This is a genomic window from Halomonas sp. Mc5H-6 (assembly GCF_024124705.1).
GTDB lineage: Bacteria > Pseudomonadota > Gammaproteobacteria > Pseudomonadales > Halomonadaceae > Vreelandella > Vreelandella subterranea.
This window is the reverse complement of record NZ_JAMXSI010000001.1, coordinates 57,672-114,596: the sequence shown is the minus strand read 5'-3', so window position 1 is coordinate 114,596 and position 56,925 is coordinate 57,672. Positions and strand designations below refer to the sequence as shown.

Sequence of the window (56,925 nt, the reverse complement as noted above, 5' to 3'; positions counted from 1 at the left end):
GGCTGCTGATCGACGAGACCTTTGTCGGTGCCGACGGCCAACGCCACTGCCGACAGCAGATTTTCGACGAGATGTTGCGCCTGATTGGCCAGGCCGAAAAGCTGGTGGTACTGGATATGTTCCAGTTCAACGACCCCGCCGACGACCGCCACGACTGCCATCGCCAGATTTCGGTGGCACTGCGTGACGCCCTGCTGAACCGCAAGCACCAGCGCCCTGGTATCGAGATAGTGGTGATCACCGATCCTATCAACGCCGTCTACGGCGGGCTCGAACTTAGCCACCATCAAGCGCTTGAAGCGGCTGGCGTCCGGGTCGCCACCACCGACCTGACGATCGGGCGCGACCCAAACCCAAGCTGGACCGCGCTGTGGCGGCTGTGCTTTCGCTGGCTGCGCCACTCGCCCCGGGGCGGCTGGCTACCCAACCCTATCGGGCCGGGCAGGGTCGGCCTTCGCAGCTATCTGACCCTGCTTAACCTCAATGCCAACCATCGTAAGACCCTGGTAGTGGACGAAGATGATCGCTGGACCGCCGTGGTCAGCTCAGCCAACGCCGATGACGGCAGCAGCGACTACCGGGACGTGGCGCTGCGGGTCTCCGGCGATACCGCCCTCGACCTGCTCGCTTCAGAACGCGAAATTGCCGCCCACAGCGGCGTCCCCATCGCCCACGTCCAGCCGACGGCAGCCGCTGGCGACGCAAGTGGCGACACCCCGCGCCTGCGCCTGCTTAGCGAAGGCGCCATCAAAGGTGCCCTGCTGGCACTCATTGATGACGCTCGCACCGATGAACGGCTCGATATCGAGATGCTCTACCTCTCCCACCGCGGCGTGATTACTGCGCTGGTCAGGGCCGCGGCAAAGGGCGTTGAGGTACGCGTGCTGCTCGACCCCAACCACCATGCCTTTGGCGTCTCCGGCAGCGGTATTCCCAATCGCCAGGCGGCCAACGACCTGATCAACGCCGGCATCCAGCTACGCTGGAGTGATACCCACGGCGAGCAGGCCCATAGCAAAGTAGTGCTGCGCCATGCTGGCAAGCGCCCCGCCCACTTGCTGCTGGGCTCGGCCAACTATACCCGGCGCAGCCTTAACGACCTCAACTTCGAAGCCAATCTCGAGTGGGTCGCCAACAGCGACGATGTGATTATCCACGAGGCCCGCGAAGCCTTCGAACGCCACTGGCATAATACCGACACCGAGCATTACAGCACCGGCCCCGAGGCTTACCTGGACGCCTCTCGTTGGCGCTACTGGCAGTATCGACTGATGGAAGCCAGCGGCTGGTGCACTTTTTAAGACAGCGAGACACCCATGCCCCACCCCCACCGCGAGCTCTACCACGCCTTTATTGACCAGGGTCTGGACACCTGGCTGGCACGCCTGCCCGAACAACTGGCGCGCGGCCTCGACCGCAACCGCCACGGCGACTTGCCCGCCTGGGAAAAAGCCGTGGCCAAACTGCCCGCGCTGCCAAGCGAGCGGCGCGTCGACCTGAACAGCGACACCGTGACGGTCGACATTGCCCTCACCGATAGCCAACAGCGCCAGTGTTTCAACCTGCTGAGAAAGCTTGCGCCCTGGCGGAAAGGACCCTTTCAACTGGGTGGCATCCATATCGACACAGAATGGCGCTCCGACTGGAAGTGGCAGCGCGTGGCCCCCCATCTGGCACCCCTCGAGTACCGCAACGTGCTCGATGTCGGCGGCGGCAGCGGTTACCACGCCTGGCGGATGGCCGGGGCAGGCGCTGCTTTCGTACTGGTCATTGACCCGTCACCGCGCTTTTACTGTCAGTTTCAGGCGGTACGCCATTTCGTGGGTGATGCGGACGGCGGCAGAACGCAGTTTTTACCGGTGGGCATCGAAGACGTGCCGGAGAATCTGGCGTTCTTCGATACTGTCTTTTCCATGGGCGTGCTCTACCACCGCCCCGCGCCGCTGGAACACCTTCAGCAGCTAAAGGCCGCCCTGGCGCCTGGCGGCGAGTTGGTGCTGGAGACCCTGGTGGTGGAAGGCGATGAGCAGACGGTGTTTATGCCCGGCGAACGCTACGCCTCCATGCCCAACGTTTACTTCCTGCCCTCCTCCAAGGCGCTATGCCACTGGCTGGAACGCTGCGGCTTTACCAACGTGCGTGTGGTCGATGAAGCGGTGACCACGCTCGACGAGCAGCGCTCCACCGAGTGGATGACCTACCAGTCGCTCGCGGATTTTCTGGATCCCGACGACCGCACCCGCACTATCGAAGGCTACCCTGCTCCGCGGCGGGCAGTGATATTGGCGAACAAACCGGGGTAGGTAATTTGCGTAAAGAGTGACTACCCGATGATAGTCAGCAGGTCTTCACCTACACGGTCTCTTGCCGTTGCCGATACGCCGCCATCTCGATCTTCCCGAGCTGAGGGGTTAGCTGGCAGCGCTGACGGTCCCAGGGGTACTCGATCTGTGCCTTGAGATGAGCGGCGCCCTCGCCCGCTTTCCAGGCTTCCAGATCCAGGTCGCGCCAAAAGCGCGGGTCACGCCCGGTTTTCTGATCATGCTCGGCGGTGGTGGGGTCGAGGTGGCGGAAAGGCTCCAGGCGCGGCACGTCTGGCAGCGGCTGGCTGACGTCCATATAGCGCTGCAGCATGTCCCACGTGGCGTGCACCTCGTGCTTGTGATCGACGATGGCGCTAAGCGACGTCTGGTTGAACTGCTTACCGGTATAGCGGTGGACAAACATCAACCGGTAGAACACACCGCCCCGCTGTACCACCCGTTCGACATAGCCATCGAACTCGACAAAAGGCGCAACGAGCGGTGGCTTTTTCTTGCCCTGGGAAAAGCTCACCATGCCCGTTTGGCGATTAAGCTCGCTTTGGCGGTTTTTCATATAACGATTGCCGCGCTTGGCAAGCCAGCTCCGAAAGGGGCTCATCAGATAAGCACCGCAGCGTATAATTCCATTCATAACGGATTGGCAGGTATAAGCCCCAATTATTCCCGCGACTAAAACTCCGCCTCCTAAAATAATTAACATAGCAAGAAATCCCAGAACCTCACTATGATCCAAAACAGGGCAAAGCAGATTAAAAAACAGCCAGAAGAAGAAAGCCTGCAGTAGGATGAAATATAAAACTGGGAATGCCATCAACAATACAGATAACCCCAGCTGGCTTTTAATAAAGCGAATCCGCTTATGATCCCACCACCAATCATCCGATTCATAGAACTGCTTATCTTTCTGATCCATGTGTTGAACCAGCTCGGCATCCGCGCAAACCTGCTGATGGGGGTCGATATGGGCATAATCACCGAAAGGCAGCAGGTCTTCACCTACACGGCTTCTTTCCTTAGGCGCTTTGGGCAACGGGGGGATGGCACTGGCGCAGTATGCGCCTGGGCCATAATGAGAGGAGGTTGATTCACTCATACCGCAGCGGCCTCTTGCCGTTGCTGATACGCTGCCATCTCGATCTTCCCAAGCTGAGGCGTTAGCTGACAGCGCTGTTGGCCCCAGGGGTACTCGATCTGCGCCTTGAGATGAGCGGCGCCATCTCCCCTCTTCCAGGCTTCCAGATCTAGGTCGCGCCAGAAGCGTGGGTCGCGTCCGGTTTTCTGGTCATACTCGGCGGTGGTGGGGTCTAGGTGGCGAAAAGGCTCCAGGCGGGGCACGTCCGGCAGCGGCTGGCTGACGTCCATGTAGCGCTGCAGCATATCCCACGTGGCGTGCACCTCGTGCTTGTGATCGACGATGGCGCTGAGCGACGTCTGGTTGAACTGTTTGCCGGTATAGCGGTGCACGAACATCAGCCGATAGAAGATACCGCCACGCTGTATCACACGCTCCACATAGCCATCGAACTCGATGAAGGGCGCCACCAAGGGAGGCTTTTTCTTGCCCTGGGCAAAACTCACCATGCCAGTCTGGCGATTAAGCTCGCTCTGTCGGTTTTGCATGTAGCGGTTGGTTCTACTCGCAAACCATTTATGGAATGGCGTGAGCAAAAAGCTGATTATTTTAGCCAGACCGTTAAAAGCAGGTTGTGTTGTATAAACAGTGGCAATCATAGCCAAACAAAACCCTACAATTGCCACCAAGGGAATAGCAATGCTAGCAAAGGTTCTGTTGTATTCAAATACGGCATCAGAAATGCTCAAAATAAAAAAATAAGGAACAGAAAGTAGGAAAAAAAAATAAGCTACTGGGAATGCCATCAACAATACAGATAACCCCAACTGGCTTTTAATAAAGCGGATCCGCTGATGATCCCACCACCAATCACCCGATTCATAGAACTGCTTGTCTTTTTGATCCATGTGCTGAACCAACTCGGCATCCGCGCAAACCTGCTGATGGGGGTCGATATAGGCATAATCACCGAAAGGTAGCAGGTCTTCACCTAGACGGCTTCTTTCCTTAGGCGCTTTGGGCAACGGAGGAATGGCCCCGCCACGGTATGTGTTGGGGCCATAGTGAGAGGAAGTCGTCTCAGTCATACCCGAAATTCCTTGATATACCAATAACGTGGATCCTGGGGCTGTCCCGTCAAGGTGTGAATTAAGTTGGTGAAGGGGTTGTTAACCGTCCGATTTGACCGAGCAGGCAGTTCACTGTGCTGACTTTCCTCATAGGGTTCGTACGCTGTCAACATCGGGGTCGGCAGCACCATTTCGCCCAGTTCCCAATCGACTTTGGCCTGCATGGCGACCCGAAGGCGGGAAGTAGACGTTACGGCAGTGCCGCCCATCTCGAAGCTTTCTTCTGCCACTTTGCGCTTGACCAGAAAACGTACGGCGCTTTGCTGTGGCAGCAGTTGGCGTTTGCCAATTTCGAAGGGTTCCGGTTCCCTGGTGATTTGCGAGAGCTGTTCATAAGTACCAAGTGGGGTAGTGGTGCCGGTATCGGTCTGTTCCAGCTCCTGCACGGCCAGGTTCAGCGTTTCTCCAATCTTGTAGCGGCTGATTAGCGGCGTGCTGATGGTCACGACATAATCACGCTTGCTTGGTGCTTCTCTTTTTGATTCCCAGACGCTATCCAGCAATGCCTGGCGCTCATTGGGTTCCAATGCACCGTAGCGTGTAACGTTAATCTCGACAGGGCTAAGCTGTGTCAATAGCTGTGGGTAATAGGCTTGGTCATCCATTGACGCCATATCACTACTTGCGTGTGTGCCCAGTGGCCCACACCTTAGCAATTGTTCAAAAGGGGTGTCCTGGTTCATGGCGGCATAGCTGGTGCCGCCAATGGCTAACCCCAACCCCAGTAGCGCCCAGCCCCAGCCAGGAATCATTACCAAGCCCGTCATCAAGGGGGCGGCAAGAAACAGCGAGCCTCCGACAACCGCTATACCATGGCCTATTGCGGCATCATAGTCGCCCTGTCGCAAGCTGTTGCGGAGATCCCATGAGCTAATACCAACAGTAGCAAGCCCAGCAAGGAAGTTAAAAAGCCCTAAAGTACGCACAAGCGTATTTGCTCCAACCTTAGATAACCTAGCTCCAATCAAAGGCCAATTTTTCATTTCAAGCAGCGGTCTCTGAACAAATCCACCAACTTTAGAAGTGGAGTTTGGATATATAACAGCATGGAGCTTCATAGATGCCGCACTTAGGTCAACCAATGCACTAAAAAATTTAGCTAACTGCTCTGAAAATTGGCTAACATTCTGAGCATGGCTAAATGCTGCAGCTTCTCTGGCCAAGTTATAAATAGCAAACCCCACCAACACTCTCGACACCGCCGGGCCATCGATCACCACTTTGGCCTGCCCGGCAATTTTCGCTAGGCGTAGTTGGTTGAGTTTAGTTGCCTCGGGGTGCCCGACGGGCAATACGTATACCAGGGTATGCCCCGCCACCTGGCGGATGGCATCGTCTACCTCCGCGGACATGCGTTGCGGGCTGGTCGAGGCACTTACATTGCCTCTTGGATCCACCTGCTCGGCGTAAAGGTAATCCCGCTGGGTCCGCAGGGCACCACTGGTACGGTCGCGGTCGGTCAGTCCCCATTCGATGCCATCGCCATGTACGCCGATGATGGTATAGCGGCTCAAGTCGACGTCACCACGTGGCATGACGTGGAGTTCGCCCCGCAGGTTGCCATCGATCAGATTGGCGTGGTTTCCAACGGCAGTGAATGTACGCCTTAGCTGAACGATCTCCACATCGTCACTGACCTTTTCGGCTGCCCGTAGCACCGCCTGACTCCACTGCCCTACGATGGTGCTGATCAGCCCGCTGACCTTACCGGCATTGGCCAAGCTGATAACGTCGCCTTGCTGGGCAAGCTCTTGTGCCGAGAGGTTCTGCGCGATGACGCCCAGAGATTCCATGCCTAAGCCGGTGGCACCTGCGTCATCAATATCGCTATCGTTTCCGGCCAGCTGACGGAGAAATGCTGGCCGAAAGTTGCCGCTGCCATCATTCTCGCTTTCTTCGCTGTCTGAGTCATCACACCACAGCGCTTGCAAATCCTGACGGCTCAGCAACCGACTGAGCAGCGTCTTAACGTTGGCCCCTAAAGCGGCTGCGCCTTGTTCACGCAAGATGCCGGGCAATTGCTGCAACACACCTAGCAAGTCACCACATAGCGCATAGAGCTCGCATATGCCTAATTGATGATGGCTGCTGTAATCGCGCAATACCGCCACTAAGGTGCCGTCATTGATCAGTGCTTCCAATAATTCGATGTGATGTTGCACCCGCGCTACGGCATGATCGCGCTCAGCCTGATTCAGTGTTTGATTCAGTTTTTCCTGGTCAATGGTGTCGCGGTATTCAGCCAGAGGCGTCTGTTGACCATTTTCGGAGACATCGTAGAGCGCCTGGCGCACTAATTTAGCGGAATGTGCCAGTGGTTTGTCGCTGAGCAGGCTATCGAGACCGTCCAGATAGTGCTGGGCGAGGTGAAGTTGGGCCAGGCCATGACGCAGCGTAAACAGGGGATCCGGCAGTGCCACGGCGACGATGCCAGCGTTGTCCCGAATGCTCGCCAGGAGATCGTCGCCTGCCTCGACTTCCAGGGCAAGGGTAGCCGCCCGGTCGGTTTCACCGGCCTGCTCCCACAGTGCCTTGAGCCTGGTGCACAATTCGTCGCCCGCGGGTGCGGTAAAATCGGCCGTAAAGGTTTCGGGTGCTTCCAACATCAGTTCGATGCCAAGATCACGCTCGCGCAGCGCTGGTTGGTCGGCCACGCGCCCGGCGGGAAAGCCGGTCTGCATGGAGAGCTGCTTCTCAGTATCGAAAATCACGGCATGGGCGTGCCCGACGGCGGTGGTGCGAACTTCAAGTTGACCGGGGTTTGCTTCCAGCCAAGTAATATAAGGCCAGCTCCAAGCAATCTCGCTGTAGGCGAGGCGCACACGATGCAGGGTAGCCTGTCTCTGCAGCATGGCTGGCAGCAGGACGTCATCGAGCCATTCGCCTTCGCTGTCGCGCTCGTTCGGGGGCTGGCCCTTTTCAGCCTGCTCACGATAGTGCATCAAATCCACATCGCTGAGCTTACCGTCGGGACCTATCTCGAGTTCACGCCACAAGCGGTTGTCGAAGAACACGTACAAATAACCTGGACGCAGCATAGCGGCGGCGATGCCGGTATAAGTCGTGACACCATTCTGTTGCACAGGACGGTCGCGGCCAACTTCCGCCAGGGGACGAACGGCCAGCAGCGTGTTGTCCTGCAGCCTGCCATCGGTACGCTCAAAGACGGTTCGGGCGTGCTCCACCAGTGGGATCTCAATGTCACCGCCGCCTTCACGCTTGGGAATGACCAGTGCCAGGGTGCCGTCTTCTTCGTCTTCGTACTCAGCCCGCCGTCGAACGCCCAGGTCGGTGTCTTCGTCTTGCAGTTCCTTGAGATCGCCTTCGCTCATCAGTTTTGCTCCCCTTTTGACGGGCGACGCTTCTTGCGCAGGCGCGCCTGCTGACCATCCTGGCCGCCGCTGGTCACGTCGACGAGGAACTCCCGCTTGCCGACTCCTTCCGCCTCGGCCCGCTTGGCCTGCTGGCTGGGTTCATGGCCCGAGAAGTCAGTGCGAGCGTACTTCTCTCCCTCTGCATGCCGGGGTAGCCCTGGCGGGCGGGCTTCTTGCCCACTGCCTTTGCCCGGACTACCCCCAGAGTTGATCTTGACCTGGGCGCCAACGATGGTAACGCCGCTGGGATCGATTTTCAGGAAGCTGCCCCCGGCCTCGAGTGTGATCTCCGCACCAGCATCGATCACCGTTTTGCCGCCAGATTTTTGATGCACTTCCTGTCCCGCTTCCAGCAGTTGTGCGCGGCCGACTTTTTCGTGGCGGGTGCCGTCGACCATCAGGTGGTCGTCGCCGTCGATCTTCGTGTGGCGGTTGTTGTGCACCGTGTGGTGATCGTCGTTATCGATCTCACTGATGCGGTCGTTGTGCACCTTGAGGTGGCTGTCGCGGCGGATCTCTTCGGTGCGGTCGTTGAGCGTCAGCAGCTCCAGATCTTTCTGAGCATGGAGCCAGATTTGCTCTTCGCCTGCTTCGTCTTCAAAGCGCAGTTCGTTGAAGCCGTTGGCCTTGTGGCTTTGGGTGCGCAGTACCGTGCGGGTCTTGTGTTCCGGCAGCGGGTACGGCGCGGTGTTGACGGCGTGATAAGTACGACCGGTGACCAAGGGCTGGTCCGGGTCGCCTTCAAGGAACGAAACAATCACCTCATGGCCGATGCGCGGAATGGCAATACTGCCGTAGCCGCCGCCCGCCCAGCCCTGGGCGACCCGCACCCAGCAGCTCGCCGTTTCATTGGGCTCGGCGTAGCGGTCCCAGGGGAACTGGACCTTGACCCGGCCGTATTCGTCGCAGTGGATCTCTTCGCCTTCCGGGCCGACCACAAAGGCGACCTGGGGGCCGTCGACACGGGGCTTGGGATTTGACGTGGCGCGCCAGGGGGCATCGCCGGGGATCAGCGTGACCTGGTTGTGGTAGCGGGTCATCCCGTTGGCATCGCCCTGAGACTCTTTACCGACAAGCATGCCATCTTCTTCCAGCGCCTGGGGCTGTTCACCGTGGTGAAGAACACTGATGGCCTGCCAGTCGCGGTTGAGACTGTCGGTGTCGTGGTCGGTCAGGGTGAAGCGCAGGCCGGGGGCGAGTTCGGGCAGGTCGCTTTCGGCGCTGGCGGTGATCGCCTCGCGGCGCAGCTGCTCCAGGCGGATACGAGTGAACGGCTCGCCGGAGGCATCCTGCTTGTAGCGGCCGGGGTAGTCGTAGTGTTCGTAATCGACCTGCTGTCCATGGCCTTCCACATCACGGCCCAGGTGGTCGTGCAGCTGCGCATAGGCGGGATGTTTAAAGCTGTAGTCTTTCAGCGTGGCGGACGAACTCGCCACCCGGGCAGTGTGGCTGAGCTTGCGCAAATGGCGTGTGGGCGCGGTGCCACCCGCGCGACTATGGTAGGTGAGCTCGCCTAGGCTAGTGAGCACCTGAGGGTCATCGGCAAACACCAGCCGATGGGCGCCGCCGTCACTATCCTCGAACTCATGGAAATAGAACAGCCCCTCTTCCGCGGCCAGGCGCTCGATAAAGGCGAGATCCGTCTCGCGGTACTGCACGCAGTATTCGCGTTCGGGCAGGTCGCGGGTGACCGCAAAGGCCACGTCGCGAATGCCCCGTTCATCGCATAGGGTGTTGATGATGGTAAGCGGATCCACTTTCTGGAAAATCCGCGAATTGTGGCGCAGCGAGAGCCGCCAGAGCGCCGGGCGCAGTACCAGGGAATAGAAGGTGCGCCGGTGGCCGCGGTCGCCCCGGCCAAATTCAGCGATAATCCCATGTACTCTGCGCAGCGGTTTGCTGTCCTGCCAGATGGTCAGGGTGGCTTCACGATCCAGGAGGTCGGCAGCATCCAGACTACCATCACGGCTGGCCAGTTTGAGCGTCAGTTCGAAAGGCTGGGAGAGCGCTTCGCGGTGGGTAAAGTCGATCACTTCGACATCATCCACCCCCGGAAGCGCTAGGGTGAATTGCAGGCCTGCTTGGTTCGCCCCCATCCTTTCCGACATCATGCCGCTCCCTGGATCGTTATCTGCTAATGAGAAACGGTCAGGGTAGCGGCACTATCTGGCAGAACAACCCAGCCCAGGCACGAAACGTCAATGTCTTACAAAATTTTAAGAAATATCTTACAAAATGGCGATTAAGCAGGTGCGAACACAACATCCTGAGAGAGCTTGACTAAGTTCGCCGAAGGGCGGCAAGCCTATTTGGCCTCAGCGCCTTAAAATCACCAGCCAGCGGCCCAGGTTCATCACGCTGGCAAGCGACGCTGCCACGTAGGTGAAGGCGCAGGCGGTCAGCACATGCCGGGCGCCGTGCATATCTTTAGGGGGCACATATTCCTTCAGTAGCGGCAGGGCCCGGTTGAAGCTGGCATCAAACTCGACGGGCAAGGTGACCAGATGTACCAGTGCCGCGGTGCCGAAGCTGATCACGGCCATGACGATGACCAGTGCCAGCCCCCCAGGCAACCGGGTAAGAATGAACAAGAACGGAGCTGCCATCATCAATATCGCGCCCAGCTTTTCCGCCTTTTGGGCGACCTTGACTAACCGGCTGCGGGCCAGCAGGGGGGCATAGCCTTCAAAGTGCTGAATGGCATGCCCCACTTCGTGGGCGGCAACGGTCACGGCGGTGAGGGAACGGCCGTCGAAGTGGTCAGGCGTAAGCCGCACGCAGCGGTCTTCAGGGTCATAGTGATCGCCGTGTTCGGTGCGCTCTACCCTGACGCCTTTCACACCCAGACGGCGCAACAGGTGCTCAGCCAGCTCTGCTCCCGTGCCTGGGTAATCATCACGCCCCTGGGTGTGACGCTTGAGTACCCATTTGGCCCACAGGTTAGGCAGCACAAAAATCGCCAGGGCGAAGATAATCAGCACAACGAACATCATGGCTCCCAGACCTCCAAACGGATTGACAGGACCTATTAGACACCTTTTCTACAGGACGTGACGACCGTGAAGGATGAAAGTACCTATTTTATTCGCTGGCAGCCTCCTGGTAGCTTTTGTAGACGTCACGCTTGACCGCCTGAAGCCCTCGCGCCGAGATATAATCTTCCGCATGGGCGTGCTCGGCGATCAGCACGCTATCGGCGGCCAGTACCAGTTGGCAGTCGGTGTCGGCCAGTTCGTTGCGTAAATTCTGAATAGCCTCTTCCCGAGCGGGATCTTGATCGACACGGCGAATATAGATGGACTTGATACGCCCAGGGTAATCGCGGACCACCTCGCTATACACCTCGGGGTCATGCTGACCGCTATCGCCTATCAAAATACACGGCAAATCATCGAACAGGGCCAACATATGATCGATCAGGTCCCGCTTGTGTGCCTCCGCTCGCCTCGGCCAGGGATGGCGCCACGAGATACCCCATTCCCTTAGAAACAGGATAGGGCCTACCGGAATTCGGTTGAGTTGAAAAAAGGCTTCCAGCATTTCATAGATGGCCCAGGGCCCCCGGGAAACATACAGAATGGGCCGTTCGGCTTTATCGCTGGCACCGCGATGCAGCGCCTGATAGAGGGAAGCAACGCCAGGAAATGCGGTACGGCGGTGCGGCTTGCGCACAAACAGGCGGTACAGCATCTTGAGCTTTTCAGCCACGCCGGTGAACATCACGGTGTCATCAATATCGCTGATCACCACCAGGTCTGCCTCGGGTGGGGGGACGTAAATTTCTACCTGGGTGTGAACCGGCCGCTGGCCTTCAGCCTGCACCCTGATGTCAGCGACATGCCACGACACATCAATGGGCAGCGGGTGACTGATCGGCAGGTGGACGTAGAAGTAGCCATCGCGGTCGGTGGTAACGCACAGCTGATTGCCACCCAGAGTAAGCTCGACCCCCGCACCGGACAATCCGCGACGGAAAATCCGCCGGGCGACGTCGGCTGTATCGCGAAGCATGCCGCGCCTGGGGATGGCGCGGCCCAGGGCGGCCTGACGGAACACCCTGCCCATGACGAAAATTTCGCGCTGAGACCCGTAGCCACGATAGGGGTGAACCATCATGCCGCCGCGGCCAAGATCACGTTTCATGGGCTTGGCCATCACATGGGTAAGCCGCTTAACGAAGCTTGACCACTGGCGAAACACCTTCATCAAGCGTGCTGGCCTGAATGACGTCCTTCCTGCAGCTCTTCCAGAAGCTTGGCATTAAAGTCATCAAGGTCTTTGGGGGTGCGGCTGGTAACCAGTCCGCTATCGACCACGACAGGCTCATCTACCCAGTTGGCACCCGCATTACGCAGATCCTGGGCGACGCTCGCCACCGACGTCATACGACGCCCTTCTACGACCCCCGCATTAATCAGAATCCAGGGGGCATGACAAATAGCCGCTACCGGTTTACCTGCCTGAAAGAACGCTTTCGCAAAATCCAGCGCATCATCATTGAGGCGAAGCGCATCGGGATTAAACAGACCGCCCGGCAGTACCAGTGCGTGATAGTCAGATTCGTTGGCATCAGCAAGGGCCGCATCGGCATCGTAGGTTTCGCCCCAGTCCGTTTCGGCCCAGGCACGAATACCTTTCCCTTCTGGCGTTACGACATGCACCTCAACGCCATTTTTCTGAAGCGCCGCACGGGGGACGCTTAATTCGGATTCTTCAAAGCCATCGGTCGCCAGAATAGCAACGCGTTTTCCATTCAGTGCTTGGCTCATCATGCTCTCCTTTTCGTGATGAATATTCGTTAACAACACCTGACCAGTGTGGCACCTACTGTACAATCGTCAAGCCAGACGTCCAGTGCCTGCGGCGCTAGGCGTTGTACAGCACCTCGCCCATCTGACGAATATCATAGCCACCCAATGCCTCAGCACGCTGGGCAAACCGGGGCTGACGGGTAAACGCCAATAGCGCCTGCATGCTCGGCTCGAAGTAGCTGCGGCGATGCATCATTAAATCGAACTGCTCGTCGTAAAGCGGGATAAAGTCAAGTTGCTGACGCCGCGCCGCTGCTTCAACGCCGAGCCCGACATCCGCCTCGCCTTGCAGCACGCTCAACGCCAGGTCGTCTTCGTTCAAGCTCGGATGAGCCGCCCAATCAATCGCGGTGGGCGCGATGCCCGCCTTGCCGAGCAGGTATGTTAACAACCGAGCGGCGCCAGCACCGGGTTGGCGATGAGCAACGCGTGTCTTGGGGCGAGCCAGATCGGCAAGGCCGGTAATCCCCAAAGGATTACCAGCGGCAATCAATAACCCCTGGCGCCGGATTGCCCAGCGCAGCACGACCAAATCTTTTACGCCGCCCAACCCCAATAAATGCGGCTGGTTGTATTGACCGCTATCAGGATCGAGCAAATGCACGCCGGCAACCATGGCGCGGCCCTCCAGCAGGCGGCGAACGCCGTCGCCGCTGCCGTGAAACAAGCTGGCCAAGTCGGAGCGACTTTCGCGAATGGCCCATTCCAGTAACGGATCCTGACTACCGGCCACCACCGCAGGCGGCGGCTGGCGTTGGGCCTGATCACCTTCAAGGTGGTTGAGTACCCATAAATCAACCTGTTGACGAGGAAAGAGCAATTTCCCCGTCACACGGCTACAAGGTATCTGACCCTGGCGCACCAGGTCGTAGACCTTGCGCTCCTTGAGCCGTAAATAGTCGGCCACCTCGCTGGTGGTTAAATAATTGACGCTCAACGACAGGCCCTCAGTGTTTTATGCTGCATATAGCTGCACCAATTTCAGCATAGGATGCATCTTTGCATATTAACGATCATGCTGCCTACCTACACCACATCATGCTGACTATTTGACCATGCCCGCTAGCGATAATGCCTTTTTAACCGCGCTGCAGCTTATTCTGCACATGGATAGCGACCTGTTCGCGATTGTGTCGTTGTCGTTGCAGGTATCGCTCGTGGCCGTTGCGCTCGCCGCGCTTGTGGGGTTACCGCTGGGTGCCGCCCTGGCGCTTTGGCGCTTTCCCGGTCGCAATGGTGTGATTATCGTGCTGAACGCCCTGATGGGCTTACCTCCCGTAGTCGCGGGGCTTTGTGTTTATCTGCTGCTCTCGCGCGCCGGGCCACTGGGCGAATGGGGGCTGCTGTTCAGCCCTACCGCCATGGTGGTGGCTCAATGGGTGTTGGTGTTGCCGATTATTGCCTCGCTGACACGCCAGCAAGTCGAGGCATTACACGGCGAATACGCCGAACAGCTTCAATCCCTGGGTTTATCCACCGCCAGAATGATGCCCACCCTGCTTTGGGACGCCCGCGTCGGGCTGGTGACCGTCATGCTGGCGGGGTTTGGGCGTGCCAGTGCTGAAGTCGGCGCGGTAATGATTGTGGGCGGCAATATCGAGGGCGTGACGCGGGTCATGACCACCAGCATCGTGCTGGAAACCAGCAAGGGCAATCTGCCTCTGGCACTGGGGCTGGGCATTATTCTACTGGCATTGGTGACGCTGATTAATGCGATGGCCCACCTGATGGGCGAAACGGCCAAGAGGCGCTTGGGATGAATGCACCAACGTCCATACTCTCGCCTATCGCAGACCTGCAGCTTGATAGCGTCAGCTTTGAGCACCGCGGCCAGTCGCTGTTAGCACCCACTTCGCTGACGCTGTCGGGGTGCCGTCGTACGGTCATCATGGGCCCAAACGGCGCGGGCAAAAGCCTGCTGATGCGTCTGGCACACGGGCTACTCAACCCAACGACCGGGCGTATCAGCTGGCATGGCCCTACCCCGGTACAGGCGATGGTCTTCCAACGGCCGGTGCTGCTTCGCCGCTCGGCGCTTGATAACCTCACCTACGTGCTGGGTATTCATAAAGTGCCCCGCGCCCAGCGTAAAGAACGTGCCTATCGAGCCCTCGACATCTTCGGTTTAACCTCCCTCGCCCACCGTCCGGCCCGGGTACTCTCGGGTGGCGAGCAGCAGCGGCTTGCCCTGGCCCGTGCCTGGCTGCTCAACCCCGATGTGCTGTTTCTGGATGAAGCCACCTCGGCTCTGGACCCGGCAGCGATCAAAGCCGTGGAAGATGCCGTCATGACCTTTCACGCAAGCGGCACCCGCATTGTGATGACCACTCATGACTTGCATCAGGCCCAACGCCTGGCCGACGACGTGGTGTTTTTACATAACGGGCAATTGAGGGAACACAGCCCCGCCGAGACATTTTTCTCCGCGCCTCGCTCGTCAGAGGGTCGCGCATTTATCCAGGGTGAACTGGTTTGGTAACCCTGAGCATCTCGCAAAAAGAAGGAATCGTGACATGAAAAAGACCGCGATCATCACCAGCGCAAGCCTGCTAAGCCTGGCCTGGGGAGGTCTGGCGCTGGCCGATAACGACTACATCACGCTGGCCTCTACTACCTCGACGGAAAATTCAGGGTTATTTGATGCCATCATTCCCAAGTTTACCGACAAAACCGACATCGATGTCAGGGTGGTTGCCGTAGGCACCGGCCAGGCGTTTGAAACCGCACGTCGCGGCGACGCCGACAGCCTGCTGGTTCACGACACGGCAGGCGAGGAGCAGTTTGTCGCAGAGGGTTATGCCACCGAGCGCCTGGATGTCATGTACAACGACTTCGTGATCGTCGGCCCCAGCGATGATCCCGCTGATATTCAAAGCAGCGAGACGGTGAGCGAGGCCATGCAACAGATCGCTGAAAGCGAGTCGGCCTTTGCCTCGCGGGGTGATGACAGCGGCACCAACCGTGCCGAGCTGCGTTTATGGGAGGACGCAGGCATTAACCCGCAAGGCGAGTGGTACCGAGAGCTGGGCAGTGGGATGGGCCCGACGCTCAATACGGCCGCTGGTATGAACGCCTACACGCTCACCGACCGCGCCACCTGGGTGTCTTTTGAAAACCCGCAGGACTTGACCTTACTGTTTGAAGGCGATGAGGCGCTTTTCAATCAGTACGGTAGCCTGCTGATCTCGGAAGAACGCCACCCTCATTTGAAGCATGACCTTGCCGCCCAGTGGCATGAATGGCTGGTCTCGGAAGAGGGCCAAGCCGCCATTGCTGATTACGAGGTCGATGGCCAGCAGCTGTTTTTCCCCAACGCGAAATAACCTACCGACAGGTCATCGATCAAAAAGCCCCTCAGGCAAGCTGCCGGAGGGGCTTTTATCTCACCGCATGGCGAATCTTACCCAGTCGATGCCAGGTAAAAACCTACAGCAGCTGGCGAATATCCTTGGCTTCCCAATGCGGAAAGTGCTTACGCACCAGGGCGTTGAGATCGCGCTCAAACGCCGCCCAATCGGTTTTTGCCGGGCCACTCTCTGACGCATTCGCCACGCCACGGATCATGCCTGCGCCGACGGTCACATTGGTCAGCCGATCGATAATGATAAAGCTGCCGGTACCGGGGCTGCTGCGATAATTGTCAACCGGAATCGCCGCCGTTAACTCGACCTCGCAGCGGGCGATGGCATTCAAGCTCAGCGAATCCGCAGCGTGCTTCTCAAGGGTGTTCACGTCGATCTGGTAGTCAATCGCGCTGACTTGCCCTGAGAGATCCCGCGTGGCGAGCTTGAAGTCGTACAGCTTACCCGGCGCCAGCGCATCTTCGTGCATCCAGACGATATCCGCTTCAAAGGCGTTTGACAGCGGCAATGCCTCGTCGGCGCTGACGAGCCAGTCGCCGCGGGAAATATCAATTTCATCGTCCAGCGTGACGGTGATCGCCTGCCCCGGGTACGCCGCCGTCAAGTCACCCTCAAAGGTCACGATCCGCTCGACGCGCGAGGTTTTACCCGACGGCAGCACCTTCACGGCTTGACCAGGGCGCAGTACGCCCGCCGCGAGCGTGCCGCAATAGCCACGAAAATCCAGGTTGGGCCGATTGACATACTGCACCGGCAAACGCAGATCGGTAAGGTTCTGGTCATACGTGACCTCGACGCTTTCCAGCAGCTCAATCAGCGTTTTGCCTTCGTAGCCCGCCGTGTAATACCAGGGGGTCTGCTCGCTGGGATTGACGACGTTATCGCCGTTGAGCGCCGACATCGGCACAAAGCGAATATCGGGGGCGTTCAGATTGGTTGCGAAAGCACGATACTCTTCGACGATCTCGTTAAAACGCTGCTCGGAGAAGTCGACCAGGTCCATCTTGTTGACCGCAATGACCAGATGCTGGATACCCAGCAAATCGGCAATGAAGCTATGGCGGCGGGTTTGCGTCTGCACGCCGTAGCGCGCGTCTATCAGGATCACCGCCAGGCTTGCGGTAGACGCTCCCGTGGCCATGTTGCGGGTGTACTGCTCGTGCCCCGGGGTATCGGCGATAATGAACTTGCGCTTATCGGTGGAGAAAAAACGATACGCCACGTCGATGGTGATGCCCTGCTCGCGTTCCGACTGCAGGCCATCGACCAGCAACGCCAGGTCAACGGTATCGCCGGTGGTACCGCTGGTTTTGGATGCCTGGGTGATCGCCGCCAGTTGATCCTCAAAAATCATCTTGGAATCGTGCAGCATCCGGCCAATCAGCGTGGACTTGCCGTCATCGACACTGCCGCAGGTGATAAAGCGCAGCAGGTCCTTGTTTTCGTGTTCGTGCAGATATTGCTCGATGTTGTCGGCAATCAAATTGGATTGGTGTGACATTAAAAATACCCCTCACGCTTTTTCTTTTCCATCGAGCCGGCCTGGTCGTGGTCGATGGCGCGGCCGCTGCGTTCGCTGGTCCTGGTCAGCAGCATTTCCTGGATGACTTCGGGCAAGGTGGCGGCCTTGGATTCCACCGCACCGGTGAGCGGGTAGCACCCCAGTGTTCTGAAACGCACCCATTTTTCTTCCGGTACTTCGCCCGGTTCCAGCGGCATGCGGTCGTCGTCGACCATGATCTGCATGCCGTCACGCTCGACCACGGGGCGCGGGGCTGACAGGTACAAGGGCACAATGGGGATCGATTCCAGGTAGATGTACTGCCAGATATCCAGCTCGGTCCAGTTGGAGAGCGGGAACACGCGGATCGATTCGCCCTTGTCGACCTTGGCGTTGTAGATATTCCACAGCTCCGGGCGCTGTTTTTTCGGGTCCCAGCGGTGGTATTTATCGCGGAAGGAGTAGACACGCTCCTTGGCACGGGACGCTTCCTCGTCGCGCCGGGCACCGCCGAACGCGGCGTCAAACCCATGCTTGTCCAGCGCCTGCTTGAGCGCCTGGGTTTTCATGATGTCGGTGTACTTGGCGCTGCCGTGATCGAACGGGTTGATGTTCGCCGCCCGGCCTTCCTCGTTGGTATGGACGATAAGCTCCATGCCCGCCTCTGCCGCCATGCGGTTGCGGAACTCGATCATCTCGCGGAATTTCCAGGTGGTGTCGATATGCATCAGCGGGAACGGCGGCGTACCGGGGTAAAACGCCTTGCGCGCCAAGTGCAGCATCACCGAAGAATCTTTGCCGATGGAGTACATCATCACCGGGTTGGAAAACTCGGCGGCAACCTCGCGAATGATATGGATCGATTCCGCTTCGAGCTGCTTTAAGTGCGTCATGCGCGCAGCACTTGGCGCACCGGGCATTTCAGGCCGCGACGCGGCTGAAGGATTGGAAAACTGGGACATGGCCGACTACCTCACAAAAACAAACCTGTGGCACTGCGCAAAAGCTGAGCGCTAAGATGTGGGTAGGGTAACGTCTTGGCAATAATAACCCAAAAGAATTAATAACTATCTTTTTATTCTTTTACTGCCTATGAGTTCAAAAAGCCTTCTTGGCGGCTAAACCGTGACGCGCTCGACCCAGGTTTCCCACTGATGGTCGTGGAAATCAAGGATGCGATAACCGGGGCGCGATGCCTCATCGATCATGAAGTGCTCTGCCCCGGGCATGAATTGATCGGAAATCGCCGGGCAGCCATAAACGGCAACATCATGGGTGCTGGCTAGATGATGCTGGGCATAGGTCTGGTGGGCATGACCAAACAGAATGATCTTGACCTGGGGAAATGCGCTGATGACCTCCCAGAACGCCTCGCGGTCCTGCAACCCGATGGCATCCATCCAGGTCGCCCCCACGTCAACGGGAGGATGATGCATCGCGATCAAGGTGGGTCGGTGATCGCACTCAAGCTTCGCCGACAGCCCCGCCAAGGCATCACGGCCCAGTTCACCGTAGGGCTCGCCCTCAACCTGGGTATGCAGCAGCAGCAGGCGCCAGGGCGGCAGCGACACCTCATCGACCAACGGATGCTCTGCTCGCATCAGCGCGAGTTGGTCGTGATTGCCCGCCATCCAGGCCCACGGACAGGGCAACTGCGACATCGCCTCAGCGGCCAGCTCATAAGAGGCTGCCGTTTCGTCCTGACTGACATCACCGGTCAACACCACGAAGTCGGGCCGCTCAGCGATGGCTGCCTGCAGCACCCGCTGCAGGTGGTGCCAGGGCACACCCGCGCGGGATCGCGCTTGTTTATCCGCGTACAGGTGGGCATCGGTGATTTGCACCAAACGCATCAGGGCAACTCCGGCACGTCAACAGTGTGTCCATGCGCCAGGGCATGGGCCAGCCATTCGCCGAGAAAACGATTCAACTGCAGCTTTTCATCCGGCTGGTGCATGCGGGCATTAGGGTAGCGGTAGCGCCCTCTGAAATGGCGCTCGCGCTGAAAGTCGGTAACTTCCGCCATGCGAACGTCGTGGTAAAGATGCACACGCATCGTGGGACCTTCCCACAACGTATCCATGGGGCTGCTTTGGGACACTTCCAGCATGGTGGTGTATGGGGCGTTTTGCAAAATCTTGAGTTGCAGATCACCGAAATCCTGGTCATCGCCGCGCAAGGCAATGTTGCGTTGCTGGTCGCCTTCCAGGTCACCTACCAGGCGAACCAGGCGCAAATAGTTGGCGCTGCACTCGGCTTGGAGCGTCTTCAAATCGGTGACATAAGCCATTTTCGCCATGATCACTCCTCGTCGGTTTCGCCCTGCGGGGGGATTGGGCGGGAAGCGGCGCGTAAAGACGCCCGCTGACCTGCCAGCCAATGCAGTGCAATCAAGCACATGGCGTTGTCGAGTCTTCCCTGCCCCATGAGTTCCCATACAGTGGGAAAAGACACCACATGAACGCGAATATCTTCATGCTCTTCAGCCAGGCCATGAACCCCGCCCAGCCCTTGCGTATTGATCAAGCCGCAGAACAGCGTCACGCGCTCGTTACAGGCGCCTGGGCTGGGATAGTAGGTATGCAGTTTGGTCAATTGGCCCACGTGACAACCAGCCTCTTCCAGGGCTTCACGGCGGGCAACCTCTTCCAGTGACTCGCCCTGCTCGACGAGACCCGCCACGAGTTCCAGCTTCCATGGGGTATGCGGGTCGTCGACGGCACCGGCCCGAAACTGCTCAACCAGCACCAGGCTATCGCGCTCGGGGTCGTAAAGCAGCACCCCCACGGCATCAAAGCGATGGTGGACCTCGCGACGCATGACGTCGCTCCACCCGCCTTCAAACAGGCGATGGCGAAGCTCTAACGCTTCCAGGCGAAAAAAGCCCTGATGCAGCGTTTCGCGTTTGTGCAGTTCAACATCGTCGCGGCCTAGCGGCGTATTGAGCAAAGACGTGCTGGCGCTGGATGCCATAAGGCGCTCCCGGTGATAACAATTGTCCTATTATCAATGCTTGCCACCGGGAATGCCAATTTGTGGAAGATGTTATAGCTCGCCGAGCAGCGCCTCAGCGTCACGGCGCAACGCTTCATCGGATTGTTGGCGACCCTCGCGGGCGGTGCCGTCCACGGCGCGCTGAGCATGCTCCCGAGCCGCCTGGATATTGCCTTCTTCCTGCAGGAAGGTCGCGTAGTAATAGTTGACATCGATGCCGTCAGGGCGAATCTGCAAGGCGCGCTGAAACATCTCGTCTGCCGTATCACTATCGCCAAAACCAATCAGCCCGCCGGGTACGCGGTCGTACAGTGCCCCCAAGGTCACATAAGCAGAGCCGTTATTGCCTTGCGGATCAATCTCGACAGCACGTTCGAGGGTATCCCGAGCGTCTTTGGCAACGCCCAACGCACCAAGGCCACCACGTTCACGGGCATAAGCGGCCAATACCACCCCTTTCCAGACCAGCACCTCGGCTTCGTCGCTGTGCTGCTCGGCAAGCTGGGTCACTTCTTCAGCCAGGCCACTAAGCGCAGCCTCCCGCTCGCTTTCAGGCATCTCCGTTACCGTGTACTCCCAGCGGTTCTTAAGCGAGAACAGCTCGCTCTCATAAGCCACCGCGTTAAACGACGCGAGCGCCAGCGAACTGCTGAGCGCGGTCATTGCGAAATAGCGCACCAGGTTTGAGTGGGCCATTATCAACTCCTTAACTTGTTGTTGTCGGATAACTGCCAGTCGGCAAAATAAGTCACACAGACAATGTAACGAACGTTTGAATTAATCGCCAGTCGCAAATCATTAGACGAGACTCTTCGCCGTACCCTGGCAAATCGCGTTAAAGTGGGGATCGCCTAACCAGAAGGGAGTTGGCAATGAAAGGCCGCAACATGACACGTTGGCGCGACCCGGCAAAAGACCCGCGCCAGGAACCAAAAAGCAACCTGATTACCGCTGAGGGTGCAGCCCGCCTGAGAGGCATCCTGGACCATCTCTCTCGGGTAAAACGCCCGCAAATTTCGGCGAAAGTGGGCGAAGCGGCCGCCCAGGGTGACCGCAGTGAAAACGCGGATTACACCTACAACAAAAAGGAACTCAATCGCGTCATCGCCCGCATTCGTTACCTCACCAAGCGCCTGGATGAGCTCCAGGTGGTGGACCGCCTGCCAGCCAACACGCAAAAAATATTCTTCGGGGCCTTTGTCAGCCTGGAAGACGAAGAAGGTGAAACGCTGTCTCTACGTATTGTTGGCCACGATGAAACCGATACGCAAAAACGCTGGATCAGTATCGATGCCCCCATGGCCAAGGCCTTGCTGGGCAAGGAAGTGGGCGAGGATATAACGGTGCTCACGCCCAACGGAGAGACGTTCTATACCGTGACGGCCATTGACTATGCCCCCAAGCAGTAATTAAGCGCGATAGACCCTGAACCGGCGATTATCCGCCAGGGTCTGGAACTGTTCAAACGCACTCTGGAGCAGGTCCGGATACGGCAGGAACGCATTGGCAACCAGCATCAATCGCCCCCCTGACGTCAAGTGGGCCGGCGCCTGGCGGATCAGGCGCTGACTGGGCCCATAGCTGACATCACGCTCCTGATGGAAGGGCGGATTGCTGACGATGAGATCAAAGCGTTCGCCTTGCAAAGCGCTGAATACATCACTTTGCAATACACGGCCTTCGAGCCCGTTAACCCTCAGCGTTCGCAGAGTCGACTCAACCGCAAAGGCGCTGACATCCACCGCGGTGACCTGATGCCCGCGATGGGCCAGCCAGGCGCTGATAATCCCGTCTCCGCAGCCCATATCCAGCACGCGCAGAGGGGCGCTGAGTGGTCTGCTGGGAAGTTCGCCATCCAGAACGTCCAGGAGCAGCCGGGTGCCTTCGTCGACCTTGCCATGGCCAAACACGCCGGGGTGGCTGATCAGTGTCAGACCCAGGGCGTCGAAGCGCGTCCATACATCGTCCCCGGAAGCGCGCTTTACCGTGCGAGTCGCAAATAGGGAACAGCGTCGGGCGTTATCCAGCTTGTCGCACTCCATGCCTCGTTCGGCGAGCACCTTGGGGACGCGCTTGATGCCACCATTGTGTTCGCCGACGATCTCTATCGGCGTGTCGGCTGGCAAACCCTCACATAGCCACTCCAGCCACCAGATACCCAACTGATGGGCCTTGGGCCAGAGCAGCACCACTTCGCCTGCCAGAGACTCAACGCTCTCCTCCTCAAACGGGCTAAACGCTGACTTATCCCGAGCGCGCCAAGCATCAAGCACGGCCAAGTCAGCACTGATAACCCCCGCTGACTGATCGATCAGCCAGGGGTCCAGCGGCGGACCGACCACCCAGAGTGGCCCATGGCGGACTGGCTGTCGTTCAAGCAGTTGGCAGGCAGGCGTTTGGGCACTCATTCGCGGGTCTCCGGTTTGCTGAGGGTATAAAGCAGGTAGCGACCCAGACGCCAGTGGGGGTCCTGTCGGCAGTAGCGTTTTTCCAGCGCCAGCAACGTATCGCGCTCGTGCGGCGCTACCGCGGGCTGGCGTAAATAGTCCTGAAAGACCCGGATACCGGCCACCGACTCAACAACCAGGCCATTTTCCTCGCTCCACTGCACGACCTGGTCGTGGGTGATGGGCGAAATGGGCGTCAGTCGCTGCCCCCTGCCCTGCCCCTCTAGCTGGTCGCTTAAGGCTTTTTGCAAGTTGCCCTTGATGGCATTGGACAAGCGCAGCGCATCACGGTTAAACACCATGAGACTCAGTTGGCCGCCGGGAGCGAGCAAGCCCGCCAGCGACTGCATGGCCAAACGCGGCTCACCGAGCCACTCCAGCACCGCATGGCAGGCAATGAGTGGCCATGGGCCTGGAGCAAACTGCCCGACCGTTTGCAGAGGCGCTTGCAGGTAATCGATCGCATTGCCGGGCAGTTCATTGGCGTCGCGATGCCAGTTCTTGGCATGGTCCAGCATCTCGCCAGAGGGCTCTGTCATCGTGACCCTATGCCCTCGCTTTGCGAACCACGCGGCTTGCTGGCCAAGGCCACCGCCGATATCCAATACCGTTTGCTGCTGTAAATTCAGCATCTGCGGCAATAGATAGTCGAGCATTGCCAGGCGCAACTCACCTCTCGGCGCCTGGTAGAGCGAGCGGGAGAACTTGTCGACCAGGCCATCGAAGTAACGGTCGCCCGCTTGGGTCAATTCATAACGTGGGTGCATTCAATGGGCCGAGCGTTGTCTCAAAGCCGTGTAGTTTAACTTGCTTGAACGCGGAACGCTTGCCAGCCTTAACGAAATAGAACTCAACCCAACGGCAAACTTTAACGCTCGCTAACAAACATAAGAATAAATGCTATTGTTGCCATGGCTCGGCGATAAACAATATAAAGGAATAATTTACCATGTCTCATTCCACCTCTACCCCACCAGAAGTTCTCACCTTTGGCGAAGCCATGGCCATGTTTGTCGCGGATTCGCCGGGGGAGTTATCCGGCATTGAGGGTTTCCATCGCCGCTTGGCCGGTGCCGACAACAATGTTGCCATCGGCCTCTCAAGGTTAGGCTTTCACGTGGGCTGGCTAAGCCGGGTGGGGAGCGATAGCTTCGGCGAGTTTATTCAGGCGGCTTTAGCAGCGGAAGGTATCGATGACCGCTATATACACGTCGATGCACAGCACCCCACCGGACTGCTCTTTAAAGAGCAGGCCCAAAATGGCGCCGACCCGCGAGTCGAATATTTCAGACGTGGCAGTGCTGCCAGCCACCTGACTGTTGACGACGCCCGGAGTGTCGACTTTCAAGCACTTAACCACCTTCACGCGACGGGCATTACACCGGCGTTATCTGAAAGCGCCTGCCAACTTAGCCATCATTTGATGGAACAGGCCCGCGCCCATGGCGCGAGCATTTCCTTCGACCCAAATTTGCGGCCATCACTTTGGTCCAGCGAAAACGTTATGCGGTCGACCCTCAACGAACTCGCCGGCCGCGCCGACTGGGTACTCCCGGGGCTTTCTGAAGGCCAGCTACTCACCGGGCAGAAGACGCCTTACGACATAGCAGGCTACTATCTTGACCAAGGCGCCTCCGCGGTGATTATCAAACTGGGCCCGGAAGGCAGCTATTACCGTGGCAACCTGGATGGGCAAGAGGAGAGCTTTACGGTAAACGGTTGCCCTGTCGCTGAAGTAGTGGATACCGTAGGCGCAGGCGATGGCTTTGCCGTTGGCGTGATTAGCGCTCTGCTTGACGGGGGTACGGCACGCCAAGCCGCCCGCCGGGGAAATCTAATCGGTGCTCAGGCCATTCAGATGATTGGTGATATGGAGGGCCTGCCTAGTCGCGAGCGTTTACAGGCGCTTGAAGCAGAGCAGTCCTCTGACTAACTCGCCTCGCTTTTTTATAGCCGCCCAGGAGACAACAATGAAAAAACGTCTAGTGGTTCAAGGACGACTCAGCGATGCTCAGCGAGCAACGCTTGATGACTTGTTTAAAGTAGACGTGCTGCCGAAAACGACCGCCCTTGATGCCCCTGAGAACCGCGCGCTGTTAGCTGATGCTCATGGCATTATCGGCTCCGGCTTGGCGATTACGCCCGAGTTGCTAGACGCGGCACCTAAGCTGGAGGTCATATCCACCATATCGGTCGGCTACGACAACATCCCCGTCGATGAACTGACCGAACGCGGCATTATGCTGTGCAACACGCCGGATGTGCTTACCGAAACCACTGCTGATACAGGCTTTACGCTGATCATGGCCACTGCGCGCCGGGTGGTGGAACTAGCCGAGTGGGTGAAAGCGGGTCAATGGCAAGCCAGCATTGGCCCGGCGCTGTTTGGCAGCGATGTGCATGGCAAAACCCTGGGCATGGTGGGGTTTGGTCGCATTGGGCAGGCAGTGGCCAGGCGCGGTGCGCTGGGCTTTGGCATGCCGGTACTCTACTCCAACGCCTCCCCCAAGCCTGCATTAGAACGCGAGCTTGGCGCTAAGCGCCGCGAACTCAATCAACTGCTGGCCGAAGCTGACTTTGTATGTGTCACGGTGCCACTTACCGCCGAGACCGAACACCTGATCGGCGCCAAAGAGTTTGCACAAATGAAGCCAACCGGCATTTTCATCAATATCGCCCGCGGCAAAGTCGTCGATGAAGCAGCCTTGATACACGCCCTGGAGAACGGTGTTATTCAAGCAGCCGGGCTGGATGTCTTCGAGCAGGAGCCGCTCGCCGCCTCATCACCGCTACCGAAGATGTCCAATGTGGTCGCTTTGCCCCATATCGGCTCCGCCACCCATGAAACCCGCGACGCCATGGCCCAGCGGGCGGTGGATAATATTCGCCTGGCGCTTCAGGGCGAGCGGCCAATTAGCCTGGTCAATCAGGAAGCCTATCAATGAATTCTTCGCCGAACACGACCACACCGCTCTGCCTGCTGTTTGACTGCGATGGCACCCTGGTGGATAGCGAGATACTGCTTGCCGAGGTGATGGGCGAGATTCTTCCCGAATTCGGCTTACCCTTTTCAGCCCGGCAGTATATGGATGAATTTCGCGGGGTACGTTTCAAGACGATCGTTCAAACCCTGGAAAAGCGTTTTCAGGCGCTGGAAGAAGGCGCCTTCTCCCAGCTTGAAGCAGGCATGCGGGCACGCATGGAAGCCCGGATACGTGCCGAACTGGTAGCGATCGCTGGCATACCCGCCGTGTTAGAACAGTTAAGCAACCACCCTATGGCCGTGGTCTCCAATGGCCCCGAGCGGAAAATTCGCTGCGCGCTGGAAAGCACCGCGCTCGGCCATCATTTTGAAGGGAGGCTGTTTAGCGCCTACACCCTTAATGTGTGGAAACCCGACCCTGAGCTGTATCGCAAGGCGGCTGCCGCCTTGGGCTATACTCCCCAGCAGTGTGTGGTGATCGATGATGCGGCGGTGGGTGTCGAGGCGGGTCTGGCGGCGGGCATGCACGTGATTCATCTCAACCACTTTCCTGAGGAAGAAACCACCCCCGACGGTGCGATCGGCATTCTGCATGCCAGTGAATTACCCGCCGCTATTGAAAACCTATCCACCAATGTCACTGCTGACGTTTAGTGCCTGGAAGTTGGCACTTATTGGTGTAGTGCAGCGCAGGAGGATTCTATGAGGTTATTTTCATTGCAAGACCAAGTGGCGATGGTCACCGGCTGCAACAAAGGCTTGGGCCAGGGCATGGCCGTGGCGCTGGCCGAAGCGGGTGCTGATATTGTCGGTGTCAGCCGCCGCCCCGCCGAGAAAACCCGCCAGCAGGTTGAAGCATTAGGGAAGCGCTTTTACGCTGTTGAAGCAGAGTTAGGCAATGATTCGCCTAACGATATTGTCAATCAAGCGATCGCTCAGGCGGGTAAGCTGGATATCTTGGTCAATAATGCGGGCACGATTCGCCGGGCACCGGCTATCGAGTTCACTGAAGACGACTGGGACACGGTGATCGACATCAACCTAAAGGCAGCGTTTTTTCTCTCCCAGCAGGTGGCCAAACACCTCATTGAACGTGAAGCCCCGGGCAAGATCGTCAATATTGCCTCCCTGCTGTCGTTCCAAGGCGGTATTCGCGTTCCCTCCTACACCGCCAGCAAAAGCGGGATCCTCGGCCTGACCCGCCTGATGGCCAACGAATGGGCGGCCCATCATATAAACGTCAATGCCATCGCCCCGGGGTACATGGCGACCGATAATACCCAGGCACTGCGCGACGACCCCAAGCGCCACGATGAAATACTCGGACGCATTCCAGCGGGCCGCTGGGGCACGCCCGACGATCTGGCGGGTGCCGTGATCTTTTTATGCTCCGACGCTGCCCACTACGTCCATGGTCATACCCTGGCGGTAGATGGCGGCTGGCTAGCCCGCTAAACAATATCAAGCGGTGAACTGTCGTGACTAGCCAGCCGTCGACTGCTGCACCACGAACTCTACGCCACGCAATTCAGCCAAGCCGCGCATGCGCCCGTATAGTGGGTAGCCCGGTGCCGTATGGCGCTGTTGATCATCGAGCAGTTGGTGACCGTGATCCGGGCGCATCGGTAAGCGCCCCCCGCCCTCGCGTTCGCGGCGTCGCTCTTCTTTCACCAGCGCATGAATAACCCCCACCATGTCCACATCACCGGCTAGGTGCGACGCCTCGTGAAAAGAGAGGTTATCCGCTTCGCGCTGGGTGGCACGCAGATGGATAAAATGAATATGTGGGGCAAAGTGGCGAGTCATGGCCACCAAATCATTATCTTCACGAACGCCGTAAGAGCCTGTGCAAAGCGTCAAACCATTGGCGGGGCTGGGCACGCGGTCGATAATCCACTGAGCATCCTCGCGCGTCGATACCACCCGTGGCAGCCCCAGCAGTGACCTGGGCGGGTCATCCGGGTGGATGGCCATACGAATGCCCACCTCTTCCGCCACTGGAATAACCGCCTGCAGAAAGTAACCCAGGTTTTCTCGCAGCCGGGCTGCGTCGACATTGGCATACTCTTCCAACACAGCACGAAACTGCTCAAGGGTGTAATGCTCTTCGGCGCCGGGCAGCCCGGCGATCAGCGTATTGACTAATTTTTCACGGCCAGCGCTATCCAAGCCTTCCAGATAACGACTTGCCTGAGCTTTATCATCAGTGCTGTAGTCTTTCTCAGCCCCTGGCCGCTGCAGCAGGTATAGATCGAAGGCCGCAAAAGCCACCTGATCAAAACGCAGCGCCAGGGCCCCATCAGCTAATTCATAGGTCAGATCAGTGCGTGTCCAATCGAGTACCGGCATGAAGTTATAGCAAACGGTGTCGATGCCGCAGGCCGCTAGATGACGCAGTGTCTGGCAATACGTTTCGATCAGCGCGTCACGTTCTGGCAGCCCTTTCTTGATTGACTCATGTACCGGGACGCTCTCCACCACCGACCATCTCAGGCCAGCGGCTTCAATCATCTGCTGACGCTCGCGGATCGCCTCAACCGGCCAAACCTGATCATTAGGCACCTGATGCAGGGCGGTAACGATACCGGTTGCGCCTGTCTGACGGATTTCTTCCAGACGGATGGCATCCTGCGGGCCAAACCAGCGCCATGTATGTTCCATAGCTCCCTCCTTTATAAACTGCGCTCAAGCGGTGCGAGCGCTCCATCCAGCCCACCTTGGATCAATGCCTGATACGCGGTCAGCACGGACTGAGCAAACGGCTTATCGGCTGCCAATCCCTTGGGTACCACATCATCCATGGCCAAAAAGGCGGCTACTAGTGCAACGCTATCGGAACCGTGTTCTTGGTGCAGGGAAGCAAAACGCTTGGCCAGCGGGTCATCCACCGGGTAACCACTCCCCTGCAGATCTTCGCCTGCGGTGTAACGAATCCAGGCAGCCATTCCCAACGCCACACAGGGTGAAGGTTGCCCGTTGCGGCTCCGGGCTAATGCGCCGGACAGCCAGCGCTGGGGCAGTTTCTGACTACCATCCATGGCAATCTGCTGCAGACGATGGCGCAAGCTGTCATTGGCAAAGCGATCCAGCAGCGAGTCGGCATAGGTGACTAAATCGATGCCTTCCGGCATCTCAAGCGTCGGCGCCGCCTCTTCAAGCATATAGCGGCGCAACAGCGCCCGCAGCTTGGCATGTTTGACACCGTCATAGACCGTTTCAATCCCGGCTAATGCGCCCAGGTAAGCCAGCAGCGAATGACTACCGTTGAGCATGCGCAGTTTCATGGTTTCAAACGGTGCCACATCGGTCACCATTTCAACGCCTTCGGCTTCCCAGCTCGGCCGCCCCACGGGGAAGTGGTCTTCCACCACCCATTGGGTAAAAGCTTCGCACACCACGGCATTGGGATCGGTAAACCCTAACGTCGCTAAACGCTCAAAGTCGGCGTCAGTCATAGCGGGCACAATGCGATCGACCATGCTGCAGGGAAAGGCCACGTCACTGGCAATCCAACTCGCCAGTGCAGGATCTCGGTGTTCAGCGAGCTGCACCACCGCCTGGCGTGTCCGTTTGCCGTTATCCGGCATGTTGTCGCAAGACAGTACGGTAAAGGGGGCAATACCTGCCTCACGCCGCCGGGCCAACGCTTCCACCAATAGCCCAGGCGCGGTGCGTGGCTGCTTGGGGGCAGCGATATCAGCGGCAATCATTGGGTCATCGTTCCTTAACTCACCGCTGGCAGGGTTCAAGAAATAGCCTTTCTCAGTGACCGTCAAGGTCACAATGCGCGTATCCGCGGATGCCATCCGCGACAGCAAGGCCTCCAGGTCGCGCCCCCAGTTACCCTCTGTATCGCAGCCAGTGAACAGTGTCTCTTCGATCACGCCTATTTCGCGAAGCGTTAGGCTCTCACTGCCGGCGTACTCGGCAGCATGGTATCGATATCCTGCTGCGCGCAATCCATCGACCAGACCAATGCTGGCACGAAGGTTAGCGCTGCAAACGCCCCATCGAGTGTCGCCTGTACGTTGGCGGTAACGCTCTAGATACACCGCCTGGTGGGCGCGGTGGAAAGCGCCCAGGCCTAGATGAACGACGCCAATCTCTCCGCTTTTGGATGAGGTTTCAATGCGGTGTGAAGGCATGGTTAATGACTCCCCATCAGTAAGTTGGGTAACCAAAGCGAAATAGCGGGCACGTAAGTTACCAACAACAGTACGGCTAAGTTGCACAGTAAAAATGGCACAATGGCTCTTGCCACCGTCAACATCGGCAGCTTACCAATCCCCGCTACAACAAATAGGCATACCCCTACCGGCGGCGTTGTAAGGCCAATCATCAAGTTTAATACCGCGATAACCGCAAAATGAACCGGATCGACACCCACGCCAGTCGCTACACCCACCAGGGCGGGGAAAAGAATTATTAACGCGGCGATAGTTTCCATAAACGCGCCGACGAATAGCAGGATCAGATTAAGTATTAATAAAACTATCAGCGGATTATCACTAATGGAGAGGATAAGCTCAGCGATCATCTGAGGTATCTGTTCACTGGTGAGGATCCAGCCAAACAAGTTCGCTAAGCCGACCATCAGCAGTAATGCCGAAGAGGTCAATACAGTGTCGGACAAAATCGCCGGAAGCTTTTTCCACGACAACCCTTTGTAAACATACATGCCAACCACTAATGCATAAAGGCTGGCAACGATGGATGCTTCCGTGGGTGTGAAGAAGCCACCAATGATGCCGTAGAGAATTATCACGGTCATCAAGAGTGCCCAAAAGGCTGTTTTCGCTTCACAAAGCAGCTGCAGAAAAGATACACGCTTCTCTTTTGGATACCCGCGGCGAACGGCCAGAATATACACCGTAATCATCATGGCGAGCCCCAGCAACAAGCCGGGAACGGCCCCTGCCAGAAACATCCGCCCTACCGAAATACCACTAAGCGATCCAGCAATAATCATGGGGACGCTAGGCGGTATAATCGGCCCAATGGTCGACGACGCGGCGGTGACGGCGGCGGCAAAGGGTTTGTCATAGCCTGCACGCGCCATACCGGGAATCATCACCGAGCCGATGCTGGCAGAATCCGCCACGGCGGTACCTGAAATACCACCAAAAATCATCGAACCACCTACATTCGCCAGCCCCAGCCCGCCGCGAATATGGCCTAATAAAGCGTTGGCAAAGCGCACAATATGATCAGTGATATTGCCCGCGTTCATCAGGTTACCGGCCAATACAAACCCCGGGATGCAGAGCAAAACGAAGGTATCGATGCCCGCATACATCCGCTGCGGCACAATGGTTAATGAAATGCCCTCCAGCAGGAGGTAAGAAAGCGATGCCAACCCCAACGAAAAGGCTATCGGCATCCCTACCAGCAGAAGAGCCAAGAAAACACTGAACAGGATAATAACTTCCATGCTTACGACTCCTGAAGGTAGGCAGAGGAGCGACACATCGCGATAATCCCCTCAAGGCACCCGAGTAAGCTATACACCAGGAGTAGCGCAAAGGTGACGACCGTTGAGAAAAAGATATACAGCATGGGGACATGCAGCGTTGGTGAGGTCTGCCAGGTGCCATTTTGGGCATACTGCCAAGCATAAGGCAGCACCAGTAAGGCAAACAGGCCAATCATCAAGCTGATCAAGACCTGGAAAGCCGCCTTCATTCGAGGACTCAGCCGATGATGGAACAGCTCAACGCTGATATTGCGATTCTGGCGCAATACCACCCCCACCGATAACGCCACCATGTAAATGAACAGATAGCGCGATAGTTCTTCTGTCCAGGCAATCGAAAACGGTAAAAACAGTCGCGAACATATTTGCAGCAGTACCGTGGCGGCAATCGAAACAAGCGCCACAACGGCCAAGGTCAGAAAGCAATTATCCACCCAGCCAATCACGCGCCCAATGGGGCCTTTCAATTTAGGCACCGCCGACATTGAATCCAGACTCTCTAGCGCTTCCTGTTCAAGCGCTTTGTGATCCGAGTTCATAACCGTATCCTCATGGGCAAGCAGCCTTTGCCGTTCAAAAATGGGCCAGCAAGATGCCAGCCCATCGCTATTACCAATTCACTACAAAAGCCTTCCAGTGGTCTTACAAATCTTGGATAGCGTCAAAGAGTTCGCGCTGTTCATCCGTAAGTGCTTCAAGTACGGCAGGACGCGCCTTTTCAGCAAACGCATCGACATCGACCTCAACGAACTCCATGCCACGCTCTTCTAGCGCTTCTTCGAGACGTGCCTGGTCTTCTTCAAACAGCTCTGCTTCGTACGCTTGCATCGTTTGAGCAGCATCGCGCACCACCTGTTGGAGCTCGTCAGGCATATTTTCCAGCTGATCACGTCCAATCACGACATAGATCCAGCTGCGCACATGGCCTGTCATGTTGATGTAGTCCTGAACCTCATTGAAGCTGGCGCTTTCAATCAAGCTAAGCGGGTTTTCCTGGCCTTCCAGAGTGTTTTGCTGAAGCGCGGTAAAGACTTCACTAAAGGCCATTGGGGTAGGACGCGCGCCCAGTGCTTGCCACGTATCAACAAACAACGGCACGTTAGGCACACGGAGACGCAAGCCATCCAGGTCCTCAGGCGTACGGATAGGCCGATTGGAGGTCAAGTGACGGGGGCCGCGCTCAAACCACGCAAGCGGTACCAGGTTAGTGCGCTCGGTGATTTGCGCTTCAATTTCGGCGCCAATGTCACCGTTAACCGCAGCATGCAAATGCTCGGCGTCTCGAAAAGCGTAAGGCACCGCCATCATCGCGGCTTTAGGTGCCCAGTTCTGCAAGCTTTCACCGGTGATCGTCATATCCGCCGTACCTAGTTGGATACTATTGATCACGTCCATTTCATTACCAAGCTGCTCGTTGGGATAAAGCTGTACCTCAACCCGTCCGTCGGAATTCGCTTCAACTTCCTCTTTGAACTTTTCGGCGGCCTGGTGCCAAATGTTCTGCTCATTTGCCAAGTGGCCAAATTGCAACGTGTAATCTGCTGCCATGAGTGAATGACTGCCTAACATGGCAGCCCCAAGAACAGCGCTTGTCATAAGTTGTTTGATCATGATTTTTCTTCTGCGCACGGGTGTTGTAGATTGTTTGTGAATCGTGAGTTGGCGTTATTACCCTCACGTACTGATTTGAATCAGCACCTTACGGGCCTCTTCAGGACGGTGATCGAGCATGTCAATAGCACTTGGCATCTCACTGAGTGGCAGCCGATGACTCACCAGCGCCAATGGATCCAACTGGCCACTTGCCATTAGCTTAAGCACCTCCGGAAATTTGCGATTATTAAGGCGCGACCCCACCAGGGTCAGCTCCTTCTTGATGACCTCTAGCTGAACAAGCTCACTTGGCTGAACGCTGAAACCCAGCAAACCAATGCGCCCGGCGGGAGACGCCAAGCGCAGCATTTGGGGTAAAAGCGCTGGCACGCAGGCCGCATCAGCGATCAGTGGCACCCCCTCACCGTTGGTCAAGGTCAGCACTTCACTTTCGACATCCTGATCACGGCTATTGAACACGTACGTTGCACCGAGCTCTTTCGCAGCCACTAATCGTTCGTGGATCACGTCCGTTACGATCACTTCTTCAATGCCCTTGGCCAAGGCCATCTGAAGGATCGTCATACCAATAACGCCCGCCCCCAAAATCATTAGCCGGTCACCGGGATGCGGCTGCATACGATCAAGCACATTGGCGGCAATGGTGTAAGGCTCAACCAGGGCAGCAGCGTCCAGGCCGATATGATCGGGAAGGTGGTGAACATTTGCGGCGGGGACGGTAACAGATTCCTCAAAACCACCGTCACGATGCACGCCGATGACTTCAAGCGCGCTGCACACATTGGGACGCCCAATTCGGCAGGGATAGCACTGACCACAGCTAATAACAGGGTCAATGCAAACACGATCCCCGACAGCGACGTTTTGCACTCCATCACCTACTGCTTCCACTACCCCGGCAAACTCGTGACCGGTGATGCGAGGAAAACGCACAAAAGCGTTATCACCATGGATAATATGCATATCCGAACCACAGATACCTGCAAAGGCTACCCGGACAAGCGCTTCTCCAGCGGCAGCCTTAGGGGGAGCAACATCTGCTATCTGATAGTCGTGGGGCGCCTTCACCTGAAATGCTTTCATCGTCATGATTCTCCTCACCAGTGCCACAGAGTGCCATCTTCCAACCGGTTAACCGGCAGACTGGCCCGCTTATAGGGGTACTGCTTGGCTAACTGCTCATCGATATCGACGCCGTGACCGGGCGTTTCGCCCACAATGAAGTGCCCGTTTTCAAACCGGTAATCGTGGGGGAAGACCTCGTCGGTGGCGCTGGTATGCGGCATATACTCTTGAATGCCGAAGTTGGGTACCCAGGTGTCAAAGTGAATCGCCGCGCCAAGGCAAACCGGCGAGAGATCCGTCGGCCCGTGGAAGCCGGTACGCACGTGATAAAGGCCCGCCAAGTCGGCGATTCGCCGTACGTGGGTAATTCCCCCAGCGTGGGTCAAAGTGGTACGGATATAGTCGATCCACTGATTTTCAATCAGCGTTTTGGCATCAAAGAGGCTGTTAAACACCTCACCTACCGCCAGCGGTGTGGTGGTGTGCTGGCGAATGAGTCCAAACGCCTCCTGATTTTCAGCAGGCACACAGTCCTCAAGCCAGAATAAATGATAGGGCTCAACGTCTTTGCCTAAACGGGCGGCTTCAATTGGGGTCAGACGATGATGAACATCGTGTAGCACGTGCAAATCATCACCGAAGCGTTCCCGAACAGCAGCAAACAGTTTAGGTACGTGGTTTAAGTATTTGCTGGTACTCCACACGTGCTCTGCGGGCAAGTCGGCATCTGCAGGCTCGTAGGGTTCGCCATCTTTCTTGGCAACGCCGTAGATACTGGCAATGCCTGGGACACCCGCTTGAATACGGACAGCCTTGTACCCCTCATCGACGTGGCGAGCGACCTCTTCCAGACAGGCGTCGATATCTCGGCCGGTAGCATGGCCATACACCATCACCCGGTCACGACTCTTACCACCTAACAACTGGTAAAGCGGCATCCCTGCCAGCTTCGCTTTAATATCCCAAAGTGCCATATCAACAGCGGCAATCGCGGTCATGGTGACAGGACCACGCCGCCAGTATGCGCCGCGGTAAAGGTAGTGCCAGATGTCTTCGATGCGTTGAGGGTCGCGGCCGATTAACGTCGGGATTACGTGCTCTTCCAGATACGCCACCACGGCCATTTCGCGCCCATTGAGCGTCGCATCACCAATGCCGTACTCGCCCTGATCCGTCACAATTTTCAGTGTCACAAAATTGCGCCCTGGCGAGGTCACAATGGTATAGGCCCGCTCGATTTTCATTGGATCGCCTCCTGTATCAAGGTTTGGTTTTCTTGTACGTCGAACAAATCGGGGAAGCGACGCACCAGGTCGGGCATGGAGACCAAAATCTCGCGTAAATGAAGTGACATCGCCTGCTCTGCTCGGGAGACGTCTCGCGCCTCAATAGCCGCAACGATGCTGGCATGCTGATTCACAAGCCTTTCCAGCGGAGTGCTATGGGGCACGCTGAGATAGCGCACCCGGTCAAGCTGAGCCCGGACTTCTTCAATGACTTTCCAGGCTGCCTGCTGCTTTACTCCCAGCGAAAGCGTTCGATGAAAGGTTTCGTCGAGGCGATAAAATCGATCATTATCATTAGGCTCAATGCAACGACGCTGCCGCGCTAACAGATCATGCAGTTCTGTTAGCACTTCTGTCTCAAGGCCTTTTTCAGCCGCCGTTTTTACAACCGCCACTTCCACTGCTTCACGCACAAAGCGCGCCTCAAGCACCGCCCGCTGAGATATTTTCACTACATAAGTCCCGCGTTGAGGCTTCACCTCCACTAATCCGGCCTCAGAGAGCCTTATGAAGGCCTCACGTACTGGCTGGCGGCTGACAGAGAAAATGTCGGCAAGCTCTTTCTCCGACAACGCCTGCCCTGGCGCCAGCACCATCTGGATAATCGACCGCCTCAGCACATGAAATAGCCGTTGGCGTACCGATTCTCCATCGTGGGTTTCCTGCCATAGCCTTTGTAATGTCGTTTGCATAGCACCTAAGTCCGAATATGTGTGTCTGTAATAGGTAAAACAACGACTGATATGACTAGTATGGTAGTTGGACGGGGATATAGAAACCATATAGCGCTTATACTTTCGTCGCCAACTGTTCATAGCTAATAGAGCCAAGGGGTGACTTGATTAGGACTTTCGTTAACGCTACTAGCGTCTTGACTCAACTCAAGGGCTCATATAAACGTGTAGTATGCTGGCATGACAGCTATACCATCACACCGAGGATAGCCCTGAGCCCGACGGTATGCGAACTGCCTGTCGCGATTTGGAGAAAACGATGGAACTTATCAATGATTACCCGATGGTGATCAGCCTGGACCCTGATGACAATGTGGGCGTTGCCACCCGTAATATCGCCGAAGGGCTTTCGCTCAGTCAGGCATTAGGGGCTGCACGAGAAAACATCATGGCTGGCCACAAGGTGGCGTTGGTCGATATCGAGGCGAATACCCCCGTCGTCAAATATGGGCAGACGATAGGCCTGGCCAGCCAGCCGATCCGTGCGGGTGACCATGTCCACACACATAATCTGGCCATGCTGGAGCGTGATACCTCGCTTGAAAACTTCACGCCCGCCGTACCGACCCCCGTCATGGAGAGTGACCTGACCTTCAGTGGCTTTCACCGCAGTGATGGCCGCGTCGGTACCCGTAACTACATTGGCATCGTGGCCACGGTCAATTGCTCGGCAACCGTGGTCAAGGCCACCGCGGACCAACTTAACGCGTCGGCAGGGCTTGAGAAACTCGGCTTCGATGGTGTGGTTCCCGTCACGCATGGATCAGGCTGTGCCATGAACACCGAGTCGGAGGGATTTGCCTTTCTGGAAAGAGTCGTCACCGGCTATGCGGTGAACCCGAATTTCGCGTTTGTGATCGTGATCGGACTGGGCTGCGAGAGCAACCAGGTCAAGGCGCTGGTCGACAAGTACGGAATGACAGATAGCCAACGGATCGACTACTTCAACATTCAGGGGGCGGGGGGAACACGTGCCAGTATTAAACTGGCCAGCGACAAGGTACTCGCCATGGCCAATACACATGCGCACACCGCGCGCCAACCAGCGCCACTCAAACACCTTACCGTTGCCCTGCAGTGTGGCGGTTCCGATGGCTATTCGGGCATTACCGCCAACCCGGCCCTGGGTTATGCGGCCGACCTCATCGTCCAGCATGGGGGCAGTGTCATTCTGGCCGAGACCCCAGAGATCTACGGTGCCGAACACCTGCTGCTCAACCGGGCCGTCGATGTGAACGTTGCTCGCAAGCTACTTGAGCGTATCGCCTGGTGGAAGCACTACACCTGGATCAATGGCGCTGAGCTGAACAACAACCCCTCGCCGGGTAATAAAGCCGGTGGCCTGTCCACGATACTCGAAAAGTCACTGGGTGCCGTTTCCAAGAGCGGTTCCTCGAGCCTCAATGATGTACTCGAGTATGCCGAACCCATCAAAAAGCCCGGCTTCAACTTCATGGACAGCCCTGGCTACGACCCGGTCTCCGTGACGGGACAGATTGCCTCCGGGTCGACGATCGTGTGCTTTACCACCGGCCGGGGCTCGGTGTCGGGCTTCAAGCCTGCCCCTTGCATCAAGCTTGCCACCAACACCGCCATGTTTGATGCCATGTCGGAGGATATGGATATCAATTGTGGCGGCATCATCGACGGTGATGACACCGTCAAGAGCTGTGGCGAAGCGATATTCCAGAAGATCATTGCCATCGCCTCCGGCGAAGAAACGGCCAGCGAATCGCTGGGCTATGGCAGTAACGAATTCGTCCCCTGGATGGTGGGCGCCGTCACCTGATCAACAGACGTCATCAGCTGCCGAAGACCATTTGGCAAAGATAGTCGATTGAGCCATACTCAAACGAAGATATCGTACTGTCATCCTGTCATACAGCCTATCGCTTCATAAAACAACAACAGGCCAACAGGTCTCAACAAACACGATCACGGAACCTGCCATGCGATTGAATAACAAGACGGCCCTGATCACCGCAGCGGGCCAGGGCATCGGTCGAGCCACTGCCCTGCGATTCGCTGCTGAAGGCGCAAAGGTCATCGCCACGGATATCAATGACGCTACCCTGGCCGAGTTGGCCGCTACGCCAGGCATCGAGACTCGCCAACTGGACGTACTCGATGCAGACGCCATCAAGGCCCTGGCCGATGAACTCGGCCCTGTCGACATTCTTTTCAATTGCGCAGGCTATGTGGCCAACGGCTCGTTGCTGGAAGGTACCGACGATGATTGGGAGCTGTCGTTCTCGCTCAACGTCATGGCCATGATGCGCATGATCCGCGCCATGCTGCCCGCCATGCTCGACAACGGTGGTGGCAGCATCATCAACATGGCTTCGGTGGCCTCGAGCCTCAAGGGCGTGCCCAACCGCTGCGCCTATGGTACCACCAAGGCCGCGGTTCTGGGGCTGACCAAGTCGGTAGCTGCCGACTACATCGGCCAGGGCATCCGCTGCAACGCCATTTGTCCAGGCACCGTGGACTCACCGTCGCTGCGCCAGCGCATTCACGCCCAGGCCGAAAAGCAGGGCCGCGATGAGGATGACGTCTACGCCGAATTCAACGCCCGACAGCCCTTGGGCCGACTGGGGCGCGCCGACGAGATCGCGGCACTTGCCACCTATCTGGCTGCCGACGAATCCGCCTATACCACCGGTACCACTCAGATAATCGATGGCGGCTGGTTAAACTGATAATGCCATGTCAGATGATGGCTAATGCACGACATCAATGCCCACATTCATAAGGAGCACACATGAAATTACTGCGCTTCGGCCCTCCGGGCCACGAAAAGCCCGGCCTGCTGGATACCCAAGGAGTTATTCGCGACCTGTCGGCCCATCTGCCCGATCTCGATGGTCCTCACCTCAGCCGTGACCACCTGGCGGTTTTGGCTGAGCTGGACACCGACAAACTGCCGGAAGTGCCTCAAGACACCCGCCTCGGCCCCTGCGTCAGCGGTGTTGGAAAGTTCCTGTGCATCGGCCTCAACTACTCCGACCATGCCGCCGAAACCGGTGCCCAGGTGCCCCCTGAGCCGGTGGTGTTCAACAAATGGACAAGCGCCATCTGCGGCCCCGATGACAACGTCATCATCCCGCGTGATTCGCAGAAAACCGATTGGGAAGTCGAACTGGGCGTGGTGATCGGTGAAGGCGGCAAGTACATTGCCGAAGCCGATGCCATGAAACACGTGGCAGGTTATTGTGTGATCAACGATGTGTCCGAGCGCGAGTTCCAGCTCGAGCGCAGCGGCACCTGGGACAAGGGCAAGGGCTGCGACACCTTCGGCCCGATGGGGCCCTGGCTGGTCACGCCCGACGAGGTAGCCGACCCGCACGAGCTAGACATGTGGCTCGAGGTAGATGGCAAGCGTTACCAGGACGGCAGCACGCGCACCATGGTGTACCAGATTCCCTTCCTGATCAGCTACCTGAGCCGCTTCATGAGCCTGCAGCCGGGTGATGTTATCTCGACCGGCACCCCGCCAGGCGTCGGCATGGGACAGAAACCATCGGTCTACCTTCGCCCTGGCCAGCGCATGCGCTTGGGTATCGAGGGGCTGGGCGAACAGAACCAGCATGTGGTTGCCGATGACCCGAGCTGAAACGAAAGCATCACAACCCACCTCACCGTGAACTGGGAAAGCCCGCTATCTGAACTGCCCCCCAATCGCCTGTTCGTGCTCAGTTTGAAGCTGACAGGCGTTTCTTGAGCTGCATGTAGGTACCATAGTGGCGGTCCAGGTGGCGGCGCATGGCTGCCTCGGCGGCATCGGGGTCCCGCGATTCGATGGCCTCGATGATTTCGGTATGGGCTGCTGTGGCCGCCTTATCCTCGTCTTTTTGCTGCAGCACTTGTGCACGACGGTCATCAAGCCACTCGGAGAGCGCCACATGAATGGCATCGAAAATCGGATTACGCCCGATACTGGCCAGCACCCCATGAAATTCGTTATCTGAACGCTTAAAACGCGCCTCGTCGCCGATAGCATCGCGATTGTCCTGCAGGGCATCGCGCAGGCGCTGAAGGTCTTCTTCACTGGCATTGACGGCGGCGTAACGCGCCAGCGATATCTCGAACATGGCGCGGGCCTCCTGGAAGTACTGCTGCCCGTCAGGCTTAGATAGCAGTTGCCGGGTCACCCCTGAAAGGCGTGACATCACCGCCTCGGCCGTAGGCCGAATAACCCGGGCACGCGTCCCGCTATTGATGGCGATCAAGCCCAGCCGCTGCAGGTAGAACAACGCTTCGCGCACCGCCGGGCGACCTACCCCAAACTGCTCCATCAGTTCTCGCTCTGAAGGCAATTGTGCGTTTTCGCTCAAACGTCCCTCGAGTATCTCGGTTTCCAACTGCTCGGCTACCTGCTCGGATAGTGTCTTACGCTCTACCTGATATCGACTCATGCACGCCTTCTCCTGACTGTCCTTGATAAAGAAAACACACCTTTCTTTATCCTTATAGCCATATTTTACCGCATTTCGCCGTCATTTCGGGGCAGGAAAGGCGTCTTTTTCAGCGCACAGATGTAAGCGGCTCAACATCGAACTGCTCGGCCAGCGCGGCATAAGCGGCCTGATTCGCCCTGTCCAGGGGGATGCCATTAGCATCCCGCATACCAAGGCATCGCCACTCCCGGTCCCCAGGTGCCAGGACTTCAGCACCCTCGTTGGCGGGCTGAGCACGCAGGTCTTCGAGGTATTCGCGCAGACATGTTTCAAAGGAGGCATTGCCATTAAAGGCATCAGGGTTCATTGCCAGAAAAAAGTGCCCTACTCCCCGTGGCGTCGCCATATCAGGACCGCCCATCGGCAAAAGACGGAAACCGTTAAGCATGCCCGAAAGCGTCGAACTCAATATTTCGACCATGCCGCCAAGCCCGGCCCCCTTGAAGCCGAAATCACTTCCGCCCAGCGGTAACAGCGCTGACACCTCGGCTGGCGTGCGGGTCACGCGACCCGCGGCATCCGCCGCCACCTGGTCCGGAAGTTCACGACCGATGGCACCGTACTGCTGGACGCGATTCCAGGGCACCGAACTGGTCGCCATATCCAGCAGGTAGGGAGCTTGCCCATTGACCGGTGCCGCAAAGGCAATCGGATTGGTGCCATGAAACGGCGACCGCCCCTCGTGCAGCAAGACGAAAGGGTCAGAGTTGCAGAAGGCCATACCGATCAACCCGCGCTCAGCGGCCGCCAGCGCATAGCAACCTGCCGCGCCAAAGTGGGATGAGTTACCCACCGCCACCGCGCCCAGCCCCACTTTTTCGGCCATGTCAGCGGCATGCGCCATGGCCGTGTAGCCCGCCAAATGCCCTAGGCCATCATCGGCATCCAGATACCCGGTGGCTGGCAGGCGTTGGCTAAACTGCATCTTGGGCCGACCATTGATACGCCCGCCTTGCAATGCCTGGATATAGTGCGGCAGTAGCCGTAACCCGTGGCTGTCCGTCCCCATACGCGAGGCCGTGACCAGTGCGCGGGTCACGGCCTGGGCGGAGGCTGTGTCTGCTCCCGCGCGAGGAAGGATGCGCTCCATGAACCCTTCCAAGTCAGCCACGGCAACGCGAAAATCCGGCGAATCGATTGTCATCGACACTCAGCTCCTTACGTCAAACTCAACGGTAGACCAGGGTTGGCAGCCACAGCGAAATCGCCGGAATGAAGGTCACCAGCAGCAGCGAAATCACCAATGGAATCAGGAATGGCAGCGTGCCGCGCATACAGCTCTCAAAGGAAATATTCGAGACGCGTGACAGGACATAAAGCACCATACCCACCGGTGGCGTCAGCAGGCCAATCATCAGGTTGAGCACCATGATCACGCCAAAGTGCACCGGGTCGACACCGGCAGAGACCGCCACCGGCAGCAGCACGGGCACCAGTATGGTGATGGCCGCGATGGTCTCCATGAAGCAGCCGACCAGGATCAGCACCAGATTGATGATGATCAGCAGCGCGATGGGATTATCGGCAAAGGGGCCCAAAAGTCCCATGACATGCTGAGTTACCTGGTTGCTGCTCATGATCCAGGCAAAGATCGAAGCACCCGCGACAATCAGCAGAATGACGGCTGTCGTCTCGATGGTTTCCATGCTGACCTTCATCAGACGACGCCAGGTGAGGATTCGATACACCACCCCGCCCAGGAAAAGCGCATAGACCACCGCCGCGATGGCGGCCTCGGTAGGGGTAAAGACACCAGAAATGATGCCGCCGACGATGATCACCGGTGTCAAAAGGGACAGGAAAGCACGGCGGAACGTCGTCCATAGGTACGCAATCGAGAAGGCTGAATCCCGGGGATAGCCCCGGCGTTTGGCCATGATCGTGATCATCACCATCAATGCGACGCCCATCAACAGACCTGGAATAAGCCCGGCGGCGAACAGCTGACCCACGGAGACCGACGCCATGACGCCGTAGATGACCATGGGCAAGCTGGGAGGGATAATCGGCCCGATTGTCGAGGAGGCGGCCGTGATGCCCACCGAGAACTCCTTATCGTAGCCTGCATCGCGCATGGCCTTGATCTCGATAGTGCCTAGGCCACCGGCATCAGCCACCGCCGCACCGGACATGCCGGAAAAGACGATGCTGGCGCCGACATTGACATGGCCCAAACCGCCACGCATCCACCCCATCAAGGCCTTGGCAAAATCGAAAATGCGTTTGGTGATACCTCCATTGTTCATCAGGTTACCCGCCAGGATGAAGAACGGGATCGCCAATAACGGAAAGCTGTCAACGCCGTTGACCATTCGATGCACCACTACCACATCGGGCACGCGCCCGGTGAGATAGACATACAGCAGACAGGAACCCGCCAGGCTAATGGCAATCGGCACACCCAGCAGCAACATGGTGAACAGCGCGGCAAACAGGAACAGTAGATACTCGCCGAAGAAGGCCAGGGTCAGACAACCCGATACCGCAAGCGCGGCAATCAAGGGTGAAACCAACGCCCCCCGAGGGCGCACAGCCAGGAAATGGGACATGGGGAAAACTCCGGCCAAAGTGGTCGTTATGGAACGTCAGGATGCGAGGGGCTGCGGTTGCGCCAGCGAAGTACCGCCATCTGGATCGCCCGGCCCAACATCAAGAGGAAACCCAATAGCACCAGGTAGTAGAGAAAACTCTTGGGGATGTCGACAGACGCCATCAACGCCGTGGTCCGGTCGGCGAGTTTCCAGGTGATCCAGGCACCTATGGCGAAGAAGCCGATGCTGACGATATCCACCAGGGTCATGAGCAGCCGACTCATCCAGCCGGGCATATAGCGATAGAAGAATTCGACGGAAATATGCGTACCCGTGCGAACAGCCATGGAGCCTCCCATGAACCCCACGGTCACCAAAAGGTAGCGAGCCATCTCTTCCGTCCATGCGATCGAGTTCCCCAATACGTAACGGCTGAAGAACTGCATGAACACATCCAGCGCCAGCAGCCAGAACACCACCAGGGTGGCGTAATCCTCGACCCCATAGTCGCGCCATTCAAAGGTATCGTCTTCCTCCATCTGGAAGTCGGATGTCTCGGCAGGCCATTTATCGATTGTCATTTGCAGGCTCCACAGATGACGCCACCCCCTTCAGGGGATGGCGTGTCGGCTATGAGGAGAGGCTTACTGACCGATCGCCTGAAGGCGGTCGTAGGTTTCCTGGTCCCAGGTTGCATCTTCACCGGTATGGTACGGCACGGTTGCTTCGCGGAAGGGCGTGATGTCGACTTCATTGACGGTCACCCCTTGATCCTCGAACCAGGCAACGAGGTCTTCTTCGGACTGGAGGATGTCTTCGGTGATTTTTTCACCCGCTTCCATGTAGACCTCGCGGAAAATCTCGCGGTCTTCTTCGGAAAGGCGGTTCCACAAGGGCCCACCGGCTATGGTGATCAGCGAGTCGGTGATGTGCCCGGTGAGGTTGATGTAGTCCTGCACCTCGTAGAAGGCCTTGGCGCGAATGGTCGGCAGTGGGTTCTCCTGGGCATCCACGACCCCTTGTTGAAGCGCGAGATAGACCTCGGCGAAGGCAATAGGCGTCGGATTGGCACCCACGGCCTCGGGGAACATCATGTACATTGGCGCATTCGGCGTGCGGATCTTGAGGCCTTCCATATCCGCCGGCTCGTTAATGGGTTCATTGGAAGTCACATGACGACGCCCGTAGTAGTTCATCGCCAGCGGCACGTTGCCGGTCTCATCCTGATAGCCTTGGGCAATCTCGTCGAAAAGATCGCTGTCGGCATAGGCACGCCAGTGATCGAAATCGCGGAACATGTAGGGCGCTCCCGCTATACCGATGGGTCCGTAAAAACGCCCGGCAAACTGGTTGCCGGTGTAGATCAGATCCACGGTACCCAGTTGGAGGCCCTCGTTGATATCGGCTTCTTTGCCTAGCGACGAGGCGGGATGAACCTCGATTTCGTAGCGGCCGTCGGTACGCTCCTCGATCTCATCGGCTGCCCACAGTGCCCACTCATGGTAGGGCTCGGATGTCTCGTAGACGTGGGCGAAATTGAGCGTTTCAGCGAAGGCGTAGCCGCTTGCCGTCATGCCCGCCAGCAGGAGGGTGCCGGAGGCGAGGCGATGGAAGGTCTTGAGTCGGAAGTTGGCGTTACCCATTTTATTGTGCTCCATAACGTGATGATTGGGGAGTTAGGATTGTTGGGTGGTTTGAAAGTGTAGGTGATGGACTTTTTGTATACGTGTCATACCATCATAATCCAATCTAGTCGCCAATTCTGAGCAATGCAACCTCTGGGTGGGCGTTCATTCCAGAGACCGGAGCAAGCGTACCAGCAACGCCTCATCGCCGAAGCCGCCTGCCTTGGTCAGCAAGGGCCACTCCCGGTTGCCCTGCGGATAGCCCAGTACCATTCCTGGTTCCCACTCGCCCACCACCTCGATATAGCGGGCCGCCAGCCTTTTCATCAGTGCACTGGCACAATCACCACCGGTCATCAGATAGAGGCGCTGTTTGGCCGCTACCATGCCCACGGCAAGAGCGTCGGCAAGCGTCGCTGCTACCTCGTTGGCATCCCGCGGCGGCGCTTCTGGATCAGGCGTCAGCAACAGGTAAGGCGACTCGACCGTCACGTCAGCGCTATCCGTTACCACCGGTAAATCAGGGGTGTCACGACGCAGCGCGGCCACCTGCTGCGCGGCTCGCTCGCTGCGTGATCCCACAGCCATCCAGAGCCCGCTAAAAGGCACATGAACACATGACACCGCCTCACCGAACATGACCTGAGCCAGGGCGCGACTCAGCCCCGCCGCGCCTACCGCCAGCCACTTACCCGGCTCATCGCCGACCTCGCTGGCCAGGGTCTCAAGGTCGGCGTCTGTCTCGGCATCCGCCACGCTGTCCGCCATCGGCAATCGCTGCCCTGGAACATGGCGTGCCAGGGGTAATCCGGCATCGGCGAACAGGGCATCCAGCCCACCACTGGGGGGTCGGGAACGTGCGTCACGGGCAAAGTCGGTCGCCCCGAGGGGTTGACCGTGCACGAGAATACGGGCATCGCAGGTCGTGCGGCCCTGAGAAGGAACGGCGGGAGCGAGCAAAAGCCGTCGACAACAAGCCCGGTGCATCGCCAGGCTCTCAGCCACTACCTGGCCGCGCAGTGTCGAGTCGATTTTTTTGAACCACACAGCAGGAGCCAGACGAGCGAGTATCCGGGTCGCCTGCGCCACGCGCTCTGCCGCCGCCGATGCCGTCAGGTGGCGTGATTCGGTCGTCACCGCGATCACGTCAGGGGGCGCCCCTTGCCACTCGCCCAAGGAAACTTCCAGGTTCTCCAATGCCACGACCACGCGTGTCGTCGCACCGCGCTGGGCGAAAGGTGCCGCGGCGTCCAACGCACCTGTCAGGTCGTCGGCAACGATGGCGACTCGGCACTCACTCACGCTCATTGGCGCCAGCTCTCATTCCGGCCACCAACCGATGCGCGTACGCAATCGCCGCCCCCATGTTGGTCGCATCCGCCCTGCCCTGCCAGGCAATGTCGAAGGCGGTACCATGATCCACAGACGTACGCCGGATCGGCAAACCAAGACTGACGTTCACCGTGGTGTCGAAGGCAATCAGCTTGACCGGGATATGCCCCTGATCGTGATACTGGGCCACCACCAGGTCGAACTCGCCCTTTGAGGCACGATAAAAGACGGTATCAGCGGAAATCGGGCCACTCACATCAAATCCACGCGTCTTGAGGGTCTCGACGGCCGGTGCAATACAGCGGGTGTCTTCGTCGCCGAAAATACCGCCCTCACCGCAGTGCGGATTAAGTCCGGCCACCGCGATGCGCGGATTGGCCATTCCCAGCGACCTGAGATGCGCGTCACCGGCCTCGACGGTGGCAATGATCCGCTCGGGCGTTACCCGATCGATGGCCTCACGTAACGACACATGGGTCGACACATGCAGGGTCGACAAGTGCTCGGAGGCCAGCAGCATGAACGACGAGGGCGCACCGGTTAGCGCCGCCAGCATGCCGGTGTGGCCATCGTAATAATGACCGGCCGCATGCAGTGCCGCCTTGTTCAATGGCGCCGTGACGATCACCCCGGCCCGACCGCTCTGCACCAGCTCCACGGCCCTGGCAATACAGCGAAAAGCCATGTCACCGGCACCGGCACTGATCTCGCCGTCGGGAATGTCGGCACCGGCGGGCGCCTCCACCACGGCGACGGCCACACAATCTGCGTGGCCGTCGACCATATCCAAAGGCGCGAAATCCAGGTCGCTACCGATGGTTTGCGCGGCACGTCGAAAGATCGCAGGATCGCCGACCAGCAGCGTGCCCGTTCGCGCCGAAGGCGACATGTCAGCGACGGCCCGGCAGATGATCTCGGGGCCGATACCCGCCGGATCCCCCATGGTAATGGCGATGTCGTATTGCATATTGCGGCTCATGGCATCAACTGCCCGCCGTTGACTTCAATAATCTGCCCCGTGATGTAGCCGCTGAGGGCGTCCGTCGCCAGGAACAGATAGGCGCCAACACAATCCTCGGCGCTGCCGAGACGACCTTGTGGGATCGTGGCACGCGCGGCTTCCATCTGGGCATCGTTGGAGTGGCGCGCGTGGAAATCCGTGGTGATCACGCCAGGGGCTACGGCATTGACACGAATATTGTCGCCGGCGAGTTCCTTGGCCATGTTGCGGGTCAAGGTAGTGACGAAGCCCTTGGCCGAGGCGTAGAGACCCGCGCCAGTGCCACCGCCATTGCGTGCTGCAATCGAGCCGGTATGGATGATATTGCCAGCCCCGGCCTGGCGCAGATAAGGCAGCGCCGCCCGACTGGCCATGACGACCGAGCGCGCGTTGAGGTCCATGACGCGGTCGTAATAGTCATCATCCATCTCGTCCAGGCTGACGCGTCCCTGCATATCGCCAGCATTGTTGATCAACAGGTCGAGCCCACCCAGTTGCTCCGCCGCCTGATCGACGATCGCGGTGGCTTCTTTCGTGCGGCTGATATCACCTTGAATCAGAAAGGCCTCACCGCCCGCTTGGCGGATATCGTCGCAGACCGCCTGGGCCGGTCCTTCACTACGGTGATAATGCACCGCCACGCGCGCCCCCAGTCCGCCGAGCCGCCTGGCAACTGCCGCGCCGATCCCCCGGCTCGAACCGGTCACCAATATTCGCTTGCCTTTCATTTCATCGAACATGCTGTACTCCTGATTGGATATCGTGTGGCAATCGCCATTAGGTTGCGTTAGGGTTTATGGCATACCTTTCATACATCATGACATTGCTTGCATCATAGGTGAAAGTTGGCCAGATGCCAGTTCACCTTCTTAGCCATTCGCATTACCCACCAACGCCAACGACCATGAGGACGCCACCATGACCACCATTTCTCGCGTTGAGGTCCAGGACATACGCTTTCCGACTTCCCGTTCGCTGGACGGCTCAGACGCCATGAACGCCGCACCTGATTACTCGGCCACCTATGTGATCCTGCACACCGATGACGAAAGCGGCCCCCAGGGCCATGGCCTGACCTTTACCATCGGCCGCGGCAACGAGATCGTGATCACCGCCGTTCGCTCACTCACTCCACTCCTTGAGGGCCGCTCGCTGGAGACGATCACCGCCAACATGGGTGCCTTCTGGCGTGAGATCACCGGCGACAGCCAACTGCGCTGGATCGGCCCCGACAAGGGCGCAATCCATCTGGCCACCGCCGCCATGGTCAACGCTGTCTGGGACCTGTGGGCCAAGCGCGAAGGCAAGCCGGTGTGGAAGCTGCTCGCCGACATGAGCCCTGAAGAGCTGGTACGCTGCCTCGACTTCCGCTTCGTCACCGATGCCTTGACGCCGGAAGAAGCCATCGCCCTGCTGCGCAAGCAGGCCCCCGGCAAGGCCGGGCGGGAAGCCGAAATGCGTCGTGACGGCTTTCCCGGCTACACCACCTCGGCAGGCTGGCTCGGCTACACCGACGACAAGGTTCGCCAACTGGCTCGCGAAGCCCTGGCCGAGGGCTGGACGCACTTCAAGCAGAAGATCGGCGGCGATCTCGACGAAGATGCCCGGCGCGCCGCCTTGTTGCGCGAGGAAATCGGCTGGGACAACGTGCTGATGATGGATGCCAACCAGGTGTGGGAAGTCGATGAGACAGTGGCCAAGATGCGCCGCCTGGCGGAGTTCGACCCGCTGTGGATCGAAGAACCCACCAGCCCGGATGACATCCTCGGCCATGCCGAGATACGTCACCGTGTCGCGCCGATTGGCGTGGCCACCGGCGAGCATTGTCATAACAAGGTGATGTTCAAGCAGTTCCTGCAGGCCGACGCCATCGACTATTGCCAGATCGATGCTGCGCGACTGGGCGGGCTCAACGAGGTCATCCTGGTGGTGCTGATGGCCGCCAAGTTCGGCGTGCCGATCTGCCCCCACGCTGGCGGCGTTGGGCTATGCGAATACGTCCAGCACATCTCGATGTTCGACTATATCGCCGTGTCGGGTAACCTCGAGGGCCGGGTACTGGAGTACGTCGACCATCTGCACGAGCACTTCGTCGACCCCGTGGTCATCCGCCAAGGCCGCTACCAGGTGCCGACTGCCGCCGGTTATAGCATCACCATGCATGCCGACTCGCTGGCCAGGCACCGTTTCCCGGACGGCGCCGCCTGGCAGGAGGAAAGCTGAGTGGTAAATTCATCAAACTCATGCGCTTGGGGTCATTCGGCGATATCCGCGATATAGGCGGCAAGGTTGGCGATGTCATCATCTGACAGGTCGGTGGCGTTGGGGATCATCAGGGAAGAGTTTGATCCCACCTTTTCCCCGGCCCGATAAGCCTCAAGGCGTGAAGTGATGTAATCCGCATCCCGGCCGGTAAGCGCTGGAAAACTGGCCATCCCTTTTCCACTCGGACCGTGGCATTGGGCGCAGCTATCCGCATACAACGTTTCGCCTGCGGACTTGTCCGCCGCTTGAACAACAGTCGCACCCATCATCAGAGCAGTCGACATACTCCAGAGCAGTAATATCTTCATCAATTGCCTTTTCCCGGTAGATTAGTATTAATCAAAGAGTAGGAGATGAAAGTGCAGCCGCACGGCTATTCGCCAGTGCGACTGCAATCAACTCATTCTGGCGTGATGCGATAAATAATGCCTTCGTCCACCGCCGTATAGAGATCACCTTCTGGCCCCTGAACGATTGACCGGAAACGAGCCGAGCCCATCGGCAGCGGCATTTCGGCAACGTCATTGACCGACAGGCCATCTTCCGCAATATCAATCAGGTTAATGCGTTGCCCCACCGGCGTACCGCCGAAACCAATCCCCATAAAGCCAACCAGCAGACGGCCATCCCAATTCCCCCACTGCTCACCGGTCAAAAACTCGGCAGCTACTATGCCCTGCGAAAGGCCATTATTGGTCCAGGCTGGCTGCATGGCATCAGGGTAGGTCTCAGTATCTGTCACCGGCATGTAGTCAGCGCGCTCTTGCGGATCCATACCCTCATTCTGATTAGGTTCATAGCCGCAGTAATCATCGGGGCAGTCGCCGCGGCCAGCCATATTGGGCCGCGGATCCCAGCCACTGTTGCCACCATTGACCAGCGCATTGATCTCATCCGAATGCCAGGGACCGTGCTCCGTCACGATGGGCTGGCCAGTGTCCGGATGAAAGGTGATGCCCTGTACGTTGCGGTGGCCATAGGTGTAGATACGTGGATCGAAGCCTTCCGGCGGTTCATTACCCTCGGCGGCGTCGCCATCCCGGTCGATGCGCAGCACCTTGCCCCCGAGTAACTCCGGGGACTGCGGAATCTCGCTGTTATGGTTATCGCCAGTGGTCACATAAAGGTAACCGTCATCCGGACTGAAACGAAGTCGCCCGCCATTATGGGCACCAGCGTCGCCAAACGGGTGGTCGGTGGCAGCGGGCTTGTACGGAATATCATCAATGATATCAGTACGATCCGAAACCTCATCAAAATCACTGTTCACCGTCATGCGAAGCACACGGTTAGTACGAGGCTCGGACTTGCTGGAAGCGGAGTAGACGTAGATCGTCCGGTTGTCGTCAAAATCCGGATCGACCGCAACACCGTTCATCCCTGCCTGCCCCTGGCAGACAAGATCATCTGCCGTGGTGGCATAGTCATCAGTGCCTTCCATGCCTAACAGATGCTCTACGTCGCCGTCAGGAAGCCGCACCGACAGTCCGCGACATCTTTCGGTATAAAACATTGTCCCATCAGGCAGAAAGGCCATATCCCAGGGGTTTTCAAGACCAGTCAATACTTCAGATTGGCTGAGTTGAGGTTCATTGGCAGTGGCGACGGTCGGGAAACCGACAATCACCGCCGAAGCAATAGCCGCACACAGCGGCCGTAACGCTAGTCGTTGAGACATCGAAGGTTCTCCTTCCATTGTTGTTGTCATTTTTACCAACTTTGTTGAACGCTTTTTTAGTTTAGGTCGGCAAACCTTGCGGTCAATTTTTTCGTGTCAACTCATGCCTGGTTCGACCTTCCCCAGGTTAACCGCGTCGAAGGTTAGGCAGGTTGTGCACACTGAATGACGCTTATCGACAACTAATTTTCACCCATCGCGACACACTGGTCAGCGAATGAACGCCTGACGAGAGAGCGCGCCATGAACCGCAATGTCATCCTCACCTGCGCCGTTACCGGCGCGGGTGATACCACCGCTAAAAACCCCAACGTACCCGTCACCCCCAAGGCTATCGCCGCTTCCTGCATTGACGCGGCCCGCGCCGGAGCCAGCATCGCGCATATCCACGTGCGTGATCCGGAAACCGGTGGTGTCAGCCATTCCACCGAGCAATTCCGTGAGGTGATGGAGCGTGTTCGCGAGGCAGACGCCGATATCGTCATGAACATCACCGCTGGCGGCGGCGGTGACTGGATACCAGACGTAAGCGACCCCACCCGCGGCGGCCCCGGCACCGATATTCAAACGCCCGCGGAACGTCACGCACCGGTGGGTGAGCTGCTCCCCGAGCTGTGCACCCTGGACTGCGGCAGCCTCAACTTTGGCGACATGGTCTACGTGAACCCCGCCGACTGGCTGCGCGAACATGCTCGCCTGGTGCAAGCGGCAGGCGTCAAGCCAGAGCTTGAGTGCTTTGATCTAGGTCATGTCTGGTTTGCCCGCCAGCTGCAGCAAGAAGGCTTGATCGACAACGACCCGCTGTATCAACTCTGCCTGGGCATCCCCTGGGGCGCCGAAGCGGATACCGAAACCATGCTTGCCATGCGCAATAAATTGCCGGAAAACGCCAATTGGGCCGCCTTCGGCATTGGTCGCCATCAAATGCCCATGGTGGCCCAGGCGGTACTGCTGGGTGGCCATGCCCGGGTTGGGTTGGAAGACAATCTGTTTTTAGAGAAAGGCGTGCTGGCTAACAACGGTCAACTGGTCGAGAAAGCCTCGACCATTATCGAGAACCTGGGCGCCCGGGTGATGACGCCTGCAGAAACCCGCGCCCACCTCAAACTACGCGACCCAATGACCGGAAATGTCATGGGCATCTCATCAGGAGGTGATGCATGAGCCGTTTAGCCGCGATTGGCACCGGCGTGATCGGCAACGGCTGGATTGCCCGCGCCCTCGCCCAGGGCTGGGACGTCGTCGCTTTCGATCCAGACCCCAAAGCTCCGGAACGTACCCGTTCATTTATCGATAACGCCTGGCCGTCGTTAACCCAGCTCGGCCTGGCACCTGATGCCAACCCTGAGCGGCTGACGTTTGTGGCAACGATTGAGGAGGCCATAAGCGGCGCTGACCTGATTCAGGAGAACGTGCCCGAACGTCTACCGCTCAAGCAAGAAATTCTAGCGGCCATTGACGCTGCGGCCGCACCGGACACCATCATCGGCTCGTCCACCTCCGGCTTCAAGCCCACCGATCTGCAGCAGCAGTGCCAACAGGCACCCGGTCGCGTGATCGTCGCCCACCCCTTCAACCCGGTATATTTACTGCCGCTGGTGGAGCTTGTGGGGGGTGAGGCCACCCAGCCCGAGCAGATGGCCGCCGCCCAGGAACGTTATCAGTCGCTCGCCATGCGCCCGCTGGTGGTTCGCCGAGAAATAGAAGGCCATATCGCCGACCGCTTGATGGAAGCGCTGTGGCGGGAAGCCTTGCACCTGGTCAATGATGGCGTGGCGACCACCGAAGAAATCGATGCGGCCGTGGTTTACGGCTGTGGGCTTCGCTGGCCGTTGATGGGCACCTTTTTAACCTTTCATCTTGCGGGCGGTGAATCAGGCATGCGCCATATGCTGGAACAGTTCGGCCCGGCGTTAAAACTGCCCTGGACCAAACTGGAAGCCCCGGAACTTACCGACGAATTGATTGATAAAGTGGTAGAAGGCTGTGAACATCAGGCCGCGGGGCGCTCGGTGGCGACACTGGACAAGCGTCGCGATGACTTTCTGGTCGAGCTGCTTGAGGTCGTCCACAAGTACTGGCCGGAAGCCGAGGGCTTAAAAGGACGCATTTAATGATCATCCATGAAACCCAAGTCGCCCCTGAGTGGGTCGACTACAATGGGCATATGAACGACGCGGCATACGCCCGCGTCTTCTCCCAGGCCTGTGAAGCGCTGATCGACCAGATAGGGCTCGACGAAGCGGGCCGGGCGCATTACGGCTATACGATCTACACGCTGGAAACCCACCTCTGCTATCGCCGCGAGGCACACCAAGACCAACCGTTAAGCGTCGACCTGACGCTACTGGATAGCGATGCCAAACGCCTGCACGTGTTTTTCGCCATGTTCGATGATGAAGACAACCTGCTGGCCAGCAGCGAACAGATGCTGATGGGCATGGAACAGGGATCAGGACGACCCAGCGCGTTTCCTGAGCCGGTAGCAAGCTCCGTGGCGAAGCTTCCTCAAGCCAACAAAGACCTGTGGCCGGAGCTTGCAGGACGCACTATCGGCATACGACGCTAGGCTATATAAAACAGGTTATCCACGACAGGTGATGCGAAAAGGCAAACGCCATGCACATTGATGCCTTTATTCAACGCTTCAGTGCACAACTGGCGGAAATGGAAAAAATGCCATTACCCCAGGCGCGGCGCGCCTATGACAGTCTTTGCCGAACATTCGCCCCTTCTGATCCGACCGGTATGCAGATTAAAAACGGCACTATAGAGGGCGTCGATGTACGCCATTTTATCCCCGCGCAACGCCGAACGGGATGTGTGCTATTCATACACGGTGGCGGCTTTACCATCGGCTCGACCGAAAGCCACCATGGCCCCGCCGCCAGCCTGGCCCATGCGCTGGGTCGTGAAGTGGTAAGCGTCAACTACCGGCTTGCGCCCGAGGTCGCTTACCCCGATATGCTGGCAGACTGTCAAACGGTGCTGGAAGCGATACAGCCCATTGCGCTGGTAGGTGACAGCGCAGGCGGGCGGCTGGCGATCGATCTTGCCCACCCTTTGATCGAGGCACCGCCGCTCGGGTTGATTTATCCAACGGTTGGCGAGCTATCACCTGGGTGTCTCGGGGAGGATGCTCCACTGCTCTCACGCGACGATATACTGGGCGTTCGCCAACGCTGCCCAGAGATCAGCGCCGCCCAGCGCGATCTTGCGCCACCTGCGACTGGCATCGAAATACTGACGGTGGAGCACGACCCGCTTACTCGGCCCATCGAAACCGCAGTCACTAACTGGCAGGAAGTGGGCGCCTCAGTGGGCTATCGTTGCGCACCGCAGATGGTGCACGGTGTGCTACACGCTCATGCGCTGCTGCCTTCAATGAAAAGCGCCTGGCAGGATTTCTGCCAGGCGCTTCATAGACGGCTTATCGACCAAGTCAACAGGCCCTAAGCGAGCTAGAGTTTATTGATAGACTGCTCGTACCTGCTCAATAGCGGGTTCACCATCTCGGGTCTCAACGCCTTCTAGCCACTCGGCTACAGTATCCAGATTGTTGCCGATCCACTCATGCGCGACCTCATCCGCCGGGCGCTCTTCGTAGCTGTACTCATGCACCCACTCGTTCTGGTCTTCGATATCGATCACGTACTGCGAGAGGAAACGGTGGACCTCCGGTGCTTCGTCCGCCAGGCTGGCAGGCGTAATAGTCCATACGGTGCTTTCAATAGCCGCCACACCCGCGTCGTCGCTATCGGCCAAGTAGGCCAAGTCGAAGCTCACGTTCATCCAGTGAGGCTCCCAGCCAACGAAGGTCACCCACTCTTCATCGGCCATTTTTTGCTCAGCCTGGGCCAGCATTGCCGACGTCGAGCTTTCGCGGAGCTGCCAATCGCCCAAGCCGGCAAGGTCGTTATCAATGGCGTTGAGAATCGCCTCGTTGATACCAATTCCGGCTTCAATGCCCTGGATTTCACCGTCGAACCGGTCGTGATGCTCTGCCAGCTCAGCAACCGTCGTCACGCCAGCGTCGTAAACGTACTGGGGAACTACCAACCCGGAATTGGCACCGCTGATGTTCGAAACCACTTTCTCGACTTTGCCGTCCGCCACCAACGGCTCGACCATATCGGTCTGCACGGGGTACCAGCCGCCTAAATAGACCTCAAGATCGTTATTCGACAAGCCTTCAAGAATGACACTTACGGCTAGATCCTGCTGCCGCGTCTGGTAACCCATGGTTTCGAGCAGTTGGGCCGCCACTTCGGATTTCACGGTGACACCTGGCCACGGCGGCACCCCAAAGCGCAGCTCGTCGAGCTCTGCCATCGCAGGTGTAGCGGTCAACGCAGTAAGTAAAAAACCCGCTTTTAACGACATTGATTTGATAGTGGTCGGCATCTGGCTAAACCCTCTTGTTGATTAGGTTCTGCCAGTATGCGCGGCTTCCATCCCACTACTAATCGCCAAGCGACAATTATTACTCATTAGGCGACCACCCGGATACAAATGGCTTATTCCGCTGATGTATAGCGTATCTGCCGTGGCGAGACGCCGTAATAGGCGCGAAACGCACGTGCAAAGCTCGACGACGAACTAAACCCGCAGGCCACGGCTACTGCCAAGATCGCCAGATCGGTCTCGGCAAGCAGTCGCCGGGCGCGTTTAATGCGCAGCTGCAAGTACCATTGACGCGGGGTGGCTTTCAATTCCTGTTCAAACAGCCGCTGTAGCTGCCGCACCGACACCTCTACCCGGCTCGCCACTTCTTCAAGCGTGAGCGGCTCTTCAAGGTTCTGCTCCATGAGCGCCACAGCCTCGACCACGCGCCGGTTGTGGGTGCCCAGGCGTTTTACCAGGGCCATGCGCTGCTGGTCGCTGCGGGTGCGGATACGATCATGGATGAGCTGCTCGGAAACATCGATGGCCAGCTTCGCGCCATGGCGCCGCGCAATCACCTCCAACGCCATATCCATCGCGGCGGCTCCTCCAGCGCAGGAAAAACGCCGCTCGCCCAACTCATAAAGTTCATCGGTGGTATCGATACCCGGAAAGCGTTCGCGAAAAGCAGGCAGACTTTCCCAGTGCAGCGCCACCCGTTCACGTTTTAACAGCCCGGTGGCGGCGAGCAGAAACGCGCCGGTATCAATGCCGCCCAAACAGCAGCCCGCCTGATCCAACTGGTGAAGCCACGCCATTAACGGCCGAGTGAGATGCGCCTCTGGGGTAAAGCCACTGCATACTGCCAAGGATGGCAAGTGATGCACCTCCCGGGTGGCTTGATCTGCCATGAGCGTCATGCCGTTGGACGCCGTTACCGGCCCGCCATCGGCACTGATCAAGGTCCAATCAAACAACGGGCGGCTGGCAATGCGATTGGCGATACGCAGCGGCTCAACGGCCGCAAAAAAAGCCATCATGGAAAACTGCGGCAACAATAAAAACCCGACCATTTCTGGTGACGGACCCTGGTAACTAAGACGCATAAAAGTGCTCACTTTCAGTACATTTAAACGTGGAGAGAAAAGCAGCTTATCAGCCATTTGAAGCGTCTTCGCAGCAATTAGCAAACTATCGAATACCCCCGGCATGCTGGCTTTCGCGCATATCCGATCATCGGCTATTGGCGTATACTTTATATACTAAAGACAATAGCTCTTTAAAATAATCACAGGAATCTCAATTGACTCAACAGCGCCTGTACGTGCGCCTCTTGATGGCCGTAACCTTACCGTTGATTTTAGTAACGGCTATACTATGGCCGGTACTTCATGTGCACTTGGAAACCCGCCAGGAAAGCATCCGTGCAGAAACACGCGCCATCATGCAGGTGGGCAAAGATACTCTATTGCGCGATATCAAGG

General features: G+C 58.0%; 55 protein-coding genes (2 of these 55 running past the window's edge). 19 read left to right on the top strand and 36 right to left on the bottom strand.

All coding sequences use genetic code 11. From position 1 onward, the window contains the following. Both NH395_RS00530 and cmoB read left to right on the top strand, forming a co-directional pair. Positions 1-1,301, top strand: partial view of a phospholipase D-like domain-containing protein gene (locus NH395_RS00530; RefSeq protein WP_253021630.1) — the 3' portion only. 130 nt of this gene lie to the left of the window's left edge; only the last 1,301 of its 1,431 coding nucleotides appear in the window; its start codon lies beyond the left edge, outside the window; its stop codon occupies positions 1,299-1,301. A gap of 15 nt (positions 1,302-1,316) precedes the next feature. Then, entirely contained in the window at positions 1,317-2,303 is a 987-nt protein-coding gene (gene cmoB / locus NH395_RS00525; RefSeq protein ID WP_253021628.1) for a tRNA 5-methoxyuridine(34)/uridine 5-oxyacetic acid(34) synthase CmoB, read from the top strand. Between the two features lie 49 nt (positions 2,304-2,352). Here the strand turns inward: cmoB and NH395_RS00520 are convergent, their stop codons facing one another. From NH395_RS00520 to NH395_RS00485, 8 genes are all read right to left on the bottom strand, one after another. Then, on the bottom strand, positions 2,353-2,922 hold the full coding sequence (locus NH395_RS00520) for a hypothetical protein (RefSeq protein ID WP_253021625.1): 570 nt from the start codon (positions 2,920-2,922) through the stop codon (positions 2,353-2,355). Positions 2,923-3,413: 491 nt separating this feature from the next. Beyond that, complete coding sequence (locus NH395_RS00515; protein WP_253021623.1) at positions 3,414-4,484, bottom strand: hypothetical protein; 1,071 nt, start codon at positions 4,482-4,484, stop codon at positions 3,414-3,416. After that, the gene (locus NH395_RS00510; RefSeq protein WP_253021621.1) at positions 4,481-7,858 is read right to left on the bottom strand and encodes a toxin VasX; all 3,378 of its coding nucleotides are present in this window, start codon (positions 7,856-7,858) and stop codon (positions 4,481-4,483) included. Before NH395_RS00510 ends, NH395_RS00515 begins: the two co-directional genes overlap by 4 nt. Next, positions 7,858-10,011 carry a type VI secretion system tip protein VgrG gene (locus NH395_RS00505; protein WP_253021619.1) on the bottom strand — a complete coding sequence of 718 codons (2,154 nt, stop codon included), beginning with the start codon at positions 10,009-10,011 and terminating at the stop codon, positions 7,858-7,860. The genes NH395_RS00510 and NH395_RS00505 overlap by 1 nt, the downstream gene beginning before the upstream one ends. Positions 10,012-10,215: 204 nt before the next feature. Then, on the bottom strand, positions 10,216-10,890 hold the full coding sequence (locus tag NH395_RS00500; RefSeq protein WP_366065060.1) for a zinc metallopeptidase: 675 nt from the start codon (positions 10,888-10,890) through the stop codon (positions 10,216-10,218). A 91-nt stretch (positions 10,891-10,981) separates the two neighbouring features. Then, positions 10,982-12,043, bottom strand: coding sequence for a phosphatase domain-containing protein (locus tag NH395_RS00495; RefSeq protein ID WP_253021615.1), 1,062 nt, complete (start codon positions 12,041-12,043; stop codon positions 10,982-10,984). A gap of 62 nt (positions 12,044-12,105) precedes the next feature. Further along, positions 12,106-12,669 carry a type 1 glutamine amidotransferase domain-containing protein gene (locus NH395_RS00490; protein ID WP_253021613.1) on the bottom strand — a complete coding sequence of 188 codons (564 nt, stop codon included), beginning with the start codon at positions 12,667-12,669 and terminating at the stop codon, positions 12,106-12,108. 97 nt (positions 12,670-12,766) lie between these two features. Further along, a complete protein-coding gene (locus NH395_RS00485; protein WP_253021611.1) occupies positions 12,767-13,648 on the bottom strand; it encodes a helix-turn-helix transcriptional regulator in 882 nt (293 codons plus the stop codon). A gap of 118 nt (positions 13,649-13,766) precedes the next feature. Between NH395_RS00485 and NH395_RS00480 the strand changes: the two genes are divergently transcribed. The 3 genes from NH395_RS00480 to NH395_RS00470 are packed head-to-tail and all read left to right on the top strand — an operon-like array spanning position 13,767 to position 16,034. Then, the gene (locus NH395_RS00480; RefSeq protein ID WP_253021609.1) at positions 13,767-14,471 is read left to right on the top strand and encodes an ABC transporter permease; all 705 of its coding nucleotides are present in this window, start codon (positions 13,767-13,769) and stop codon (positions 14,469-14,471) included. Next, positions 14,468-15,190: an ATP-binding cassette domain-containing protein gene (locus NH395_RS00475; protein WP_253021607.1), complete on the top strand. Its 723-nt coding sequence runs from the start codon at positions 14,468-14,470 to the stop codon at positions 15,188-15,190. The genes NH395_RS00480 and NH395_RS00475 overlap by 4 nt, the downstream gene beginning before the upstream one ends. Positions 15,191-15,224: 34 nt before the next feature. Next, positions 15,225-16,034: a substrate-binding domain-containing protein gene (locus tag NH395_RS00470; RefSeq protein ID WP_253021605.1), complete on the top strand. Its 810-nt coding sequence runs from the start codon at positions 15,225-15,227 to the stop codon at positions 16,032-16,034. A 103-nt stretch (positions 16,035-16,137) separates the two neighbouring features. Here NH395_RS00470 and cysN read toward each other — a convergent pair whose 3' ends face one another. The 6 genes from cysN to NH395_RS00440 all read right to left on the bottom strand — a co-directional run bounded on the left by cysN (position 16,138) and on the right by NH395_RS00440 (position 21,264). Then, entirely contained in the window at positions 16,138-17,574 is a 1,437-nt protein-coding gene (gene cysN, locus NH395_RS00465) for a sulfate adenylyltransferase subunit CysN (protein ID WP_253021603.1), read from the bottom strand. Next, positions 17,574-18,494 carry a sulfate adenylyltransferase subunit CysD gene (cysD, locus tag NH395_RS00460; protein ID WP_253022403.1) on the bottom strand — a complete coding sequence of 307 codons (921 nt, stop codon included), beginning with the start codon at positions 18,492-18,494 and terminating at the stop codon, positions 17,574-17,576. Before cysD ends, cysN begins: the two co-directional genes overlap by 1 nt. A gap of 198 nt (positions 18,495-18,692) precedes the next feature. Continuing rightward, positions 18,693-19,427 (bottom strand): metallophosphoesterase, encoded by a 735-nt coding sequence (locus NH395_RS00455; protein WP_253021601.1) that lies wholly within the window; start codon positions 19,425-19,427, stop codon positions 18,693-18,695. Continuing rightward, a complete protein-coding gene (locus tag NH395_RS00450) occupies positions 19,427-19,873 on the bottom strand; it encodes a DUF1249 domain-containing protein (RefSeq protein WP_066317733.1) in 447 nt (148 codons plus the stop codon). Before NH395_RS00450 ends, NH395_RS00455 begins: the two co-directional genes overlap by 1 nt. 2 nt (positions 19,874-19,875) lie before the next feature. Further along, positions 19,876-20,547 carry an NUDIX domain-containing protein gene (locus NH395_RS00445; protein WP_066317736.1) on the bottom strand — a complete coding sequence of 224 codons (672 nt, stop codon included), beginning with the start codon at positions 20,545-20,547 and terminating at the stop codon, positions 19,876-19,878. A 72-nt stretch (positions 20,548-20,619) separates the two neighbouring features. Beyond that, entirely contained in the window at positions 20,620-21,264 is a 645-nt protein-coding gene (locus NH395_RS00440) for a hypothetical protein (RefSeq protein ID WP_253021599.1), read from the bottom strand. 176 nt (positions 21,265-21,440) lie between these two features. Here NH395_RS00440 and greB point away from each other — a divergent pair, with 176 nt between their 5' ends. After that, positions 21,441-21,977, top strand: a complete 537-nt coding sequence (gene greB, locus NH395_RS00435; RefSeq protein WP_082926006.1) for a transcription elongation factor GreB — start codon at positions 21,441-21,443, stop codon at positions 21,975-21,977. Here the strand turns inward: greB and NH395_RS00430 are convergent, their stop codons facing one another. Beyond that, on the bottom strand, positions 21,978-22,976 hold the full coding sequence (locus tag NH395_RS00430; RefSeq protein WP_253021597.1) for a methyltransferase: 999 nt from the start codon (positions 22,974-22,976) through the stop codon (positions 21,978-21,980). Continuing rightward, positions 22,973-23,782 carry a methyltransferase domain-containing protein gene (locus NH395_RS00425; protein ID WP_253021595.1) on the bottom strand — a complete coding sequence of 270 codons (810 nt, stop codon included), beginning with the start codon at positions 23,780-23,782 and terminating at the stop codon, positions 22,973-22,975. The genes NH395_RS00430 and NH395_RS00425 overlap by 4 nt, the downstream gene beginning before the upstream one ends. A 182-nt stretch (positions 23,783-23,964) precedes the next feature. Here NH395_RS00425 and NH395_RS00420 point away from each other — a divergent pair, with 182 nt between their 5' ends. Genes NH395_RS00420 through kduD form a run of 4 tightly spaced genes read left to right on the top strand, consistent with a single transcriptional unit; the run spans position 23,965 to position 27,453 of the window. Continuing rightward, positions 23,965-24,948 (top strand): sugar kinase, encoded by a 984-nt coding sequence (locus tag NH395_RS00420; RefSeq protein WP_253021593.1) that lies wholly within the window; start codon positions 23,965-23,967, stop codon positions 24,946-24,948. 37 nt (positions 24,949-24,985) lie between these two features. Continuing rightward, positions 24,986-25,960 (top strand): D-glycerate dehydrogenase, encoded by a 975-nt coding sequence (locus NH395_RS00415; RefSeq protein WP_253021591.1) that lies wholly within the window; start codon positions 24,986-24,988, stop codon positions 25,958-25,960. Beyond that, positions 25,957-26,652, top strand: coding sequence for an HAD-IA family hydrolase (locus NH395_RS00410; RefSeq protein ID WP_253021589.1), 696 nt, complete (start codon positions 25,957-25,959; stop codon positions 26,650-26,652). The genes NH395_RS00415 and NH395_RS00410 overlap by 4 nt, the downstream gene beginning before the upstream one ends. Before the next feature lie 48 nt (positions 26,653-26,700). Beyond that, positions 26,701-27,453, top strand: coding sequence for a 2-dehydro-3-deoxy-D-gluconate 5-dehydrogenase KduD (gene kduD, locus NH395_RS00405; RefSeq protein ID WP_253021587.1), 753 nt, complete (start codon positions 26,701-26,703; stop codon positions 27,451-27,453). A gap of 27 nt (positions 27,454-27,480) precedes the next feature. Here kduD and uxuA read toward each other — a convergent pair whose 3' ends face one another. The 8 genes from uxuA to NH395_RS00365 all read right to left on the bottom strand — a co-directional run bounded on the left by uxuA (position 27,481) and on the right by NH395_RS00365 (position 36,128). Continuing rightward, complete coding sequence (gene uxuA, locus NH395_RS00400; protein WP_253021585.1) at positions 27,481-28,659, bottom strand: mannonate dehydratase; 1,179 nt, start codon at positions 28,657-28,659, stop codon at positions 27,481-27,483. An 11-nt stretch (positions 28,660-28,670) separates the two neighbouring features. After that, on the bottom strand, positions 28,671-30,143 hold the full coding sequence (locus NH395_RS00395; protein ID WP_253021584.1) for a mannitol dehydrogenase family protein: 1,473 nt from the start codon (positions 30,141-30,143) through the stop codon (positions 28,671-28,673). A gap of 2 nt (positions 30,144-30,145) precedes the next feature. Beyond that, positions 30,146-31,429 carry a TRAP transporter large permease gene (locus NH395_RS00390; RefSeq protein ID WP_253021583.1) on the bottom strand — a complete coding sequence of 428 codons (1,284 nt, stop codon included), beginning with the start codon at positions 31,427-31,429 and terminating at the stop codon, positions 30,146-30,148. Positions 31,430-31,431: 2 nt separating this feature from the next. After that, the gene (locus tag NH395_RS00385) at positions 31,432-32,010 is read right to left on the bottom strand and encodes a TRAP transporter small permease (protein ID WP_253021582.1); all 579 of its coding nucleotides are present in this window, start codon (positions 32,008-32,010) and stop codon (positions 31,432-31,434) included. 103 nt (positions 32,011-32,113) lie between these two features. Beyond that, positions 32,114-33,082 (bottom strand): TRAP transporter substrate-binding protein, encoded by a 969-nt coding sequence (locus NH395_RS00380; protein WP_253021581.1) that lies wholly within the window; start codon positions 33,080-33,082, stop codon positions 32,114-32,116. A gap of 63 nt (positions 33,083-33,145) precedes the next feature. Then, a complete protein-coding gene (locus NH395_RS00375) occupies positions 33,146-34,168 on the bottom strand; it encodes a Zn-dependent oxidoreductase (protein ID WP_253022402.1) in 1,023 nt (340 codons plus the stop codon). Between the two features lie 14 nt (positions 34,169-34,182). Next, the gene (gene manD / locus NH395_RS00370; protein WP_253021580.1) at positions 34,183-35,394 is read right to left on the bottom strand and encodes a D-mannonate dehydratase ManD; all 1,212 of its coding nucleotides are present in this window, start codon (positions 35,392-35,394) and stop codon (positions 34,183-34,185) included. Further along, on the bottom strand, positions 35,391-36,128 hold the full coding sequence (locus tag NH395_RS00365) for a GntR family transcriptional regulator (RefSeq protein WP_253021579.1): 738 nt from the start codon (positions 36,126-36,128) through the stop codon (positions 35,391-35,393). The genes manD and NH395_RS00365 overlap by 4 nt, the downstream gene beginning before the upstream one ends. A 301-nt stretch (positions 36,129-36,429) precedes the next feature. Here NH395_RS00365 and NH395_RS00360 point away from each other — a divergent pair, with 301 nt between their 5' ends. From NH395_RS00360 to NH395_RS00350, 3 genes are all read left to right on the top strand, one after another. Further along, positions 36,430-37,959 carry an altronate dehydratase family protein gene (locus NH395_RS00360; RefSeq protein WP_253021578.1) on the top strand — a complete coding sequence of 510 codons (1,530 nt, stop codon included), beginning with the start codon at positions 36,430-36,432 and terminating at the stop codon, positions 37,957-37,959. Positions 37,960-38,119: 160 nt separating this feature from the next. After that, on the top strand, positions 38,120-38,869 hold the full coding sequence (locus NH395_RS00355; protein ID WP_092825511.1) for an SDR family oxidoreductase: 750 nt from the start codon (positions 38,120-38,122) through the stop codon (positions 38,867-38,869). A 62-nt stretch (positions 38,870-38,931) separates the two neighbouring features. Further along, positions 38,932-39,783 carry a fumarylacetoacetate hydrolase family protein gene (locus NH395_RS00350; protein WP_253021577.1) on the top strand — a complete coding sequence of 284 codons (852 nt, stop codon included), beginning with the start codon at positions 38,932-38,934 and terminating at the stop codon, positions 39,781-39,783. Between the two features lie 79 nt (positions 39,784-39,862). Here NH395_RS00350 and nanR read toward each other — a convergent pair whose 3' ends face one another. The 8 genes from nanR to NH395_RS00310 all read right to left on the bottom strand — a co-directional run bounded on the left by nanR (position 39,863) and on the right by NH395_RS00310 (position 47,855). After that, positions 39,863-40,585, bottom strand: a complete 723-nt coding sequence (gene nanR / locus NH395_RS00345) for a transcriptional regulator NanR (protein ID WP_253021576.1) — start codon at positions 40,583-40,585, stop codon at positions 39,863-39,865. A 109-nt stretch (positions 40,586-40,694) separates the two neighbouring features. Continuing rightward, positions 40,695-41,771 (bottom strand): Ldh family oxidoreductase, encoded by a 1,077-nt coding sequence (locus NH395_RS00340; RefSeq protein WP_253021574.1) that lies wholly within the window; start codon positions 41,769-41,771, stop codon positions 40,695-40,697. 25 nt (positions 41,772-41,796) lie between these two features. After that, a complete protein-coding gene (locus NH395_RS00335) occupies positions 41,797-43,176 on the bottom strand; it encodes a TRAP transporter large permease (RefSeq protein ID WP_253021572.1) in 1,380 nt (459 codons plus the stop codon). Positions 43,177-43,202: 26 nt separating this feature from the next. Then, entirely contained in the window at positions 43,203-43,739 is a 537-nt protein-coding gene (locus NH395_RS00330; RefSeq protein WP_092825521.1) for a TRAP transporter small permease, read from the bottom strand. A gap of 63 nt (positions 43,740-43,802) precedes the next feature. Further along, positions 43,803-44,801, bottom strand: a complete 999-nt coding sequence (locus NH395_RS00325) for a sialic acid TRAP transporter substrate-binding protein SiaP (RefSeq protein ID WP_253021571.1) — start codon at positions 44,799-44,801, stop codon at positions 43,803-43,805. A 147-nt stretch (positions 44,802-44,948) separates the two neighbouring features. Beyond that, positions 44,949-46,091, bottom strand: coding sequence for a four-carbon acid sugar kinase family protein (locus NH395_RS00320; protein ID WP_253021569.1), 1,143 nt, complete (start codon positions 46,089-46,091; stop codon positions 44,949-44,951). Next, positions 46,078-47,082, bottom strand: a complete 1,005-nt coding sequence (gene pdxA / locus NH395_RS00315) for a 4-hydroxythreonine-4-phosphate dehydrogenase PdxA (RefSeq protein WP_253021567.1) — start codon at positions 47,080-47,082, stop codon at positions 46,078-46,080. Before pdxA ends, NH395_RS00320 begins: the two co-directional genes overlap by 14 nt. Before the next feature lie 8 nt (positions 47,083-47,090). Further along, a complete protein-coding gene (locus NH395_RS00310; protein ID WP_092825529.1) occupies positions 47,091-47,855 on the bottom strand; it encodes an SDR family NAD(P)-dependent oxidoreductase in 765 nt (254 codons plus the stop codon). A 178-nt stretch (positions 47,856-48,033) separates the two neighbouring features. Between NH395_RS00310 and NH395_RS00305 the strand changes: the two genes are divergently transcribed. Next, positions 48,034-49,338 (top strand): L-fuconate dehydratase, encoded by a 1,305-nt coding sequence (locus NH395_RS00305; RefSeq protein WP_253021565.1) that lies wholly within the window; start codon positions 48,034-48,036, stop codon positions 49,336-49,338. Positions 49,339-49,370: 32 nt separating this feature from the next. On the opposite strand, the gene NH395_RS00300 is transcribed toward NH395_RS00305, so the two are convergent. Continuing rightward, the gene (locus tag NH395_RS00300) at positions 49,371-49,688 is read right to left on the bottom strand and encodes a c-type cytochrome (protein WP_253021563.1); all 318 of its coding nucleotides are present in this window, start codon (positions 49,686-49,688) and stop codon (positions 49,371-49,373) included. 92 nt (positions 49,689-49,780) lie between these two features. Further along, the gene (locus NH395_RS00295; RefSeq protein WP_253021561.1) at positions 49,781-51,058 is read right to left on the bottom strand and encodes a PQQ-dependent sugar dehydrogenase; all 1,278 of its coding nucleotides are present in this window, start codon (positions 51,056-51,058) and stop codon (positions 49,781-49,783) included. Between the two features lie 243 nt (positions 51,059-51,301). On the opposite strand from NH395_RS00295, the gene NH395_RS00290 reads away from it, so the two are divergent. From NH395_RS00290 to NH395_RS00275, 4 genes are read left to right on the top strand one after another with little or no spacing between them, the layout of a single operon-like run. Continuing rightward, complete coding sequence (locus tag NH395_RS00290) at positions 51,302-52,222, top strand: 3-keto-5-aminohexanoate cleavage protein (protein ID WP_253021559.1); 921 nt, start codon at positions 51,302-51,304, stop codon at positions 52,220-52,222. Further along, positions 52,219-53,172 (top strand): L-carnitine dehydrogenase, encoded by a 954-nt coding sequence (locus tag NH395_RS00285; RefSeq protein ID WP_253021557.1) that lies wholly within the window; start codon positions 52,219-52,221, stop codon positions 53,170-53,172. The genes NH395_RS00290 and NH395_RS00285 overlap by 4 nt, the downstream gene beginning before the upstream one ends. Continuing rightward, positions 53,172-53,627, top strand: a complete 456-nt coding sequence (locus NH395_RS00280; protein ID WP_092825537.1) for a thioesterase family protein — start codon at positions 53,172-53,174, stop codon at positions 53,625-53,627. Before NH395_RS00285 ends, NH395_RS00280 begins: the two co-directional genes overlap by 1 nt. A gap of 50 nt (positions 53,628-53,677) precedes the next feature. Beyond that, entirely contained in the window at positions 53,678-54,514 is an 837-nt protein-coding gene (locus NH395_RS00275; protein ID WP_253021555.1) for an alpha/beta hydrolase, read from the top strand. A 12-nt stretch (positions 54,515-54,526) separates the two neighbouring features. Here NH395_RS00275 and NH395_RS00270 read toward each other — a convergent pair whose 3' ends face one another. Together NH395_RS00270 and NH395_RS00265 are read right to left on the bottom strand one after the other, a co-directional pair. Further along, a complete protein-coding gene (locus NH395_RS00270; protein WP_253021554.1) occupies positions 54,527-55,462 on the bottom strand; it encodes an ABC transporter substrate-binding protein in 936 nt (311 codons plus the stop codon). 113 nt (positions 55,463-55,575) lie between these two features. Continuing rightward, positions 55,576-56,547 carry a GlxA family transcriptional regulator gene (locus tag NH395_RS00265; protein WP_253021552.1) on the bottom strand — a complete coding sequence of 324 codons (972 nt, stop codon included), beginning with the start codon at positions 56,545-56,547 and terminating at the stop codon, positions 55,576-55,578. A gap of 197 nt (positions 56,548-56,744) precedes the next feature. On the opposite strand from NH395_RS00265, the gene NH395_RS00260 reads away from it, so the two are divergent. Then, positions 56,745-56,925 carry the start of a diguanylate cyclase gene (locus tag NH395_RS00260; RefSeq protein ID WP_253021550.1) on the top strand. It continues 1,772 nt past the right edge of the window, so 181 of the gene's 1,953 nt are visible here — the first part of the coding sequence; it begins with the start codon at positions 56,745-56,747; its stop codon lies off the right edge, out of view.

Excerpts from the sequence above, each read along its gene's own strand:
- NH395_RS00335 (WP_253021572.1), bottom strand. The coding sequence starts at position 43,176 with ATGTCCCATTTCCTGGCTGTGCGCCCTCGGGGGGCGTTGGTTTCACCC.
- NH395_RS00310 (WP_092825529.1), bottom strand. The coding sequence starts at position 47,855 with ATGTTCGATGAAATGAAAGGCAAGCGAATATTGGTGACCGGTTCGAGC.
- nanR (WP_253021576.1), bottom strand. The coding sequence starts at position 40,585 with ATGAGTCGATATCAGGTAGAGCGTAAGACACTATCCGAGCAGGTAGCC.
- NH395_RS00385 (WP_253021582.1), bottom strand. The coding sequence starts at position 32,010 with ATGAACTCGGATCACAAAGCGCTTGAACAGGAAGCGCTAGAGAGTCTG.
- NH395_RS00470 (WP_253021605.1), top strand. The coding sequence starts at position 15,225 with ATGAAAAAGACCGCGATCATCACCAGCGCAAGCCTGCTAAGCCTGGCC.
- NH395_RS00515 (WP_253021623.1), bottom strand. The coding sequence starts at position 4,484 with ATGACTGAGACGACTTCCTCTCACTATGGCCCCAACACATACCGTGGC.
- NH395_RS00360 (WP_253021578.1), top strand. The coding sequence starts at position 36,430 with ATGGAACTTATCAATGATTACCCGATGGTGATCAGCCTGGACCCTGAT.
- NH395_RS00480 (WP_253021609.1), top strand. The coding sequence starts at position 13,767 with ATGCCCGCTAGCGATAATGCCTTTTTAACCGCGCTGCAGCTTATTCTG.
- NH395_RS00375 (WP_253022402.1), bottom strand. The coding sequence starts at position 34,168 with ATGAAAGCATTTCAGGTGAAGGCGCCCCACGACTATCAGATAGCAGAT.
- NH395_RS00270 (WP_253021554.1), bottom strand. The coding sequence starts at position 55,462 with ATGCCGACCACTATCAAATCAATGTCGTTAAAAGCGGGTTTTTTACTT.
- NH395_RS00395 (WP_253021584.1), bottom strand. The coding sequence starts at position 30,143 with ATGCCTTCACACCGCATTGAAACCTCATCCAAAAGCGGAGAGATTGGC.
- cysD (WP_253022403.1), bottom strand. The coding sequence starts at position 18,494 with ATGCCCGGTGCGCCAAGTGCTGCGCGCATGACGCACTTAAAGCAGCTC.
- cysN (WP_253021603.1), bottom strand. The coding sequence starts at position 17,574 with ATGTCACACCAATCCAATTTGATTGCCGACAACATCGAGCAATATCTG.
- NH395_RS00450 (WP_066317733.1), bottom strand. The coding sequence starts at position 19,873 with ATGGCGAAAATGGCTTATGTCACCGATTTGAAGACGCTCCAAGCCGAG.
- pdxA (WP_253021567.1), bottom strand. The coding sequence starts at position 47,082 with ATGCAATACGACATCGCCATTACCATGGGGGATCCGGCGGGTATCGGC.
- NH395_RS00365 (WP_253021579.1), bottom strand. The coding sequence starts at position 36,128 with ATGCAAACGACATTACAAAGGCTATGGCAGGAAACCCACGATGGAGAA.
- cmoB (WP_253021628.1), top strand. The coding sequence starts at position 1,317 with ATGCCCCACCCCCACCGCGAGCTCTACCACGCCTTTATTGACCAGGGT.
- NH395_RS00490 (WP_253021613.1), bottom strand. The coding sequence starts at position 12,669 with ATGAGCCAAGCACTGAATGGAAAACGCGTTGCTATTCTGGCGACCGAT.
- NH395_RS00420 (WP_253021593.1), top strand. The coding sequence starts at position 23,965 with ATGTCTCATTCCACCTCTACCCCACCAGAAGTTCTCACCTTTGGCGAA.
- NH395_RS00455 (WP_253021601.1), bottom strand. The coding sequence starts at position 19,427 with ATGCGTTTGGTGCAAATCACCGATGCCCACCTGTACGCGGATAAACAA.
- NH395_RS00430 (WP_253021597.1), bottom strand. The coding sequence starts at position 22,976 with ATGAGTGCCCAAACGCCTGCCTGCCAACTGCTTGAACGACAGCCAGTC.
- NH395_RS00500 (WP_366065060.1), bottom strand. The coding sequence starts at position 10,890 with ATGTTCGTTGTGCTGATTATCTTCGCCCTGGCGATTTTTGTGCTGCCT.
- NH395_RS00350 (WP_253021577.1), top strand. The coding sequence starts at position 38,932 with ATGAAATTACTGCGCTTCGGCCCTCCGGGCCACGAAAAGCCCGGCCTG.
- NH395_RS00445 (WP_066317736.1), bottom strand. The coding sequence starts at position 20,547 with ATGGCATCCAGCGCCAGCACGTCTTTGCTCAATACGCCGCTAGGCCGC.
- NH395_RS00510 (WP_253021621.1), bottom strand. The coding sequence starts at position 7,858 with ATGAGCGAAGGCGATCTCAAGGAACTGCAAGACGAAGACACCGACCTG.
- NH395_RS00380 (WP_253021581.1), bottom strand. The coding sequence starts at position 33,082 with ATGATCAAACAACTTATGACAAGCGCTGTTCTTGGGGCTGCCATGTTA.
- NH395_RS00280 (WP_092825537.1), top strand. The coding sequence starts at position 53,172 with ATGATCATCCATGAAACCCAAGTCGCCCCTGAGTGGGTCGACTACAAT.
- NH395_RS00355 (WP_092825511.1), top strand. The coding sequence starts at position 38,120 with ATGCGATTGAATAACAAGACGGCCCTGATCACCGCAGCGGGCCAGGGC.
- NH395_RS00340 (WP_253021574.1), bottom strand. The coding sequence starts at position 41,771 with ATGACAATCGATTCGCCGGATTTTCGCGTTGCCGTGGCTGACTTGGAA.
- NH395_RS00415 (WP_253021591.1), top strand. The coding sequence starts at position 24,986 with ATGAAAAAACGTCTAGTGGTTCAAGGACGACTCAGCGATGCTCAGCGA.
- NH395_RS00325 (WP_253021571.1), bottom strand. The coding sequence starts at position 44,801 with ATGGGTAACGCCAACTTCCGACTCAAGACCTTCCATCGCCTCGCCTCC.
- NH395_RS00295 (WP_253021561.1), bottom strand. The coding sequence starts at position 51,058 with ATGTCTCAACGACTAGCGTTACGGCCGCTGTGTGCGGCTATTGCTTCG.
- NH395_RS00275 (WP_253021555.1), top strand. The coding sequence starts at position 53,678 with ATGCACATTGATGCCTTTATTCAACGCTTCAGTGCACAACTGGCGGAA.
- NH395_RS00265 (WP_253021552.1), bottom strand. The coding sequence starts at position 56,547 with ATGCGTCTTAGTTACCAGGGTCCGTCACCAGAAATGGTCGGGTTTTTA.
- NH395_RS00505 (WP_253021619.1), bottom strand. The coding sequence starts at position 10,011 with ATGATGTCGGAAAGGATGGGGGCGAACCAAGCAGGCCTGCAATTCACC.
- kduD (WP_253021587.1), top strand. The coding sequence starts at position 26,701 with ATGAGGTTATTTTCATTGCAAGACCAAGTGGCGATGGTCACCGGCTGC.
- NH395_RS00390 (WP_253021583.1), bottom strand. The coding sequence starts at position 31,429 with ATGGAAGTTATTATCCTGTTCAGTGTTTTCTTGGCTCTTCTGCTGGTA.
- NH395_RS00305 (WP_253021565.1), top strand. The coding sequence starts at position 48,034 with ATGACCACCATTTCTCGCGTTGAGGTCCAGGACATACGCTTTCCGACT.
- NH395_RS00320 (WP_253021569.1), bottom strand. The coding sequence starts at position 46,091 with ATGAGCGTGAGTGAGTGCCGAGTCGCCATCGTTGCCGACGACCTGACA.
- NH395_RS00440 (WP_253021599.1), bottom strand. The coding sequence starts at position 21,264 with ATGGCCCACTCAAACCTGGTGCGCTATTTCGCAATGACCGCGCTCAGC.
- NH395_RS00410 (WP_253021589.1), top strand. The coding sequence starts at position 25,957 with ATGAATTCTTCGCCGAACACGACCACACCGCTCTGCCTGCTGTTTGAC.
- manD (WP_253021580.1), bottom strand. The coding sequence starts at position 35,394 with ATGAAAATCGAGCGGGCCTATACCATTGTGACCTCGCCAGGGCGCAAT.
- NH395_RS00330 (WP_092825521.1), bottom strand. The coding sequence starts at position 43,739 with ATGACAATCGATAAATGGCCTGCCGAGACATCCGACTTCCAGATGGAG.
- NH395_RS00495 (WP_253021615.1), bottom strand. The coding sequence starts at position 12,043 with ATGAAACGTGATCTTGGCCGCGGCGGCATGATGGTTCACCCCTATCGT.
- NH395_RS00425 (WP_253021595.1), bottom strand. The coding sequence starts at position 23,782 with ATGCACCCACGTTATGAATTGACCCAAGCGGGCGACCGTTACTTCGAT.
- NH395_RS00300 (WP_253021563.1), bottom strand. The coding sequence starts at position 49,688 with ATGAAGATATTACTGCTCTGGAGTATGTCGACTGCTCTGATGATGGGT.
- uxuA (WP_253021585.1), bottom strand. The coding sequence starts at position 28,659 with ATGGAACATACATGGCGCTGGTTTGGCCCGCAGGATGCCATCCGTCTG.
- NH395_RS00290 (WP_253021559.1), top strand. The coding sequence starts at position 51,302 with ATGAACCGCAATGTCATCCTCACCTGCGCCGTTACCGGCGCGGGTGAT.
- NH395_RS00475 (WP_253021607.1), top strand. The coding sequence starts at position 14,468 with ATGAATGCACCAACGTCCATACTCTCGCCTATCGCAGACCTGCAGCTT.
- greB (WP_082926006.1), top strand. The coding sequence starts at position 21,441 with ATGAAAGGCCGCAACATGACACGTTGGCGCGACCCGGCAAAAGACCCG.
- NH395_RS00285 (WP_253021557.1), top strand. The coding sequence starts at position 52,219 with ATGAGCCGTTTAGCCGCGATTGGCACCGGCGTGATCGGCAACGGCTGG.
- NH395_RS00520 (WP_253021625.1), bottom strand. The coding sequence starts at position 2,922 with ATGAGCCCCTTTCGGAGCTGGCTTGCCAAGCGCGGCAATCGTTATATG.